We start from the raw sequence: 57671 nt of genomic DNA, 5'->3' as shown, positions 1-57671 counted from the left end.
ATACTTCGGTATACGGCGAGCTTACGCTGGCTGGCAAAGGCACAGGCGGAACCGGCACTGTCGGCACCACCGTACCGCAAACGGGCAACGTGGTGAAGAATCCGGACGGCTCCACAACGCTGAAGCCTGAGGTCAAAACCACTAACGGCAATGCCGTTGGCACGGTTACCGGCGACGATCTGAAAAAAGCGCTCGATCAAGCAGCTCCGGCGGCAGGCGGCAAGAAGCAAGTCATCATTGACGTGCCGCTGCAGGCTAATGCCGCTACGTATGCCGTCCAACTGCCTACGCAAAGCTTAAAGAGCCAAGACGGCTACCAGCTGACGGCGAAAATCGCCAACGCTTTTATTCAAATTCCAAGCAATATGCTGGCCAATACGAACGTGACTACGGATCAAGTATCCATCCGGGTAGCGAAAGCTTCCCTCGATAACGTTGATGCCGCGACTCGCGAGCTGATCGGCAACCGTCCGGTTATCGACCTGAGCCTTGTTGCAGGCGGCAATGTGATTGCATGGAACAACCCAACTGCGCCTGTAACGGTTGCTGTTCCTTACGCGCCAACCGCGGAAGAGCTCAAGCATCCGGAGCATATCTTGATCTGGTATATCGATGGCAGCGGAAAGGCAACTCCGGTTCCTAACAGCCGCTATGACGCAGCGCTTGGAGCAGTCGTTTTCCAAACGACGCATTTCAGCACTTATGCAGCCGTATCCGTCTTCACAACGTTTGGAGACCTGGCAAAAGTACCTTGGGCCAAAGAAGCGATTGACGCTATGGCCTCCCGCGGCGTGATCAAAGGCACCGGCGAGAACACCTTCTCTCCTGCGGCCTCCATTAAGCGGGCAGACTTTATCGCTCTTCTCGTAAGAGCGCTTGAGCTTCACGGTACCGGTACTACGGATACTGCTATGTTTAGCGATGTACCGGCAAACGCTTATTACTATAATGAACTAGCCGTTGCGAAGCAGCTTGGCATCGCAACAGGCTTTGAAGACAACACCTTCAAACCGGACAGCAGCATTTCCCGTCAAGACATGATGGTGCTGACCACGCGCGCTCTTGCCGTACTCGGCAAGCAGCTGCCGGCAGGCGGCTCCCTGAACGCATTCTCCGATGCGGCAAGCGTTGCGGGTTACGCGCAAGACAGCGTGGCAGCGCTTGTAAAAGCCGGCGTCGTTCAAGGCAGCGGCAGCAAGCTTGCTCCGAATGACCAGCTGACCCGCGCGGAAGCAGCGGTTATTCTGTACCGCATCTGGAAGCTGCAATAATAAAAAGGGCTAGCCACAAGTCAACAAGTTGACTCGGGTTAGCCCTTTTTTCCGTTAAGGTCCTCTAGGGACCTTAACCTCCTGATTTGTTGCTTACGTTCTTATTTTAAGGTCCCCAAGGGATCTTAACACCTTGTCGCATACGCAAAAGTCACCGCTTTTAGGGCGCTTGAGTGAATTTAAGGTCCCTAAAGGACCTTATTCCTCTCATTTATTACTTATATTCATGTGTTAAGGTCCTTTAGGGCCCTTATCCTCCTGAACATATGGATTTATTTCTTCCAACCCGCAATCAGCGCTTCCGCATCGGCATTTAATACGGCTTTGGCTTGCGCTTTTAGGTCGCCGCTTTTCGCCTTATTCAGCTGCTTGATGAAGTCCTGCATCTGCTTGACCGCCTGATCGCGATGTCCTTTGTCCAGGTGATGCTGCGCCTGCTTCAGACTCGCCGAAAGCTGGGATGCAAGAGACTTGCCAACCTCGCCCGAAGCCTTGTACCGGTCAACCAGCTTGCTCATGCTTCCGGTACTTGTCTTCACCTGAATGTGAATCGTCTTCCGCAGCTTATTCCCTGCCGCATCCTCAACGGCTATAACAACGGTTTTCGCTCCCAAATGACCGGCGAGCTCAATGTTAAGCTTATTTCCGTCATACGTTTTACCGTCAAAAGCAAGGCTGGCCGAGCGGATCGCCGTCTTGCCGTCTCCGGCCTGGAAGCTTAAGTACCCATCATCCTCAAGCACGGTGCCTTCCGCAAGCTTCGATCCGTTAGCCTTCAAAGAATAGACTGGCACTGCCGGGATTTCAACTGTAATACCCTTAGATACGTTACCCGACTTATCCGCAGCGCTGATCACAAGCGTATAGCTTTGGTCCGCTTCGATACCGCTCAGCACAGCCGACTGCACGCCACGCTTCACTTCCGCAGCTTCACCAACTTGCTGGCCACTCTGGAGCAGCTTAAGCCTCACGACATCTCCATCCATCGCATAAGGTCCGTCCCACTGCACGGTCAGCTTGCTATTGTCGCGCGTGAACTGTACATTCTCGACCTCTCCCGGCGGAACCCCGTCATCAACCGGGTCTGGCGGCAAGGTTGGTGCGGTAAAGACCGACGAATCGCCAAAGGTGAACTTATCGAAGTTGTACAGCCAGTCATTCCCCTTGAACAAAAGGTAGACCAGATGCTTGCCTGTAACCGGAGCCGTAATCGAACCGTCAAAGACCTTGAATGTCTGCCATCCGCCCGTACCGCTTACCTCAGCTGTAGCGATGACAGGTCCGTTAATGCCATCAATTCTGGCCTCAATGGTTCCGCCGCTCGTTGCGCTTGCCGCCTGAACGTGGAACTGAGTTGGTCCAACATCGCCAAAATCAACGTAATTGTACATCGCATACGGATTATTCGGACCGTATACGCCAGCCAGATAAGTCTGGTTGCCGCCGTTTTCCGTACCCACGTTTACGCTGTTCGTAAAATTTTCGGCCTCCAGCTTACCGTAGGCATCCCGTGACGTTCCTTTGATTTGCGAGAAGGTGAACCAATCGAGATTGCAAGGATAGTCGCTGCCGTCCGCCCCATGGAAAATAAGGTACACATCATGAACGCCAACAGCCAGCGAATCATCGATGATGGAGGTTACGTCCACCCAATTATTCCAGCTGCCCATTGCGGGAACCTCGATCACGCCGGCCGTTGGACCGTCGAGGCTGTCCAGCTTCACCTCAATGGATCCGCCTTTATTGCCGCTGGCAACATGCAGCGTAACGCCGGCAGCTCCCGAGCCAAAATCAATATCCTTATAGGACGCATACGCATTATTGTGAATGCCGTCCGCAAATTGTCCGGAGGAATTAACGCTGAGTCCATCGCTGCTCGCAAAGTTCTCAGCCTGCAGCTTCGCGTAAGCGTCCGTCCGGGTTGGATCGGTCTTCGTAAATTTGAACCAGTTCAGGTTAAACAGATACGAGTCATTCGTCTTTTTGAATACCAGATACACATCGTGTTTGCCGGTCACATTGCTCGTATTCCCTTGCTCATCTTTCAGCACCGTAACGGCATCAATAAAGTTATTCCAGCCTCCAGTGCCTTCGACGTTCAGGGTTCCTACCTTCGGACCGTCCAAAGCATCCAGCCTAACCTCGATCTGACCGCCGCCCGTGCCGCTTGATGCCCTAGCAATGAAACCGCTTGCACCTTGTCCCGAGCCAAAATCCACGTTTTTATAAGCCGCGTAGTAGCCGTCCTGAATACCGCCTAATTGCATCGAGCCTTCGATGCTGCCCTCCATGCCCGGACCGTTTACGATATTAAAGCTTTCCGCCTCGACCTTGTTATACGGATTTTTAACGGCATATTCCAGCTGCTCCGCATCCTGCGGCTCCAGTGAAGTCAGCGCTTGTACGGCCGCTGCCGAGCTCCACGACTCGAAGGTACCGGACAGCTGCTGGCCAGCCCAGTTGCTGTCGACCAAATTGGCCGCATTGCGATTGTTCCATGCCATATCCGTATTAAAAGCCAGCCACTCGTTATAGCTCTCCGCGAAGGTTTTGTACTTGCTCTCGCTGCTGGCATTAACAACCTTCTGCAGATAGCCGAGGTTACGCATGAGGATGGTTTTGCCGCCCTTCAGATCCCCGTTAGGTCCCTCATAACGCAGCAGACCGTTGGCATCGACCAGTCTCTCCTTTGTAAAGGCCGCCCCCTTGAGCGCATCGTCCAAATAAACCTTGTCTCCCGTAATTTGATAGAGACCTACGGCTGAGCCGATAAACGTACCCTGATTATAGTGGGTTGCATCTGGAACCGGCCCTTTTTGCGTTTCAATCCGGTCGAATACTTTGCCGTTGCCGTCGGTCAGCATCGTTTTGCTCCAACGGTAGATCTTTGAAGCGGCATCCAGATAGTGAGCATTGCCAGTAGCGTTATACAGGAATACGGCAGCTTCCGCGGCGGGGAAGTTAATGCAGGCATTTTTCGTCGTGCGGTCATCGCTCTTCCACCAAATGCCGCCGCCCGCAAACTCGTCATCCCACTGGGTATCGTACACATAATTAAAATAATATTCCGCCCGCTCCAAGTACTTCGCGTCATTCGTAATCTGATAGGCTCTTGCGCTTGCCATCGCCCACCACATAATGTCGTCGTTAAACGTGTTGTTGGTCCAATCCTGGCCGTATTTCACGACCGCGCCGTCGAACACGTCGTCAATCTGGTTGCGCAGCTTCGCCTTCAGCTCCGGATCCGTTGCCTCCTGATAAGCATCCATCACCAGCTCCCACAGCTCGGCCTCCACCCAAAAGTCCTGATAGCCGTCATGCTTGGAGGTTTTCCAGAAGTACTTCGCACTCGCATCCCAGAACGCGTTATTGTAGGCTTCAATCGCGGCCTTCGCGTCGGCTGCCTCAAAGGCATGGGCACGGGGTGTTCCGTTTGGAATCAAGGGACTAACAGAGAGTGCAAGAGCAATAGGCAATACGATAAGCTTTGACCTTCTTCTTGTCTTACCGGTCACAAACATCCCTCCTAAAATGAATTGTGAAGCAATTCATGCTTCGTAAGCAGCGTCGCTGAATTGGCAAAAGAAAAGCCGATTCGCATGCGGGTATACGATCGGCTTCAGTCACCTAATAATATAAAGTCAGGTTAATATTATGTCAATATATCATATTTAATTAAATCCTTTAGACTACTTATAAATAATATAACATGTTATAACATTTATGAAGGAAGAACTACTTACCAACGAATTTGTCGAATCAAGGAAAGCTTCTCTTTCAGCTCGTCTTCGGCTATCGGCCACCCCTTCATCTCATGCTGCAGACGTTCCAGATTGAGGAATCCCTTCGCCACTCCGTTCAGCCTTGCGGCCAAAGTGGACCTCTCCAGCCCCTCCGCTGACGAATACAGCGACATCAGCTTCTCCACTGCATCCGGGAACCTCTTTAAATAATATTTCTGATGCCTGGATTCAGCGGGATAAAATGCCTTGAAGGGCGCCAGCTCCGTATCAAGCGGACCCTTATCCCGCTCCATACGGCTCTTTATCCGACGGAAAGCCTCCGCCTGTTCCTCATCCCGATAGAGCAGCAGGGACTGATATTGCCTGTCCTTATAGCCGTTGATGTTATAGGGATTATGGTTGTTCCAGAACAGCTCCAGCAACTCGTCATAGGAAACAAGGGCCGGGTCGAACAACAGCTCAACCGTCTCCGTATGATCGCCCATGCTGCGGTAGGTCGGCTCTGCCGTTGTTCCTCCGGCAAAGCCGACGCGTGTCCTGATTACGCCGGGAACCGCGCCAAACAAAGCTTCCGGGCTCCAGTAACAGCCCATGCCAAGCGTTATGATGCAAAGGTTATTTTCCGCTGTATCGCTCATCTTGTCCCTCCACTGCTTAAGGAATTGCTTCGATACATTATAATTTCCGTAAACGGTTTATCTCAAGCAGGAACGGTAACGCTATTAGAAGAAAAAGTAGGAAGTCCAAAATTGGGAGGGGTATCATGGGAAGAGTCGTTCATTTTGAAGTTCATGTCGATGACATGGAGCGTGCCAAGAAGTTTTACGGCGAGGTATTCGGCTGGACGTTCGAGGATTGGAGCGAATACGCAGGCATGCCTTATTTGGGAGCAACAACGGGCGATGCCAACGCAATGGGCATTAACGGAGCGCTGATCAAGCGAATGGGGCCTCCTCCACAGCCGGGACAACCGGTTAGCGGCTTCGCATGCACAATGGGCGTGGAAGACTACGATGCTACGGAAGCGAAAATTCTTAGTCTTGGCGGCCAGGTAGCCCTGCCGAAATACGCGCTGCCGGGCATGGCTTGGCAAGGCTATTACATCGATACCGAAGGCAATGTGATCGGCATTCATCAGCCGGATGAGAACGCGAAATAAAGCTCAGAACTAACAAAAAGCCCAACCTCGCAAGGTTGGGCTTTTAAGCATGCAAGTATCTTAAGAGAGCCAGGTTACGCCTTTATCCTGAAGAATGCCATTCCATCCCGTAGGAGGCTCGCTATTGGAAACGACGTAATCCACGTCGGACAGATCTGCGATTCTCGCAACCGTCCGTTTGCCGATCTTGGATGAATCCGCGACAACAACCTTTGTCTGGGAGCATAACATCAGCTTGCGGGTAAAGAGCGCACGCTCGTAATCGAAGCCTGTAAGCCCGTTCTCGAGAGACACCCCGTCTACGGAAACAAACGCTTTGTTAACGTAAAAGTCCTCCATCATTTTCTCGGCGATTGGTCCCGACACCCTCAGATGCTTCGGATTTACTTCTCCCCCGATAAATATCGTTCTCCCGTCGATCAGACCGTTCCTCTGATATTCCAGAAGCAGCGTTAGCGTTGGAATGGAGCATACAAGTATCGTAAGGTTCCGCTTGTCCGTCAGATGGGGAATGATTTGCATGGCCGTACTGCCTTCGTCGATAACCAGCACGTCATTGTCTTCGACCAGGCCGGCTGCAAGCATCCCAATTGCCTGCTTCTCTTCCGCATAAATGATTTCCCGTTCGCTATACGCCGGTTCAATCTCGGTCTTCAGCTTAACCGCGCCGCCGTAAACCTTCTTCAGCTTGCCGCTCTTCTCCAGATCGTCAAGATCGCGCCGGATCGTCTCTGTCGTCACCTCGAACTGCCGCGCCAGCTCATTGACATTAACCTTGCCCTTTATGCCAAGCATTTCGAGGATACGATTTCTTCTTTCTTCACCCGCCAAAGACATGGTGTTTCTCCCCTTCATTCATATATAACCATTATAAAACAAAAGCCGTTTCCATTGCATTCGCAGCCCGTAGCCGCCCCTTCAAAAGGACTAGCAAATATCCTCAATCGCTTCATCTATAATGTTTAAGGCACGCGCCAGCTGCTCCTCGGTCGTAATGAGCGGCGGCACTAAGGTTAAGACGTTGCCGCCTGAAACCTTGAAGCTTACGCCTCGCTCCATGCAGCGGTACATCACCTTTTCCGCTTCCTCGCTTGCCCTTTCTTTGGTCTTGCGGTCACGGACCAGCTCGATTGCAGCCAGCATCCCCTTCACGCGCACATCCCCAACGGCAAGATGCTTCGATTTCATCTCTGCTAAATGCCGCTCAAATACCTTCTCCATACGCAGGGCATGCTCCAGCAGCCCGTTCTGCTCGATATATTCAATTGTCGCCAGCGCAGCCGCGCAGCCAACCGAGCTTTTCTCATGCGTGTAATGGCCCAGCGAAATATCCTGCGCTGCATCCAACCCTTCCCGCACAAGGATGCCCGCCATCGGGAATATCCCGCCGCCGAAGCCCTTGCCAATCGCTACGATATCCGGCACGATATCGTAATGCTCATGGACAAACATCGTGCCCGTCCGGCCAAACGCGGTCGGAATCTCGTCCAGTATGAGCAAGACGCCATACTTGTCGCATAGCTCCCGCAGCCGCTTGAAGTACGCCTTGGGCGGAATTTGCACATCCGTGCTGCGGATCGGCTCCATCACGATGGCTCCAACATCGCCTTCCCGCTCCAGCATATACTCCAAATAATCGAGGCATTTCAAGCCGCAGCTATCGCAATCGCCCATGAAGCAGCGGTAGCTGTTATAAGGCATCATATGCTCCGTTCCCGGCAGCAGCGGACCGATGGAGTTGCGGAATACCCCTTCACCGCCGACGGAAATAGCATCAAGGCCTGCTCCGTGAAAGGAATCCCAGGTGGAGATGGTTTTGAATTTTCCCGTTGCCTTCCGGGCGAGCTTTAGCGCCATTCCGATTGCGCTTGTTCCGCCAGGCGTAAACAGCACTTTATTCAGATCGCCCGGCGCCAATTCGGCCAGCTTCTTGGCCAGCTTGACAGCAACGGGATTCGTGAACCGGCGCGGCAGGAAAGGAAGCTCTTCAAGCTGGTTTTTGACCGCGTCGATAACATAACGGTTCTTGTAGCCGACCTGATGGACACCGTTACCATGGAAGTCCATATATTTTCGCCCGTCCAGATCCTCCAGGTAAATGCCTTCCGCATTAACTAAGACGTTCAGGCAAGGAGTCGACATCGATTGATGCACGAAGAAATGACTGTCCTCGTCCAAAATGTCCATTGCTTCTTCGCTTAAGTGGTTGGCCTGCCAGTTCTTGCGCTCGGAAGACAGGTTAATATCCCCTTCCGTTCTCATAAACGCCTTTACATTGTTCATGTACAAATGTCCCCTCTACGCTTATAGTTATTGATATACCGCCTGAGACTTATGTTGTTTTATGTGGTTTTTAACCAGAATACTATGGCTTTCTCCGTATTTCAATCAATATACAAATACTTAACACCCTATTAACATTAGCTTTATAGAATTTAAACAACATAAAACAACAACAAATTAAAATGAGGGATGACGATGTCCGGTTTTCCGGTTAAAGGAGTTTTGTTTGATAAGGACGGTACCTTGATTCAATTCCATTCGTTCTGGGTGCCGATCGCGGAGGAATTTACGGACCACTTGTTATCCAGTATGGATGCGAATGAGCCAACATCCGGTTTAAGGGAAACACTGCTTGAATCCATTGGACTCGGCCCGGATGGGAAAGTAGATTCCAAGGGCTATTTGGCTGGGGGCACAACCGCAGATATTGCTGAGGCTTACTTTAAGGTGCTTACCGGGTATGATTATGGGCCGGAACAAACAGCAGGACTGCTTGAATGGATGACAGACGAGATTTACCGGCTCACCCAAGTCCATCGCGAGCAGCTGCTGCCTACGGCAGATTTAGAGAACGTGCTGCCGCGACTGAGGGATAAAGGATTGAAGCTCGGAATCGCTACGGCCGACGATTATGAATCGACCCTCTTCTTCCTGAACAAATACGGGATTGCGCACTACTTCGATTTCATTGGCACCTCTGACCGTTACGAGAAAAAACCAAGCCCCGTCATGATGAACGAATTTTGCGGGCTGACCGGACTGCAGCCAAGCGAAGTTGCCATTGTTGGCGATACGTTAACCGATATGAGGTTCGCCCAAAACTCGGAGGCCGGACTCGCCATTGGCGTTCTATCCGGCACAAGCCAGCGGGAAGAGCTTGCTCCTTACGCCGGTCTGATCCTGCCATCCGTTGGCGAACTGATTGATGAGCAGGACCAATTAGCTTGGCAGGCAACCCGCCAAGAATAACCCGGGAACAACAAGAAGACCCTCGAGCCGTTGGCTCGGGGGTCTTCTTAATGGGTTCATGCTTATCGGGAAGTCCAAGCTCCGTCGACGGTGATAACATCGCCGTTAATGAACTTCGACTCGTCCGATGCGAGGAACAGTGCGGTGCTTGCGATATCGTCGGCTTCACCGCCGTTAAATGGACCAAGATCGCCAAACGTAACCGCGCCAAGCGGATCAAGCGCGCCCAGGTTCGCTGTCATGCCGGTTGCGATCGAGCCCGGTGCGATAACGTTCGCGCGGATTTTACCGTTCTCGCGGCCGTAGAAGGCTGCGATGTTTTTCGTCAGGCCGATAACGGCATGCTTGGACATCGTGTAAGCCGCGCCGCCGCGCGCGCCCAAGTAACCGGCGATAGAAGCGACATTCACAATCGTGCCGCCTGTCTCCTGCTTGTTAAACACCTTGATTGCGGAGCGGCATGCGTAAAACTGACCCGTCAGGTTGACGCCCATCACGCGCTCATACAACTCGTTCGAGGTATTCTCTACGGAAGCCATAGCGTCAAAAATGCCCGCGACATTCGCAAGCACGTCCAGCTGACCGTACTCGTCCAGCGCTTTTTGGATCATCGCGTCAACATCCGCTTCTTTGGATACGTCCGTTTTAACGGCTACGGCCGTGCCGCCCGCAGCTTTGATCTGGTCCAGCGTCTCGTTCATCGAAGCTTCGTTAAACTCGGCCAGAACAACCCTTGCCCCTTCTTTTGCATACAGAATCGCCGTTGCGCGTCCCATACCCGAACCCGCACCGGTTACGATAGCTACTTTTCCTTGCAGTCTTGCCATATATGATCCCTGCTTTCTTATAATGTAATGAAGTTCTACAACTATTGTATAATTAGCTGTTTTTGAATTGAATGTGCAATAATGAGGGTAATGTATAGTAGTTTACAAATGCACCGAAATTGTCAGTTAAAATTTTCGAGGAGATCGTTATGACGGTTAAACATCCGGATAGACGCGTCCGAAAAACAAAAGAAGTACTGAAATCTTCCTTTTTAACCTTGCTGCAGGAAAAGAGCGTTAACCATATCAGCATTACCGAACTGGTTCAGCTTGCGGATTGTACGAGAGCAACCTTCTATACGCATTACGAGCAAAAGGAAGATCTGCTGGATGAGATGATCGAGGAGAAATTCGAGGAGATGACCGCGGCTTACCGCAAGCCGTATGTAGGCTTGTCCGTCGTTGATTTTAACGAGCTGCCCAGCGCTTCAATCGAGCTGTTTGACCACTTTATTGAGAACCGCATCTTTTATAAAACCATGCTGGACCCGCAAACGGGTTATAACTACCGGGAAAAGCTGACGAAACGGATGGATCGGCTGTTCCGCCAGGAATTCGATTTTATGGTGACGGAGCCGGATACGCCAATTGATACAAAGCTGTTCAGCACGTACCGGATACACGGCATTATCGGCTTAATCCTGGAGTGGATCGACAGCGGCTTTGAGCAGTCCACCGCCTACATGAACGAGCAGCTGATTCAGATATTGAAGTTCAATACCCCGCAAATTTTTATCCGGCAGCAAAACGGTAAATCCCGCTAAAAAACTGGATAAACACCGTAATTGAGCTGTCAACCTTTTTGTTATATGATAAGAAGGGTTTAGGCGGCTTAAGCCCGCTTAAGACACATTTTCATTGCGATAAGAGAGGAATATTAACTAATATGAATCCTAAACAATTGAACTATACAATGCCGGCCGAATGGGCGGCGCATGAGCGTACCTTTATCTCTTGGCCTGTACAAGCTTCGATGGTTTATCCGGAGCATTACGAGCAGGTAAGCGCGGGTTATGCCGAGCTTGTTACCGCAATCGCGGAATTCGAACCGATTACGGTTGTCGTAAACCCGGCAGATCTGGAGAAGGTCAGCGCCCTGTTCGCAGGCAACGACGCCGTGGAATGTCTGCCAGTCGAGCATAACGATGCTTGGCTGCGCGACAATGGCCCTACGTTTGTCGTAAATCCGGAAGGCGAGCTGGCGGGCGTGAACTGGAAGTTCAACGCTTGGGGCGGCAAATATTCGCCATGGGATCTGGACGATGCCGTTGCACCGCAAATTTTGAAGCATGTCGGCGTGAAGCAATTCGATGCTCCTCTCGTCATGGAAGGCGGATCTATCCATACGGATGGCGAAGGCACGCTTCTGACCACCGAGGAATGCCTGCTTAATACGAACCGCAATCCTGAGCTTAGCCGCGAGCAAATCGAAGGTTATGTCAAAGAATTCGTTAACGTGGACACGATCGTATGGCTGAAGCGCGGCCTGAGCGGCGACGAGACCGACGGCCATGTCGACAACATCGCCTGCTTCGCGGCACCTGGCAAGGTTATTCTCCAGGTTTGCAACGATCCGTCCGACGAGAACTACGCGATCACGGAAGAGAACCGCCGTATCCTAAGCGAAGCGGTGGATGCCAAAGGCCGCAAGCTCGAGATTATCGAAATCGATCAACCGCCTTACGCGGAATACGAGGATACTCGTTTGACGCTGAGCTACCTGAACTTCTATTTTGTTAACGGCGGCATTATCCTGCCGGTATTCGGCGGCGCGGCTGAGGAAGCCGACCGCAAAGCTATTGAAACCCTGCAGGCGGCATTCGCTGATCGCCGCATTCGTCCAATCGACGGCATGGCGGTTATCCGCGAAGGCGGCAACGTGCACTGCACAACGCAGCAGATGCCTGCTCGCCGGGCTTAATATACGTTTTAATTAAAGCTTACGAAGCAAGTTTTGCTTCGCAATACTTTTCAGGAGGTATGCAAATCCATGAGAACGGTCAAAGTAGCAGCCACGCAAATGAGCTGCACATCGAATATAGAAGAAAACATCCGCAAAGCCGAGGCGTTAGTGCGCGAAGCGGCGGCACAAGGCGCGCAGATTATTCTGCTCCAAGAGCTGTTCGAAACGCCTTACTTCTGCCAGAAGGAAAAAGCGGACTATTACGTTTACGCTACCGAGCTGGAGGAAAACAAAGCGGTTAACCACTTCCGCGGCATCGCCAAAGAGCTTGGCGTCGTGCTTCCGATCAGCTTCTACGAGAAGAAGAACTGGGCACGCTACAACTCTCTGGCCGTTATTGATGCTGACGGTGAAGTGCTAGGCAAATACCGCAAGAGCCATATTCCCGACGGTCCGGGTTATGAAGAGAAGTTCTACTTCAATCCTGGAGATACGGGCTTTAAAGTATGGAAAACGAAATACGCCAAAATCGGCGTTGGCGTATGCTGGGATCAATGGTATCCGGAAGCGGCGCGCAGCATGGCGCTCATGGGCGCGGAGCTGCTGTTCTACCCGACCGCTATCGGTTCGGAGCCGCAAGACGGCAGCATCGATTCGAAGGATCACTGGCAAATGTGCATGAGAGGCCATGCCGCGTGCAACCTGATGCCGGTTATCGCTTCCAACCGTATCGGCGAAGAGATTGACGAAGACTCGTCGATTAACTTCTATGGTTCGTCATTCATTGCCGGCCCTCAAGGCAATATGATTGCCGAAGCCGGCCGTGACGAGCATGGCGTGCTTGTTGCCGAATTCGATCTCGACCAGCTGGAATCGCAGCGTATCGAGTGGGGCATCTTCCGCGACCGCCGTCCGGATCTGTATGGCGTTATCGCTTCTTATGACGGAGAAATCCCGATTAAATAGTACAAAACGAAAAAACATATATACTCTCAGAATTTTAAAAAAAGGATCCTCGGGCTAAACTAAGTTAGCCAGAGGGTCCTTTTCTTTTTATCCGCCTTCGTTCGCGCGGATCCCATCGAATGCTGCTGTTACCAGCTGTCGTACATAGGCTTCAGTTAACTCTTCGCCGGTAATCAGCAGACGGTAGAAAAACGGTCCGTAGATGAGGTCGATAGCTAGACCGATATCCAAATCTTTTTTCAATTCCCCGCGCTGAATACCCCGCTCGAGCAGGCTTCCCGCTTCTATACGGCGAGGCCCGAAATACCGGGTCCGGTAGGCTTCCGCCAACCCTTCGTCGAACTGCCCTTGGCCGACGAGCTCCCTAATAACTCTGCCCTCCGGGCTTGTTAAGAAACGGACTACATTCGATGCATGAATGAGAACGTCGCTAAACACGGCCCCCGTATCTGGCACGGGAAGTCTAGCTGACGCGGCAAACAGGAATCCATCCATAACGACGGCCGCCTTGTTCGGCCACCATTTATATATCGTCGCTTTGCTTACCTTGGCGCGCTCGGCAATTTTTTCTACGGTGACCATTTCAAAGCCACTTTCCAATAACAGATCATAAGAAGCGGTAAGAATCGCATTTTGCGTCTCCACGTTACGCGGCCGCCCTCTTTTTGCTTCCACCGGAACCATCCCTTTCAACGGTTTGAATCTGGACTGGGAAATAGAAACGATACGTTCAGTATACAAAAAAAAAACGTCGAAAGAAAATCATTTCGCCTATTTACAAAACTGAACGTTCAGTATATTATTTAATCAGTAATTAGTGAACACGACGTTCAGTAATTAGAATTTCAAATAAGGAGTGGTACTTATGACTGCTTCAAACGAGCAAATGCTCGAGAAAAATATTCCTGCATGGTTAACGATACTGCTCGCAACCGCATGCGGCATGATTGCTGCTAATCTGTACTATGCACAGCCCCTGGTCGGATTAATCAGCTCCTCCATCGGCCTGTCAGCAGGCAGTGCCGGCCTGATTGTAACGCTGACCCAAATCGGATACGTTGTGGGACTCTTGTTTATCGTACCGATGGGCGACATTGTGGAAAACCGCAAGCTGGTTATCACCGCCTTGCTCCTTACCGCTGTCGCTCTGATCACCGCATCGCTGGCGAAACAATCGTTTCTTTTCTTAACCGCTACCCTTGTTATTGGATTAGGTTCGGTTGCCGCCCAAGTACTCGTACCCTTCGCCTCCTACCTTGCATCCGATGCTTCACGCGGACGCGTCGTTGGAAATGTCATGAGCGGTCTTCTGCTCGGCATTATGCTCGCAAGACCAATATCAAGCCTTGTTGCAGACTTCTTCGGCTGGCATGCCATCTTTGCGATTTCCGCCGTAGCGATTGTTATTCTAGCCATTGTACTGGCTAAAGTACTGCCGGTTAGAAAACCAACGGCAGCCACGAGCTATACGGCCCTGCTTGGTTCCATGTGGCGGCTGCTGCGGACCACTCCGATTTTGCGCCGCCGCGCCCTTTACCACGCAACGCTGTTTGCGGCGTTCAGCTTGTTCTGGACCACCGTGCCGCAGCTCTTGGCCGGCCCTAAATTCCATTTCTCGCAAACGGCTATTGCCCTCTATGCGCTCGTTGGGGTTGCAGGCGCCGTTGCGGCACCGCTCGCCGGCCGTCTGGCAGACCGCGGCTGGACCAGACCCGCTACCGCAATTGCCCTTATTACCGTTATCGTCTCGGTGCTTCTGCCTCTTCTGATTCAAACCAGCTCACCTGTCGGCGTGGTTGTTCTCGTTATCGCCGCTATTCTGCTCGACGCTGGAGTATCGGCCAATCTTGTACTGAGCCAGCGCTCGATCTTCTCGCTTGGAGCAGATATCCGCAGCAGGCTAAACGGGTTGTTTATGGCGATCTTCTTCTTTGGCGGAGCGATCGGATCGGCGGCAGGGGGATGGGCTTACGCAGCAGGCGGATGGAGCAGCGCGTTATGGCTTGGAATCGCATTTCCGACCCTTGCCCTGCTTTACTTCGCTACGGAACGGAAGTAAGAATTAAGCATTACATTCTCCTATAACCACAAGAACCACATCCCCTGAAAGGGATGTGGTTCTCTGCTAATTCCACTTATTTCGCAAAAAACGCTTCGGCTTCGTCCAGCGCCATTTTGTTGCCGATTGCCGAGTAATCGAGCCACGGCTGCTCGCCAATGACGTAAACGTTGCCGTTCTTCACGGCCTTCAGGCCCTTCCAGATCGGGCTGCTTTGCATCTCATCATAGACCTTCTTCGCGTCTGCTTCTTCATTAACAACAACGAAGATCACGTCGGCGTCGAAATCAGGCAATACCTCCTGCGAAATCACCTCGTAAGGAGAAGAGTTGATTTTCTCCACTCCGCTTGCAGGTTGGAAGCCCAAATCATCGAACAAGATTGGTCCTAGCGGACGCGGGGTACCGAATACCCGCAGTTCTTTTGGCGTTACCCGTATCGCCATGGCCTTCGGATTATCGCCCAATTTCGCTTGAATCAGACTTTTTACGCGCTTAACCTGCTCCTCATAATCGGCAATGAATTGCTCCGCTTTCTGCTCCCGGCCCAAATCCGCTGCTAGCTTCTTCAGATGGTCTCTCCAGGTTCCCTCATCCAGGTTAAACATTTTGACAGGCGCGATAGCCTCAAGCTTTGAAGTATCCTGGCCCGCAAATTCCTCATCGGCATAAATAATGTCCGGCTCAAGCTGCAGAAGAGCCTCCATGTCGACTTCCTTCGCAACGCCAAGCTTCTCCGTATTTTTCAAACGGTCTGCTACATGCGACAAGAAATCCTTCGCTTTCCCGCCCATAACGCTGCCCGCTGCCGTTATGTCCAGGGCAAGCAGATCATTCGTCACGTGAATCGACAACGACGCAATCTTTGGCACCGCATCAGTCGCAGCCGCCCCGCTCCCGCCGCTTTGTTCCGCCGCAGGGCTTGCCGCCCCGTTATTCCCGGAAGTTTTATTGTTATTCTGGCCGCACGCGGAAAGCACGATGACCAGTGCCATGAGGAGCAGCATTATTGTACTTTTTTTCTTACGCATCATTTTTCAGCCTCAATTCATCTGTATTTAAATGTGGTACTTAAGATTTCCTTAGCAATAAATAGAGGAAATACGGTGCGCCAATAGCGGCAACTAGTACGCCGGCCGGAATCTGGCTGGGAAGGAACAGGGTTCTCCCCGCCGTATCGGCCAGGACGAGAATAACCAAACCCAGCATGCCGGAGATAGGAATCACGTATTGGTGCGAGACGCCCACCAGACGCCGGGCCAAATGCGGCGCTACAAACCCGATAAACCCAATCCCGCCTGCCATTGCAACGCTTGCGCTCGAGATGGACACTGCCGCGATAAGCAGCCCGATCCGCTTGCGTTGAAGCGACAAGCCGATGCTAATTACGGTCTCGTCGCCTAAAGCCAGCGCGTTTAAGCTTCTCGCTTGCAGCTGGGCGTAGATGCCAAAGCCAACAATCCACGGAAGCAAGGCAATCACATGAACCCAGGATCGGCTCCATACATTTCCGACTAGCCATCTCGCCGCGAAGGTATAAGTCTCCGAGTCAAGCCGAAGCGATAGGAATAAGGTTAATGCGCTTAATCCGGCCGCAACCGCAATCCCAACGAGAATAACCCGCGCCGGCTGCAGGCTTTGATTACGCTCGTAAGAGAGCAGACCAATCAATATAGCCGTGAGCAGCGCTCCGCTAAAAGTAAACAACGGGATGAGCAGCGCCGACATCGCTTCAAGCGATTGGAAGAAGGAGACAAATATAACAAGTCCAACAGCCGATCCGGCATTAAGTCCTACAACACCGGGATCTGCGAGCGGATTCCGAAAAATGCCCTGCAGAATCGAACCGGAGATTCCAAGCCCGATCCCTGCCAGCATCGTGATTAAGATCCTAGGCATCCGGTAATCAAACAACACGGTCTCTTCCTTTGCCGTACCAAGTCCTAACAATGTCCTTAGTACTTGCATAGGCGACAGCTTTATCGTACCCGTGTTTAAACTGAATAAAAGGACCACCACGCAGATGGTCATCAGGACCATCCCTGCGAACAGTGCGCGGCCCGCCCGTTTATTTCCGAAGCGCCATGTTTTCAAACCCATTACAAATTCCTCTTCTCTTTTCGGGCCACGTATAAAAAGTAAGGAACGCCAAGCAGCGCTACCATTGCGCTTAACGCAAATTCTCTTGGCGGATTCACCATCCTGGCCGCCAAATCGGCCATGACAAGCAGCGTTGCGCCCAATATAGCGGACAACGGAATAATAGCCCGATAATCTACGCCAACCAGCTTCCGGGATATGTGGGGGATGATAAGCCCCACGAAGGATACCGAACCAGCTGCAGATACCGATACACCGGCAAGAATAACACACGCGGTAATAGCCAATATCCTGGTCTGCTTGATACGCCCCCCTAGATTAACCCCGACCTCTTCGCCTAACGCGAGTAAAGAAATGTTCCTGCTCAGCGCAAACGAAAGAATCAAGGTAGACAGAATGATCGGCACAAGAAGCTTCAAATGAAGCCATTTTACGCCGGATACTCCGCCCGAGAACCAGAACGCAAGATCCTGGCTAAGATCATAATAGATCGCAATGCCGGTGCTTATCGCTCCCAGCATGGCGGCTACTACGGATCCGGCAATCGTCAGCCGCAGCGGCGTTAGTCCGCCTGGTAATCGGATGCCCATTCCGAATATGAAGAGGGTGCACAGCAAAGCTCCCAAGAAAGAGCATCCGATAAGCCCCAGATACGGCATGTTCGGCAAAAAGGCAAAACAAAGAGCAACAACGCAGGTTGCACCCGCATTTACGCCCAAGATCCCCGTATCCGCAAGCGGGTTACGCGTCACCCCTTGCATCAGGGCCCCAGCCACTGCGAATGCCGCACCTACAACGGCCGCCCCAATTACTCGGGGAAGACGCAGCTCGTGTATAACCTGGTGCGCAGTCAAGTCGGCATCATAATGAAAAACGGCTGTCCATATGGTCGACAGGGTTAATTCCTTCGCTCCGTAAGAGATGGCCAGGAACATAGAAGCTAGCAGAGCCAATAAAGCTATTAAAAAAACGGTGATTCTCTTGAATAGCTTGACGCGTTGCTCTACGGCTCCCCCTTTGTATGTACCGATGATGTCATCACCTCGAAACAGTATTGATTATCATTATCAATGATAGAGCCGAACCTATTAGACGTCCATGGTCTATTCTAAGAGTTTTTGTTTGGAGAATTATTAGATTACCGTGTTAATGCATGCCCGTTAAGCGCTCAACCGCTTCATCCAGCTGGTTGTCGATGGACATTGGCGCGTATACAACCCATCTGTCCCAGTCCAGAAAATGAACCCGATTGCGGCGAACCGCCTTATGCTGAAGATAACCGGAATGGGTCGCAAGCTGTCTCCAATTCTCCCGCGCCATTACGCCTGACCGAAGCACGACAAGTAGATAATCGGAATCGTATTCCATCAGCTGATCCGCCGAAATCGCTTTCCAATTGAATAATTTAGCGCCCGCATGCTCTTCCATATCCTGCTTGAGACGTGGAGGCATGGACAATTCAAGCGACTCATAAAATACATGTCCTATATTACGATTGCCGTATATGCGTATTCCGTAGTCGCCAACTACGCAGATGGTAACCGTGGCATTCCCTATGGCGGCTTTCACATGTCTGCGCGCATCCAACACCCGCCGCTCATGCTGCGCCAGCCATGCATCAGCCGCCTCAGCCCGATTAACGGTTTCTCCGATTTTGCGAAGATGCTCGAATACAGGAAGCGTGCCCCACGGAATCGTAACTATCGGAGCCAAATCGCCGATTAATTCCCGGGCCTTCGAAGTTACGTTGTCCTTGCCGATAACGAGATCAGGCTTCGCTTCCAGGAAAGTCTGACGGCTGACCTGCCATACATCGGAGCCGTGAAAAGGCAAAGCCAACGTTCTGGTCGTATTCGGTATTTCCTTATAAACCTGGGCGGCAACCGGCGTAATGCCAAGCGTAAGCAGATGATCCGTATAAGCATACGACAAGGAAATGATGCTGGGCTTAGGCCACTCCTTGTACATCGTTGGCGCGCAGCCCGTATATTCCTTAAACCTTCGGCTGAAATAAAAGGAATCCTTATAGCCTACCCGGCTGGCGATCTCACCCATTTTCCGCCCAGTCAGAAGCAGCTCCTCCTTGGCACGATTCATCCGGATCCGGGTAAGGAAAGTAATCGGAGACATATTAAGCTCCTGCTTAAACATCTGCGAATAGTAAGAGGGATGCATCCCGGCCATATCGGCCAGCATCTCGAGCGTAATATCGGAATCATAGGCGCGATGCATGTAGGGGATGGTTTTCTGGATCGCCCGCTTATCGCCGCCAGGCGACACGGCCGGGGTGCTTCCAAGCAGCAGCTCAAGCAGCTCATACATCTGCAGCTCAGCCCGTTTGCTGTCTGACCTGCCGGATGACGCATCCCGTTTTCCTTCAGTGGTTTCCTCGGCGATTACAAAGACAAGCTTCTGGATCTGGTACTGGTCCTGCTGAATACTGCCGGTTACCGGGAAAGAAGCCAGCTCGTACATTCTATGCGAGGCCGATTTCTCCGATAATTGAAACAGCTCGAAGGTAATGCGATATAGCTTCACTTCCTGACCGCCGACGCTTTGTGCTTCTATCGTCATGCCCGGCTCGAGCATAAACGAGCTCTTGCGGTTTAGTTGAATAGGTACTCCGTTCAATATAAAAGTCCCCTGAATTTTTTCGAAAAACAGAAAAGTCGGTTTTGTTATCTCCTGCGGCTCCAGCCGCCAGTCCTCGGATTCAAACAAATACGTTACTTCTCCGATTTCGATAATCGTATTCATAAGATCAAACTGTTCCATAACCCGTTCCCCTTCATAGTTTCCTAAGCCTTCATATGCGCTTACTCTGCTAGTTGCATAATAATATAAATCCAATAACAAAAACCACATTCCCTTGTAAATGTGGTTCACCGTCAGCACTGTCAATTCGGGCCTTCAGCTGCCTATATCCATTCTAACAATGGATATTCTTAACATACAAAGGGAAATCTACCCTCAGACTGGATTGGATACGAAAGGAGGGTCCCCGGTGGTCATTGTTATTTTTATTCTATACGCATGGTTTTGTATTCAAGTGCTGATGAATCTGCGCCTTAAGCTGCCGCTTGCGGCCAACCTCCTTTTATTTATGGCCATTGAAGTCGTGCTTACGAACAAGCTGACCATTAGCAGTTTAAACATGAAGCTATTCCAAATTAATCAGAACATCCCGCATTTTATCGCTTTGATTCTGCATAATGACTTAACCATAACCTTTATTCTGCTTGCTTTTGCAAATGTTTTTCTCATGTCGCCAAAGATAAGCGTACGGATCGGTATAACAGTCTACGCCTTTGTCATTCAGCTGCTGCTCGGCATGGAGCTGCGATGGAATCAGGTTCTTATTTATAGAGAATGGAATTACCTTAATGAGTCCCTCATGATTCTCCTAGTCATGGTATACACCCTGCTGTGCGGTAAGGTCTTCCAGTGGATGGCTTCAAAAGAAGGATGGATTCGATGATGGAATCAATCGTTTATGACCAGCAATTCAATAGCAATGAGTTATATGTGATCTCGCTGATGACAGTAGGCTTCACCTTCTATCGGCTGCTGCCGCGAACGCCCTCTCCCTTGCAGACCTGTTTTAATATGCTTATAAGCGTCACGTTAGGGCTTATGTTTGACCATACGATTGCTATACCTCCATTCGACTTTTACGATGTTGGCGATAGATCAAGCTATGAGTTTTTTGATTTCATCTCGTATCTGATGTATGCCCCTTTCGGATACTTGTATATCTATGGGTTTGAGCGTTTCCGAATATCCGGAATCATAACCATCGGATATATCCTTGTATGGGCAGCCATCGCTATCCTGTTCGAATGGCTTGGAGTCAAGTTTGGCGTATTCCACTACAAACACGGCTACTGCATCCTCTACTCCATCCCCATCTACCTGGTCGTTCTCAGCATTCAACTATGGGCGTGCCGAGCAGCTTTTTCCAATCATCGCCGGCAAAAAAATTAAAGAACCACATCCCCAAAGGATGTGGTTCTTTAATTTTTACTCTTTTACGGCGCCCAGCATAATGCCGGATACGAAGTATTTCTGCAGGAAGGGATAAACGACCAGCATCGGCACCATGGCGATAAATACCTTGGCCGAATTAAGCGTCCGGTTGGACAGCTCGGACAGCTTCTTGTACTGCTCCGGCGTCAAGTTCGTGCCAACCGGAATGTTAACGACAAGCTGCTGGATATAGGTCTGAAGCGGATAGCTGGACTGCGTGTTACTCAGCACCAAGCCGTTAAAGAACTCGTTCCAGTGGTAGACGCTGATGAACAACGCTACCGCAGCCAGCACGGGGATCGAGCATGGGACATAGACCCGGAACAGAACCGACCACGGACCCGCTCCGTCGACAACCGCCGCTTCATTCAGCTCCTTCGGCAGATTGCGGAAGAAGTTCATGATCAGGATCACGTCGAATACCGGTACCCCGCCGCCTAGCACCAGCGCCCAGATCGAATCGATCAGGTGATAATTCTGAATGGTAAGATACCATGGAATCAGGCCGCCGCTAAACAACATGCAGAAGACCAGGATCCACATGAATATATTGCGCGTTTTGAAATCCTTCTGCGGTCGTGCCAGAGGATAAGCCATTAATACCGTCATCAGCAGGGCGAAGCTTGTGCCAAGCACGGTACGCTGGATCGAAATCCAGAAAGCGTTAAAGAACATGCTGTCGTTAATAATTTCCTTATACGGCGTCAAAGAGAAGCCGATCGGGTAAATCGTTACCAGACCCGCGTTAGCGGCGGATTTCTCGGAGATGGATACACAGAAGGTGTACCACAGCGGATAAACGCAGCTTATAACGAGCAGCCCGAGAAGGATGATATTCGCAATATCAAACGCCCGTGAACCTAATGTTGTATTCCTGACCACAGCAGCGCCCTCCTCTTAGAATATCGTGTAATCGGCATAACGATAGGCCAGACGATAAGAGATATAAATCAGCACAAAGCTAATGACCGACTTGAATAAACCAGCCGCCGTCGCCAGCGAGAATTGAAGATTTTGCAAGCCTAGCCGGTAGACCCAAGTATCCAAAACATCTCCCGTCGAATACACAAGCGGGTTATACAAGTTATAGACCTGATCAAAGTTTGCGTTAAGCACGTTGCCAAGACTTAAGACCCCTAACAGGACGACCGTAGTGATCAGTGCCGGAAGCGTGACATGCCGGATTAACTGCCAACGATTGGCCCCGTCGATAGCGGCCGCTTCGTACAGATTAGGATTGACGCCCGTAAGTGCCGCCAGATAGATAATCGCGTTATATCCGAATTCCTTCCAGACGTCCGTGCCTACGATCAGCTGCCGAAAGATTCCCGCATCCGCCATAAACAGCTTGGGATCCGCTCCGAAATAACCGAAGACTGTATTTACAACGCCATAATAGCCGAAGATTCCGATAACAATGGTGGACATGATAACCCATGACAGAAAGTGCGGCAGATAAACAACCGTCTGAACCAGCTTCTTGTACCGCAGGTTGCGAAGCTCGTTCAGCAATATAGCAAAGACAAGCGGGACAATCAGATTAAGCACGATTTTTCCTACGGCAATAATTAAGGTGTTCCTGATTACGGTTTTACTGTCATTCAGCTGAAACATATACTTGAAGTTCTCAAGTCCAACCCACTCGGATTTGAACAGCCCGCTTCCCGGATTATAATTCTGAAATGCCATCAGAATCCCGAACATAGGCACAATACTGAACATGACAAGCCAGACCATACCCGGCAGCAGCATCAAATAATAGTGCTTCTGATGGCCTAATTTCCTCATGCGGCTAACCTCCTGTCACTCTAATGGATGATAAAGCTTGCGAAAAGCACCGAAACGCAAGGTGCCTTCCGCAAGCTTTGCTTATCCTTATTTCTTCAAGAGCTCTGCAACTTCCGCCGTAATCTCATCTCCGCCTTGCGCTTTCCAGTCCTTCACGAACTTATCGAAGGAGTCGAGCGACGCTTGGCCAAGGATGATCTTCAGAACCGTCTCATCCTCCATCTTCTTCAGGTTCGCCCATTTGGTTTCCATCGTTGGGGTCTGGTTGTAAGTCACGCTGTAGACCTTTTTGTCGATTGGAGTTGTTGCAAACGGACGGTCACCGATCAAGAGAGAATAGAGTCGCTGGAAGTCGCCGAAGTTAGCCGTGCTGTAATTAGTCACGCCCAGTTCGTCATACGGCGGTTTAACGACGTCTCTTACTTTTTTCGCATCGGCATACATCAGTTTGTACAAGCTGTTCGGTACGTTGTAAGATTCAGGTTCCGTCTCGCCTTTCAGAACTTTCATCAATTCGGTATACTCGTATTCCGTTTCGTTCGCCGCAGCCATTACGTTACGGAGCGGATACCAACCCACCGCAACGGACAGGTCGAAGGTTGCTTCATCACGCACAAGGGCATTGTTCATGATCAGAATGGCTTTAACAACGTCCGGCTTGGCATTTTTGCTGATAACGGTGTACGTGCTGCCCGTTGTTTTCATATGCGTATTCCATTTGCCGTCATCGGAGTAGACCGGATAAGCCTGCCAGTTGGCCGTCGGGTCGTTCTTGAAGGAGTCCCCGTTGCCGTAACCGCCGGCCCACCATGGTCCGAAGAAAATACCCGTCTGGTTCGCGTTGATCGGATCCCCCGTGTTATCGCGGGTACCCACCTCAGGGTCGATAAGACCTTTTTTATACCAATCGGCCAGCAAAGCCAATGTTTTCTTCGTATTTTCGGATGTTGTTCCGTACGATACCGTACCGTCGCCATTGTCGAGCCAGTAGCCCGGATAAGCATCCATCGCACCGAAGATCGGGTCAAATCCAGCCATATTGTTGGAAGAGACCAGGAACGTGGAATACGGGAACGAGTTTTTGGATGGGCCGGCAATACCAATGGTTTTGTCCCCGCCCAGCTTGTTATCCATAAACGCTTTAGCTGTTTTCTCGAGATCGGCAGTCGTCTTCGGCACCGGCAGACTCAGCTTATCGAGCCAGTCCTTGCGGATCCACATCACGTGTACGCCGTCGGTGTCTACCGTAATGTTCGGTAGCGACACCATTTTGCCTTTGTAGCTGGCGTTCTCCATGGCGCGGCCTTCGGTACTTGCCATAATATCTTTAACCTGTTTGGACGCGTATTGATCAAAAAGATCGCCAATATCGTACAGCAGCCCTGAACTTGCGGCTTTCGTCATGAAGGAGCGGTCGTCGACCACCATGCCGTCAGGCAGCTTGCCCGATGCGATCGTCAGGCTGACCTTTTGCTTGAAGTCGTTGCCGGTAGCGGCAGTCCAATCCACGATCACGTTGATGTTGTACTTGTCTTTCAAGTAACGCGTATATTGGTTGTTGCTTACGCTGTCGCCTTCCGGCAGCGTTTTGTCCGTCGGGTCCACCACCATGCCGATGTGAACGTCAACGGGTTTGGGGAATTTCGAGAAGGCGAGGTCATCCCCGGACAATGCGGGACTCTCGGAGCTTGTTGCATTAGAACTTGCCTCAGGGCTTGAAGACGCTTTCACATTGTTGTTTGATGAATCATTGGAAGAAGAACATGCTGTCAAGCTTACACCTAGCAATGCAGCAGAAAGCATTAATGCCATATTCCTTTTCATCTAACCCCTCCTAAAACTCTTCGTCGTTCCTTGCTTACCCATTGTACAATGAAAGCGCTTAAAAAAAGTCGGACGGATGTGCCCTGTTTTGTGTTCAATCAAGAAACGGGGGTAGATATTTGTTCGATTAATTGTAATCAATCTTCCCCCCTATGAATTGCGCGCGGAACTCGGACGGCAAGAGACGGGTCTGCTCATAGAAAAGCTGGGAGAAATATTTGGAGTCGTTGTAGCCTACCGCATGGGCAACCCACGCGATGGACTGATTCGTCTCGCATAGCAGGCGCTCGGCGGATCTGATCCGCTCTTGCTTCAAATAATCGTTAAACGTCGAGCCTGTCAGCCTCTTGAAGCATTGGCTGAAATAGCTGCGGCTCATGTGCACGTGATCGGCGACACCTTCGGCGTGCAGCGTACCCGAAGCCTGCTCGCGAATGAACAGTACCGCCTTCAGAATGCTTGTTGTCGTATTGGTAAAATCGGTGGTTGCCGCCACTTGGGCATATACGCGCTTCCTGAAATCGCGCATCCATTCGACCGCCGAGCGGACATCGGCCGCATCGGAGCCTAGCTCGGCTTGGAGCCCGAGATCGGTCTCGAGCTGAGACAATACGCGCATAAACAACCCTTCCAGACGGCGGAAGGATACCTTGGCTTGCGCGGTCTGCTTGCATAGCCTCTGAAAGACCGATTCATTGTAGAGCCAGTAGTTAGCGCGCCATTCCCGCTCCAGCCCGCTCCAGCCTTCCTCCTCCTGCGTACGGACGTCTTGCTCGGGCGCGTGCGCCGGATTCAAGGCCGATGGAGGCTGGCCGGACGGTTGTTGCGTTGCCGCTCCTGTCATCTGCAGCTGAATCCTTTTCAAAATTTGCTCGTCATCCTCCGATTCCAGACGCACCTTGGATATATAATCGAGCACGCCCATGCGGTAAGCGGTCTGCACATTCTCGAATTCCTCATGAAACGACAGAATAACGGAGCGAAGACCCGGGAATCTCTGCCTCGTCACCTGAAGCAGCTCCATGCCCGACATGACGGGCATGGACAAATCGACGAACATGAGATCCACCTCATGCTGCTCCATGAACTCAAGCGCCTTCGCGCCGTTCGCCGCCTCTCCAACGACAACCATGTCATGATTGGACCACGGCATAATGGAAATGAAGCCTTTGCGGGCAAGCTTGTCATCGTCAACGATTAATACGCGAATCACATGGCTCTCTCCTTTCGTTGTTCGAGAAAAGGAAGGGTTAACGTAACCGTCGTGCCCTGATTTGGCGTGCTATCTATACCCATACGGGCTTTATGGCCATAAGAGGATTCCAGCATGGAGCGGACATAACGGAGTCCAATTCCCCAGCCCGTCTGCTGCTGGTCGGGCGTGTCGCGCTGCAGCAAGGCCAGGGTCTCCTGGCTAAGCCCCTTGCCGTCGTCGCGGATCGTAATGCGCACCATCTGCGCCGCCTCATCGGGCACAACGCTGATTTCCAGCATACCGTTGTCATCGAGGCCGTGACAGACGGCATTTTCCACGATAGGCTGCAGGATAAACCTTGCGACCGGGCTGTCCAGATAAGTCCCTTCGGCAATATCCAGCTTCACTTCGAAATCATGCCGCATCTGCTGCAGCTCCAGATAGGTTCTCATGACCTGAATTTCTGATCGGAAAGTCGCTTTTTCCTCGGATTTGCCCAGGTTGTAGTTCAGCAGAATAATAAGCGAGGAGATAAACTTCTCGATTTCTTCCTGCTTATGCATAACCGCCAGCCAACGCACCGAATTAAGCGTATTCATCAAGAAATGCGGGTTAATCTGGTAGGCGAGCTTTTCGATCTCCAGCTGATGCCGGCGCTTTTCCTTCTGCTCCACGTCGATAATGAGCTTCTGAATCTGCCGCTTCATAATGTTGAACTGGTCGAAAATCCGGTCGAATTCGTCGATTCCCGTATGATACTGCGTGGTTCCCATGTATCCTTTGCCAAACGTCCTCATCTCCTTCTCGATCAGACGGAACGGCCGGTTAATGAGCCGCCGCAGCACCAGCGTAAGCATAAACATCATCAGGAGGGCGATGGCGAGAATCCAATACATATGATTTTTCCACGTGTAAAGCTCATGGTTGTAATAAGAGACCGGCAGAAGCATCGTAATGTCATAGCCGTAATCACCGGTCATCCGGTTCCAGACGTATTCGTCCGTCGTGCCCGATTGACCCTTAAGCTCCAGGTGCTGGCCCGCTTTGAATGCAGCCTCGTTGCTGCTATAGGTCACGTAACCTTCGGGATCGGTAAACACAAGCGAATACGGCATTTTCAAACTCTCGGTAACCGAGCTCATATCCGTCGGAATATCGGTCTTGGCTTCCACGTAGACAACAAGCTTGGTTCCGTCCGAAAAGGTAACTTCCCGGGTGACGGAGACCACCAGGTCATCGCTGAACCGGCATAGGGATTTATGCGGGGACTGGTATCTCAGCTCCCCCATACCGGCAACATCCGGCAAGGATTCAAGCTTAAAGTCCGCGCGCACCGGCAGATTCGTTAAAGCGGCTTGTCCGTTTGCTTCGTTATAGTACATCACCAGCTGCATAGCCGGGTTCGAGAACGTAATTAAACCAATGTTATAGGAGATATCGCGCGAGAGAAGACGCTGACTATAAATGTCCGCGGTGGAGACGTACGTCTCCATCAGATGGCCGACCGTGCCTTCCGGCGTCATCTGTTGGGTAACCTGGAGCAGGTTATTGTACATTTGATTCTGCTTGGTTGTTTGCTGGTACAGATCAAATGCCATAGAGGTTTTGATTTTATCGTGCTGCATCGTGTAAATCGCATTGTAGGAGACGGAGGCCATCAGAATGGCGCAGCCTACAAAGCCGATAGTCAATAACACCATAATGCGCTTGCGAAGGGAGGAGAACAAAAACCGGTTGCGCAGCATGGACAGGATGCCGGGTTTCTTATAAGCCGTTCCGGGTGACTTAAACAAGCGTTTGCCTCGCAACTTCATCACCTCACAACAAGTATGGGACAAGACAATATTCTCTGTCAGGAGGATTTATCCTCCTTGGCATGCGGGAAACGGAGGGTGGGAATTACATGAAAATAAAAGAAACTGCCCCTAACGGTCATGCAGACCGGGGACAGTTCCTTCTTGGAGTCAGGCTTACGTCATTTTAACCGTTAAATTGACAATTCTATAAAGCCGAGTCGCCATATCGTAATATTGCTTGAAGTCCGTTATAAAGCTCGAGGCAGTCTTCGCAACCATGGCCTTGAGGATGGTAACGCCGATAATATCCCGGTACACGTCCCACATCGTCGAGAGAACATCGCCGAGATTAAAGCCGGCGTATACCATAATTTTGATTGCGGTCAGAAGATCCCTTTCATGCTCGGTGTACAGAAGCTGTTCGGCTACGTTGGTCAGGCTGACATTCGCGTATCGCAATGTACTGGCCATGACGATCATTGCAATGTCATTGTCGCTCAGAAGCTTGCGGCTTACCGAGTCCAGAGCATCGTAGTAGGCCGTTCTTTCCTTCTGCGAGATTCCGCGGAGAATCGAGTACGTGTTGTCCCAGCGGTTGCCGTTCGCATACTGGATGGGATCCACCAGTTCGACAAGGGAGAGCACTCCCGAATCATGGAGCTCCTTGGCGATTCCTTCGATTGTCCAGTCGGCGACTTCATCCATGTAATAGATGAGCCACCTTGGATGACAATTCGCAGCCAGAAGAGCTTTACCCACTTCGCTGATGGATGTGAACCCTCCATCGTACAAGTATCGGGCTATCCAGTAGTAGTCCATATTCTTGTAACCGGACATCAGCTTCGCCAAATCGCTGGCGCTGTAGCCTCCTTCCCGGAAGGCCGCAATGGCATCCCCGGCCGAGCTGCTTCCCGATATCGATAAGTACTGGAAATAGTCGGTTATCGGATAACCGTTGGCAATCATGTTGCGGACCATGTGTCCGTAAGTCAGATCGTTCGCATACCTGATCGCTTGCTGCGCGTTTAACCCCAATCTCATGAATTTCGCGGCGAGGGAAGATGTCTTCTCCCCTAAGGCGCCTACCCCGGTAACGATATCCACGGCATTCCAGTAGCCATAGTCCTTCATCGCCAGGGCGATTTCCTCCGCCTTCGCGTTCGGATTAGCGGCTCTAACGATGTTGTATACCTTATACGTCGGCATCGTCCACTTCTTCAGAGCCAGAATGATATCCTTCGGCGAGGTTACGCCTAGCTGGGCCAACTGGGCCCCCTGCTCCGATTCGGTGCCTTCGTTGAAGCGCCCCGTGTTGTAATAGAGGTACCTCACCTGCAGAATGGTCCCGTTGTCATAGCCAAGCTGCTGCAGCAAGTCAACCAGATAAACCGCCGGATTCGCCTCAAGCAGACCGCGTTGATTTAGTTCAACCGCAATGTCGTACGCGGTCTTGCCATTGTCCTTCATCCGCTTCAGGTAAGCGAACAACGGATCTGCCCCAAATACGTTGGTTACGGCGGAACGAACCGCTTCGACTGCAATTCCTCCGCTAGTCATCGCGTCGGTAACCCCTAATGCGTCCAACCGGAACATCACTTTCAAGGCAAGGGCAAGCTGCGCATTCGTGAATTTGCCCTTCATCGCGTTGACGACCGTGCTTGGCGTATCCCCATCGCCCGAGATCACTTGCGTGACGTAATAAATACTGTTGTCGCTGTAATAGACCTCAATGACAGCCAGGCCAAGATCGGATCCCGGATAGTACGGAACAAGCAGCTCCATCGTTTCGTCGGCATCCAGATCGTAAACATCCTTCAAATATTGAACGATGTCCAGCACCTTAACCCCTTGCTCCTTCATAAACGTAATGGCGCTCTCTTTAGTCGTAATTCGGTATAAGTCCAACAATTGTTTGAGCGTGCCGGAAGACGTGCTTACCGAGTCGTACACCTGCGCGATGGTCTTCTCGATGGCGGAAGCCGTATACAAGCCTAGACCGGTTAGAATCTCATGCGTCTCCGCATACGTTTTGCCATAGCTCTCCTTCATCGTCTCCGCGATATAAGACATCCGGTAACCGCTATTGCCAAGCATCCGCGCGGCCGTTTCCGCCGTATCGAATACCCCGGCGTTCTTAAACTCGTCAATCATTGCTTTGTCATAAGCGGAGCCGTATACGCCATTCATGCCGTACAAGACGGCCGTTTGGTCAAGCAACGGATTCGCAAGCAGCATTCCGGCCGCTTCTGCGGCCGGCTTGCCGTGGAACTCCTTCAGGAATCGGGTGATCTCGAGCACGGTATACCCTGCGTTCCACAGATAGTCGATTGCCGCGGCACCTTCTGTAATGCCCGCTTTCTCCAGCGCTTCAGCAGGCGTGAGGGAGCCGGAAGCTCCTCCGGATGCTTCGCCGTATACGTTCCTCACTGTCCATTCGATAATTTCTTTGTTCTCGGAGCCAAGCGCGGCGAGCGCGTCAATTGTGGCCTGCGAAGAATTTCCGTAATACGTCATGGAGATTCCCGCTACGTCCTGCAGCGAGTATCCCATCGACCGAAGAAGCAGTGCCGCGTCTCCAATGCCGGTAATTCCGCTCTTGCCCAGCAGGTCTTCAATACTTTCGGTAATCGGCTTACCATAATACTCGGCTACGGTCGCCAGAACGTTCGCCGTCGTGAATTTTTTCGACTCGAGGAGCGCATAGGTCGCGTCTCCCGCGCTCAGAGAATAATAGTCTCTGCCTGCCAGCACGATGTCAGGCAAAGCATATTGAAGCTTTAACATCTCGAGGATGCCGTCCGAGTAATTCGGTTTGCCCATGGCGGTCAGCGTGTCGAGCATCGTCTGCGTCATCGTTTGCCCGTACACGGAAGCGACGGCTATTTGAATATCATCCGAATTATAGAAACCGTTCAAAGCGGCCGCGGTGTCTCCGGCAGTCAATTGGTAATAATCTTTGCCGACCCGGGCAATGTCGTTCAACCCAAAGCCCATTTGGCCCAAGAACGTAACCGCGCTTGCCAGCGTGTCGAATCCTTTGGACTTCAGCGAATCCACAATGCTCGTCCTTTGCGGCGTGCCGTATCCGTCAGCGACGGCAGCGACAACATCCGATTTCGAATAATACGATGTACCCAGCAGAGCATTTAACGCTTCTCCGGATGAGATGCCGTAGCCGTCCTTGGCAACCTTGACGCTGGTCGCCAGACTAAATGGAGCCTGATAGATGAAGGAGACCGCTCCCGCGTAAGTATTCGTTCCCGACGCCAGGAGAAGCTCATAGATAACCTTCTCCGCCGGAAGCTCGTAAGCAGCCGCAACCGCCGTTATGAGAACGTTCTTGGTGCCTCCCATGTTCCTCTGGCTGAACGCCCATGCCGTCTGGCCAACCGTCCAGTCGAACCGGTCTTTGAACAAGGCGGCAAGCTCCTGAATGCCGAACCCTTCGTAGCGCAAGTAGTCCAGCGCGCCGTCCGCGGCCGTAATTCCCGCCGATTCCAGCATTTCCGCCATCGTTGCGGAGACATTCTGCCCGTATAGTTTAGCCAGAAGAGCTATGATCTCTTTTTTGTCGTTTGGATACTTCTTGACGAGAAGCGCCGATGCTTCTCCAGCGGTCAAGCCGTAGTAAGTTTTCAAGCTTCCCGCGATATCGGGCAACTTGTAGCCGGCATACGACAGGAACTCGATCCCGCTCTCCGGCGTCGTCAGCGAAGCCGACTTCAGAAGCTGGCCAATCGAAACTTGCTGCTGGGAATACAGGGATTGAAGCACGCGAATCGTGTCTTTGAGCTGAATGACGCCGTAATAACGATAGGCGATCGTGATCATGGCCTCCATCACTTCATCCTGCGAGAATCCGGCATTGATAAGAATCGGTCCGATCGTGCCGGCATCGCGATAGCCCGGATAACGGGCGAGAATCGTGTTCATGATGGAGGTCGCCGTTCCCCCTTGCTGACGAAGGGTCTGAACCCATAATTGAATCGCATTGCCTCCGTAAGCCCATGCGACGGCCCGGCCGATATCTTCGTTATCCTCGTTCGCCTTGGCAACCAGCGTTGCTATCGCATCGGCGGAGCCAAGCCCGTATACCTCGCGAAGGACAAGCGCGCGATCCTTCAGCGGGTAAGGCGCGAGCCGAACAACCGCATCCGGGGCCGTAACGGCTATGCTCTTCAAATAAGCGGCAACGTCGCTGGCTGCGATTCCGTTCCTGCTGAAGGCCGCGATCCAATTATTCAGTCCCAAGCGATCGAACTCCGCCGCTATATCCTCGAAGGCATACCCCGAATTTTTCAGGGCCGACAAGACATACGGACTAGCAGCGTTCTTGTCGCGCCCGTACTGCGAGTTGTTCAGTTCGAAGTTCGCGTCTACCACGTCCCGAAGGCTGTACGCGCTGGACATGCTCATTGCGGCGGTAATGTCTTGAATCGTAAGCCCCGGGAACAAGTAGAGCGAATCCCGGACCGCCGTTACCGCCGAACATGGGCAGCCGAACTTCGAGAATCCGCCTGACCCTTCCAGGTCCATAAAATCTTTAAGCGTTAAACCTAACTGATCTTTAAGAGCCTTAGCGATATCTACTTTGTTCCAATAATTACTTGATGCCGCAGCCAGGGTAACGGCATCCAGCGTAACGCTGCCGTCTTGGGCGAATACCGTCTTCAGAGCCGAGATTGCTTCGGCGGCCGAAGCAGGACGGCTATAATAGCTCAGCACGACCTCCATGGCGTCTTTCAATCCAAACGCCGCATTGCTCCGAAGCTTGGCATCGTATACGCTTTGCAGGGCATCGACGGTCGACACGCCTGCCAGCCTAAACTGCCTGTACACTTCAAAGTGGTTGACCCCGCTGCTCATAAAGTAGAACATCAGCTCCGAAGGATCGTAACCTCCCGCCAGCATGTACTTGTAAATGTTGCCGCGCGTGCCGTTGTTCAAGCTCGCATCCATGGCGCCGGCCGCCGTTGCGACGTCCGCGTCGAATTGCTGCCGCAGCAAGGCGGCGCGCTGCTCGTAGGTATATCCGTTTCCTGCGAATTCCGCAAGAATACTGCTTAATGCTGCTCCCGAGGACAACCAAACGTCCTTGACGAGCTGGGTAATCTCCGTATCCGTGCTACCCCTGCTCTTCATTACGCTAATCATTACCCCGGCACCGTCGGCAGCCGAATGAACGGCTCCTCCAACTTCCTTGGCGGGGTACCCTCTCTCCAGAAGCCCCGAAACGATCGCTTCGCGAGGATACTCGTTGCGCAGAATCGCATAAGAATCGGTTGCGCTGAACCCGGCCCCGAGGAAGACGTCCAAAGCTTGGCTATCGTTCTCGTAGCTGTATAATTGCGCTAGAGCGGCCCCAACCGCCGAAGCGCTGAACCCGGCTCCGGACAGCAGCTTGGCATTGGTTACCGCATCCTCGCCATATAGAGATTGTGCGACTGCAGCGATATCGTTTACCGCCAGTCCGCCTTCCGCCATCGCTTGAACCGTGTGTGGGACATCAAGCGCGTAAGCGGATTTTATGCCGGCCGCGATTTCGCTTGGTTTATAGGCAGCGGTCTTCATTAACGCGGCTGATGCGCCGCTAGTCTCGTTGAAGACGGAGCCCAGAATCTGCGCGGCATCGTTTGCGGTTGTCCCGGCTTTCTTGAGGGCGAGTGCCGCGTTCCGGCTTGAGAGGCCCATCCGCTGCAGAACCGGCCCGTATTCGAGTGCCGAATATCCCGCTGCGCTCCATTCGGCGACAGCCGTGGCGCCGTCAAAGCCGTAAGGATATACGGTGCGGTAGACGTCGTATACCGTCGACGCATCCGCATTCATCGAATGGAGCAGCTCGGCAACCTGGACGCCTTCCAAACGGTATTCTTTTATGACCGCCCGGTAGAGAACAACGCTCTTGAACCCGCCTTCCATAAGCTTGCGGGCCGCCTCGGACGAAGTCAGACCGTATTGACCGTGAAGCACTTGCGCCGGATACGATGCCGGGTATTCGAGATCTTCCCTGTATGCATAGCTTTGAATCATTCCCATCATTGTCGTGACATTCGTCACTGCGATTTCCTCGAAAGGCGCCATATAGGTCAGATTGACGCCATACACCCGATTCACGCTGCTGGAAGCTACCGTCACGGTCGAATTTGCATCGATTACCTTGCCATCCCAAGTCAGCACGATTTGTCTCTTATCGGTACCAAGGACGGACAGGATGTTGCTCTGCCATTGCGAATTGATCTTGACCGAGAACACCGATCTCCACTCCGTGGAGGACAGCTGCTTGTCGAAGGTAAGCGTAATGCTCTTGCCGTCAACGCTTGTTACCGCCGTTGCCACCCGCGGAGGAGAGCTTGCATTGTTAACCGCCAGGTCGCCCCCGAACTCATAGCCGGGCTTGCTAAGTTTTAGCGTAAACGCCTTATTATAGGACAGGGCCGCTTCGATTACATACGTGAGGCCTTCGTCTACAGCGGTAACCTTGCCTGCGTAGTCGCTCCCGTTGGCGGAGGAGATCAGCTTCACATCGAGGCCGGCAACCGGCTTCGACAGGCTAATCGTCAATCCGCCTTCATTCATGGAGACGATCTTAGCGCTGACCTGATAAGGAATATACACATTTGCCGCCGCGCCGAAATGGTACGTGTACTTGTTAATGCGCAGCGAGTACGTCTTGCCCTGCGCCAGTGCCGCCCTAATCGTGAACGTTCCGGCCTTTTCCCCCGGAACAACGGCGCTAACTCGAACCGCATCGCCATCCGAGGTCGAAAGCTCGATATCCGAAGGCGCAAGCTGAATGTCCGTCCTGCTTGTCTCAATCGAGATTCCGCTGTCGGAGACGCCCGTTACCTTGCTGGTTGCCTCGATCGGCATTACGAATTTAACCGGAACCTCAAACGCGCGGTCCGTTCCCTCGATCGTAAGCGTGTATTCGACGCCGTAAGCGAGTGCGGCCTGTGCCTGGTAACGGGTATTATTGGAGTTCGACTGGGCAACCCATCTCACCGGATTAACCGTGCCGTCCCCCGAAACCAGCGATGTTTCCATACTCTGAAGATTCGGGACCGGCTCGCTGAAGGCCGCATCGAAGCCCGTAGTCCCGATACCCGAGAGAGCGACTGTAATCATAGTCTGCGGTTTAATCTCGAAAGGTGAACCGAAGTCGACGGTTGACGATGAAAGCGCAAGAGTATAAGTCTCCCCGACGGTCAGCCCAACGTTCGCCTTGTACGTCAGCCCATTGTCGGAAGTCGTCAGGGATTGGATAACAACCGGGTTGCCATGGCTGCCGTCCTTGAGCGAAAGATTGGCTGCCGTCAACTGGTTGACCGCATGATCAAAGCTCAACGTGAAGCCCGTCTGCATGGCATTCCGGGCGGTGACGGTCACCGGCTCCTTCATATAGAAAGCTTGTCCGGCACCAAAGTCATACCCGTCGGCGGCAATACTCAAGCTATACGTATGTCCGTAAGGCAAGTCCGCCTTCAAAACATAATCCGAACCGTCGTCAATCGGCACAGCCGAGTCGACCGGAATGTTTTTCCCCCGCTCGTCGATCAGCTTAAAGCTGCTTTGAGACAACGGAATCGCCATGTTGCCAAAGTTAACGGTGAGGCCATCCGTCGATACTTCTTCATAGGCGACGGTAACGGGAATCGGCACTTTCGCCGACGCGGACATACCGAATTCAAAGCCTGTAGCCGACGCCGTAACCGAATACGTCAAGCCGGGCGTAAGTTCGGCACGGATTCGGTAGGCCTTGCCGTCGTTAAATTCCTCGACTCCTTGAATAGGGATAGCCTGATGGGAATTGTCGCGAAGCGAGAAGTTCCCCGCAGCCAGGCCTGCGATTCCGGGGTTTAACAGGATCGTTATTCCCGACTCGCCGATCTCCGCCGCTTCGATCGTTACGGCTTTTGCCAGTTTAGCGGTAAGCTTCTCCCGGCCGAAGTCGTAGCCCGCATGGTTCAGAGCTATTGTGTACGTACCGCCGCCAATGAACGATCCCGTTAACCGATAGGATTGCCCTCCGTCGTAAGAGGATGCGGAAGTCAACGCAAGCGTCTGCCCGTCGCCATTCTTGACGACAAAGTCCTTGGTCTGAAGCCCCGGGACGGAAGGGTTAACGCCAATATCTACGTAGTTGGCTCCCGTTCTCAGTACGATTGGTCTAACGATTGTCGGAACCAGAATTTGAACGGCTCCGCCGAAATCATACCCGTTCCTGGACGGAAGCACCGTAACGGTCTCGGAGCCCCAGAAGCTGGATTCGATTCGGTAGGTGAGGCCCCCGTCCTCGGTTGTTGCGTTGAGTACGGGAATAGGTGCCTTTTGTCCGTATCGCCTAATCGTAAAGTCGCTTGGCTTCAGATCGGGCACGGCTTGGTCAAAGCTCAAGGTGAACGCGTTATTGTTGCCGCTCTCCATACCCTCGAACGTCGTTTTGACGCTTCTGACGGACAACGGAATTCCCCCGCCGAAGTCGTATCCGATCTTATTGAACCGGAGCGTATAATTTTTGCCCGCTTCCAGCGCCGCATCCAGGTAGAAGGAGAGTCCTCCGTCCGAAGAGTAGAAGGAACGAATGTTGACCTCTTGTCCGCTCTCGTCTACGAGTCCGATGTCGCCCGCGTACAAGTAAACCGGCTTGTCGAAAATCAAACGGAATCCCTTCAGCGTTAGTTCGTCGACCGATACCCCGTTCGTGTTGAGCGAAATGGACTGGTTGGACGCGAACTTGAACCTGTACGGCCCTTTGTCCGCAATCGCGACCTTATAGTTCTTGCCGCTTGCGAGCGGTACCTTTGCATAATACGTCCAGCCGGAATCCGCCGTCTGCAAGGAGGTAACCGCCGCCGTACCGCCCTGGTCGTCCGTCACCGTAAAGTCGGAAGGCTCAAGTCCTTCTACGCCCGGCCACAGAAGCAGCTTGAATCCGTTCTGGGAGGCGAATACGAAGGCTGACACTTCGATCTTGAAGCCTACGGCAAGCGGAGCAAACGTATATTCGGGATGAGTCACTTTAAGCGTATACGTCTGATTGATATCAAATGCGCCCGTCAAAACATAGAAGGCGGTTGAGCTGTCATTTTGCGTGACCGTAATGGCAACCTTTTGCCCCTTGCTGTCGAAAAGCTCGAATTGATCCGCCGTTAATCCGGTAACGCCGGCATCGATAATGATTTGCGTTTCCGTCGTGCTATACAGCTTAAGCGTCCTGTCCGAAGGAATCGTAAACGAGATTGGAGAGGCCAGCTTGTATTCCTCTCTCGCCAGATTCAGCGTGTAATCATTGCCCGGATACAAACCGTTAAAGGTGACCTGATAGCTGAACCCGCCATCCGTTGTCTTCAGCCAGTAATAATCCGTCGGATATTCGACCCCGCCCTTGGCTATGCGAAGCTGCAGCAATTGCAGATCCGGAACCTTGGAGCTGAACGTGACCTTCATGCCTCCCGCCGAAATAGCGCTGAGCGTTGCGGTCACCGTCTTCGTCACCGCAAACGGCACCGGATCGACGCTCATTTTCAAATCGTTTGGCTTGTATTGAAGGGTATACGTTTTTCCTTCCGTCAGCTTGCCTGCGATTGTATAGGTCAACCCGCCGTCATTCGTCGCGACGGATGACATCGTATAGGTCTCGCCCGAGCTGCTCTTGACGATAAAGTTCGCCTTTGTGAGTCCGGCTGCCGGCGTCTCGAAGCTGACCTTCAAGCCCGACGAAGCCGCCTCGGTTACGGATAGCAGTCCCGGCAGCGTGAAGCTGACCGGCTCCATGGCATAGCTATCGTGGTTGAGGCGGATCGTATACGTCACGCCCGGCTTGAGACCGTTGTTAGGCACGCGGATCTCATAGCTTGCCCCGCTGTCCGATGACTCGAAGTAGTTGGGCATGATAACTTGCCCGTCAGGATCCGTGATGGACAAGCCCAAGTAGTTCTCGACCTCCGGGAACGCCGGACTGAAACGAAGAATGAGACGCCCGTTGTTCTTCACGTCCGTTACGGTACCTTTGACCACCGGCTTGACGCGGAAAGCGATCGCCGAATCAAAGACGACGTAATCCTTCTGCAATGAGAGCGTGTAGTTTGTATTGGCGGCAAGAGTTGCGCTGACGCGATAAGAAAGGCCGTTATCGTTGGTCGTCAGTTTAATGCCGCTGATCTTGTTGGTTTGCTCGTCCCGCAGATCGAGATTTGCCGGAAGCAGACCGGCAACGCCGTTCTCGAATGTCAGGTCGAAACCCGTCGCCGACACGTTAGACACCGTTGCGGCTCCGGCGTTGATTGTATCGCCAACCTGGAAGCCGACGCCTTCTTCCGGCAAGTGGCCGTTCAGCTTCAGGTTGTAATGCCCTGCCGGCAGATTCGCGATTAACCGGTACGAGCCGCCTTGATCGTCCGTAACCGCCGATGCGATGCCCACCTGTTCGCCCGTATCGATATTCGTCAGACTGAAGCTGCTCGCGTTCAGATTATCGACCTGATAATTCAACTTCGCCGTAAGGCCGCCGTTCGATATCTGATCGACGGACAGCGTCGCGACCGCCGGAACGCTGATATAGAAGCCGTTCGAATCCAGATCGGCATCGACGTGGAGGAAGTAATCGCCCGGCGACAGATCCGCCTTGATCTCATACGTTCCTCCTTGATCTTCCGTCCTTACCGACTGAATCGTCACCGGTTCGCCGGAGGTTTTCGTCAGATGGAACCCGTATGTCGTATTGATCAGCACGGAAGGCACGAGCGCCAGCGTAAAGCCGGAGGTTGTTACGTTCGAGACGTCGCTTTGGCTGTAGACGTGTATCTTCTTCGGCGCGCCGAAATCGTAGCCGTCCGCATGGACGGACACCGTATAATCATTGCCGCCGGAACCGCCGAAGGAAACGATATACATCCGATAAGTAGTGTCGTACTTCGCGTCGAGAATCGGGACGTCGTTGCCCGCCGAATCCTGGGCCGAGAAGTTGTCCGCGGTCAAACCGGATACATTCGGGTTCAGGCCGGCCATGAACTGGGTTGGAAGATGTCCGGCTCCCCACACGTTAAGGGTTGGGTTAATGAGCGTTGCCGGCTCTCCAAAGTCGTAGCCGCCAGCCGCGATCGCAAGCTTGAACGGCCCTCCCGAGTTAAGCCCCGACGTGGCAAGCTTGTACGTTCTTCCTTCATCCTCCGTTGCGATAGAATCAAGGAGGATCTTCGTGCCCGCTAGACTCGTCACCGCGAACGCATCCACCGTTAAATGGGGTACCGGCTGCTCAAAGTGCACCACCAGCCCCGTATAACCGCCCGAATAACCTTCGAAGGTCGTGTATTTTCCGATGGCGATCGCTTCCGGTACATGAATCGTGCCTTCATCATACTTTGCCTCATCCGTCTCAAACCGGTAGGCATAGATGCCCGCCTTTGACAGATCGGCCGTAATCATGGCGGACTTCGCATTTGCGGCCAGCTGGAAGCTCCCGACGGCTACAGGCGTTCCGCTTGGATCCGTCAGCGAGAACTGGTCGGGCGTCAGCCCGTACACCGGACTCGCGAACGTGAGCTTGAAACCCCCGTGCGTCACCAAGCCGACCGTCGTTGGAATCTCGACGGGCTCCACCTCAACTTCAGCTGGCTGGTTGAACGCGTAGCCTTCTTTGTTCAAGGACAGGGAATACGCCTTGTTCTTGGCGAGACTTGCCCATACTTCGTATTGCTTGCCAACAACGACGGCGCTAAGCATATCGATGCTAACCGCTTGGTTGTCTTGATCGACCAGGTTAAGGTTGAGCGCATCCAGATTGGATACCGCCTTGTCCATCGTCAGAAGGAATCCGCTCACGGAAGCATTGCTTACCGTCGCCGACACGACCACCTTCTCTTCCCCTTGCAGCGAGAAGGTTTGCGCGGCGCCAAAGCTGTAGCCCTGCTTCCCGATGACAAGCGTGTAGACATATCCCGCTTCAAGCTCCGCGGAGACGGCATACGTTCTGCCTTCGTCACTCGTCACAGCATCCGAGATCGCAATGGCCTCGCCGCCTTCCTTCGTCAGCGAGAAGTTGTCCGCAGTCATATCCGCAACGGGCGCTCCGAACGATACCGTAAAGCCGGATGCCGCGATTGCGCCTACGCTAGCCTCCACCGGAATGGTTCCGGAATCCGTAACGGGTACAAACACGGTTGCCGGATCGCCAAAGCTATAGCCCAATTGGCGTAGAGAAAGCGAGTATGTCGCCCCCTCTTCCAGCAAAGCCGACACGGCATACGTTAGCCCTCCATCCGCCGTTTGCGCCTCTGCAACGTCCACAGGTCCGCCCGTTCCGCTCTTCGTCAGCGAGAAGTTGTCCGCGGTCATTCCCGGCACAGCCCCGCTTAACGAGACGGTAAAGCCGGATGCGCTTATTCCGCTGACGGATGCCGTTACCAATTCCGGAGTCGATTCCGGAACGGTAAACTTTATGTCATCGCCAAAGCTGTACCCCGTAAGCGTCAGACGCACCGTGTACGTCTCGCCCTCCCGCAAGCCCGCCGCGACCCGGAACGTGCTGCCTCCCGTCAAGGTGACGGCCGAGGCGATGGCTGCTTTGGCGCCGGATGAATCCGTCACCCCGATGCCGGATGCGGTCAATCCCGGCACGGCCGGATTGAGGAGCAGGCGGAAACCGCTGGCGGTTGCATCCGTCGCTTCCGCGGTCACGCTTATTGTCGAAGGCGTCTCGCCGCCACCGCCGATTGGTACGCCTCCGCCGCCGGAACCGCCGGCTCGGTCTGTTGTCTCAATCATCCTTGGTGCCGTCTCGAATAAGACGTCCGGCGCGTCGACAAGCGCCTTCGCGATCCCGCCTTTGCCCTTAACGCTGGCGGTACCGTGAAGCTCCATGTTCTCTACCTGCACGCCGGCGTTTAACGTGATCGTCGAAGAGCCGCCTTCCTTGCTTACCATTAAGCTCTTGACGGTGCCCGAAGACACGATAACGCTGACTTCGCCGGCTAATTCGACTTTTGTGAACTTGCCGCTAAGCAGCACTTCTCCCGCCGCCGTAATCGTAATGCCCCCTATCCCGCCGTTTGATTCGACGGAAGCATTCGACTTTACGTCCATCTGCTCGACGACCGTCGTTCCGGAGACGACTACGCGAACCTTGCCGTCCTTCTTCTCGATTACGACGGTTCCAAGCTCGGAATCGTCCAGATGCACGCTATTTACTCCGCCTCCGCGAATAAACGTGCTTCCGCTTACCTTCACATGATCGAGGAAGGCTTCACCTTCTCCTACACCTTCCCCAATGGTCAGGTTCCCCTTGACCGCAAGGTTGCGAAGCGTAACTCCCGGCACGTCGACGACGAGATCTCCGGCGACGGTAAAGGTACCGGCTTCCGGTCCGTACGTTCCCGCCTCCGACAAATTAAGTGCTGCCGGAACGATACCTCCCGATTCGCCGACACTGGACTGCTGGCGAATCCGATTCAGCATGATGACAGCTTCGGCCCGCGTCATCTGCTGAGCCGGGCGAACCGTCCGATCGGAGAAGCCTTGAATATAACCATGCTCGATTAACGCCTCAAACGAGGCTTGGCCGTAACCGGGAATACTTCCATGATCCTTGTAAGCATCAAGCGAATGGACCCCGTCCCGTTCAACAACGGGAACAATCTTCGCCAGCATCACCGCCGCTTCCACCCGCGAGAGCGGTTGGACAGGCCGGAATGTCCCGTCGGGGAACCCGTTGATATAGCCGGCTTGAACGGCCGCCTGCACCTCGGAAGAGTACCATGCGTTGCCGGGGACATCCGAGAATGCCGTATTGCCTACCCCTTTATACGCGAGCAGCCGGTTCGCCAGGGCGACAAACTCTATGCGCGTAATAACCTGGTCCGGTCGGAGAGTGCCGTCCGGAAAGCCGTTAATTAACCCCAGGCGCTGCCATTCGGCCAGTTCTTCCTCCGCCCAATGCCCGGAAATATCCGTGGCGGTTGCACCGGGCAATGCAGCCGGAAGCGCCCCCGCTGCCGATGCGGAGCTGCCAAGTCCAGGCTGGATTAGACCAGCGATCTGACTGGCTATGAGCACTACCGCGAGCGCGGTTTTTATTTTGGATCCGAATTTCCTTATTCCCATGTTGCAATCCCCTTTCTCTGCACTACCCTTAACCTTGCTCTATGACCGGACTGCCGCAGGCAGACAGATATCGAGCTTTCAGTCTCTAGTCTATTAGGCCCGAATAAAAGATTAATGAAAGAAAGGGACAAAAAAAGACAAAAACCGCGCAGCCGCAAGGCTTTCCGGTTTTTGTCCTTATTCAAAAAAATTATTTTTCCTGCCCGGATATTTCCTTTACAAGAGAATCGTACAGAAACAGCAGCTCCTTGGAAGGCTTGATGCCAAGCTCCTTGCCCAATATCTTGACGTAATCGGTATAATGCGAGGTCAGCCCCTTCTTATCGCCTTCCATCCCGCACTTCTTCATGAGCAGGGCGACCGGCTTCTCGTCAAGCGGATTGCGGTCCCGGAGCTTCAGGAGCAGCTTGGATGCCCCCGCCGTATCCCCGATCTCCAGGAGAACCTGGGCCGCCTCTTGTACAAAAGACGAATAACGCGCGGCCAATTGCTCTGTCTCGTGGATCGCCCAAACGTAGGATTTGCTGCCGAACAGGTCTCCTGTGTAAAGCCTCTCCGCTTTCCTCGCTTCCTCCATATTCCGGGCATCCAGTTTCCCCAGCTCGCCTAGCCGGTATTCAAACGTCTCGTAATCGATGACGGCCCCATCCAGTTCAAGCGCATAGCCGTCGTTCTCCGAACGCACCGCTTCTCTCAATCCGATAGGCTCCAGCGACTTGCGAAGCTGATAGACGGTCGTATTCAGATACTTCTCGGCGTTCGAACCGGTCATTCCCGCGAAAATATCCGCCAGCAGCCGGTGACGGGAAATCCGTTTGCCGCTGTTCAGCAGCAGATAGGCGAACAGCTCCGCGCTTTTGCTGGAGATCCATTTCACTCGTCCCTTATCGTTTCGGACGGAGAAATCCCCAAGCGCCGTGATGATGACAGGAATCGCGTTTACCCGGGCGGACGGCTCCGACGCAGGCGTCAGCTGTGCCGGCTTACGGCTTGACAGCGCCCGGCTAACCGTTCGCCCAAGCCGTTCCTGGGTAACCGGCTTCACCAAATAATCGAGCACCGACAGCTCGAAAGCCTCCAGCGCAAAGTCTTTATGGGAGGTGACAAAAACGACTTGCGTCTTCCTTCCCTTATCCCCCAGCTTGGATGCGATCGCAAGCCCGGATCCGCCCGGCATGGAAATATCCAAAAACGCCAGGTCGATATCCTCGTTCGCGTCCAGGAACGCCTCCGCCTCCTTCGCGTTCGAGAAGGAGCCGACAATGGTCAGCTCCGAGTACTTCTCCAGCATCTTTCTCATAATGAGATGCATAACCGGCTCATCGTCAACCAATACCGCTTTCATTTATCGTCACCGCCATTCTTTCTCTGTCTGCGTTATTCGCACTTTCCTCATGGCTTGCGAAGCCCGGCAGCGTGAAGGAGAAAGTCGTTCCTTCCCCAACCCTGCTCTCGAACCATAGGCTTCCGCCGTGCATGCGGAGAAACTCCCGGGTCAGCACGAGACCAAAACGCATCTCGCCGCCGTCCTCTCCGCTTGCGAAGCCCGGTTCCTTGAAGAACAGCTCATCCCGCCTAAGCAGCATCACCGTTTCTTCATCGATTCCGCTGCCGTTATCCTTCACGTATACGGTCACCTTATCCCTTTCCAAAGCCGCGCCAATCTCGATTCGCCCGCCGATACCGGTGTGCTTGACGGCGTTAGCCAGCAGATTGCGGAAGATCAGGTCCAGCATCTCCTTATCGGCGGATACCGCCAACTTCTCGTCAATCCGCTCTTCAATCCGTATCTGCTTCATCGCTGCCCTTGCGCCGGACAGCGATAAGGCTTGCCGAACGACCTGCTGCAGGTTCCAGTTAAGCGGACGGAAAGCGATTCTGCCGTTCTGGCTGCGGTACCAATCCAAGAGATTGTCGACAAGATCAAACGTTTCCCGAACCTGCTTCTTAATCTCGGGCAAGACCTCGTTCTTCGTCAGGTCCGGCTCGATAGCCTCGGACTCGAGAAGCTCCGTCAAGCTGACGAGAAGGGCAATCGGATCGCGAATATCGTGAGCCATCACCGTAAACAGCTTATCCTTGAAGGCATTGAGCTGCGTAAGCCTCTCCGACTTCTCGCGCAGCCGATCCTCGTTCTCCTTAAGCTCCGTCACGTCGCTAAGCATGATCATTTTCCCTATGGGAGCGGCTCCGGTATCGTAGATGTAGGTCAAGCTGCAAATATAATGCCGGGTCCGCCCGTTCAGCATTCGCTCCAGCGGAAATCGCGCATCCAGGCAATCAGTCTCTTCCAGCCTGCCAAGCAGCGCCGGAGTCGCCCCGAGCAGCTCGCGTGCCGGTACGCTAGCTCCGTCCATGCCGGATAGCTCGGGGTACACCTCCGTTGCCGCTCCGTTGCGGCTTACGATCTGATTCTCGTAATCCAGCAGGATGACGCCGTCCCGAATCGTGTCGAACATCTTTGCGTAAGCGAGCGGCGTCAGCCGTAGCAGCCGGAAACGGTATATCCCCCATGCATAGACAAGGCCGGACAATGCGAAGCCGAGAGGCGTGAAGTCGATCTCTTTGTTAAACATATAGGCAATATTGAAAAGGATAGGTCCCGCCGCTCCAACGACGAGGATAACGATCTGCTTGCGGACGATAGGAACGGCGCGAAGGTACATGGGGATAAAGAGCAGGATGCCAAACAGAAGGATCGTATAGTTATAGACGGCATGAACGGAATACCACGGGCCTTTGACCGTGTTGTATACGGGTACCGAGCCGTCTAAGTTTGGGTAAAATTGCCGGTAAACGAGATGATGCCAGTCGTTCGTCTGGTACAGCAGGTAAGTGGCCGCCGGGATGAGAAATACCGCAAGCGCCGCCTGTTTCCGATGCCGCGCCGCAAAGCCCGTGAACTGGAAGACGATCAGCAGCCAGAACCCGGAGACGAACGGGATGCCCAAATATTCAAGCTGATAGCTCAGCTTCACGTTCATTAAATCTTCGCTTAGAATTTCGAAGGCGTAGCCAATTGCATAAAAGGAAGCCGCGACCATCATGCAGATCATCGTTCGCGCCGCCGGCATATGCCTCCGTTGATAGGAGAGCACTGCAACAAACAGCATAAGCGCCGTTGCCACGCAGAGCAAAACCGACATCCATTGTCTTGTATCCACTTGGCCACCCCTCTCTCCTCTATCTTTCGACAGGATATCATTCGACAAATTCCGCCTAAATCCTTTTGGATTCGCTTCATTGCTCTTTTCGGCTATCTGCACGCAAAAAAAAGCCTCCTATCTTCGCAGATAAAAGGCTTCCGTATGTTCGATATCCGTATAATTAAAAGAATGGTCGGGATGACACGATTTGAACATGCGACCCCCTGGTCCCAAACCAGGTGCTCTACCAAGCTGAGCTACATCCCGTGGAGCGGAAGACGGGAATCGAACCCGCGACCCTCGCCTTGGCAAGGCGATGCTCTACCGCTGAGCCACTTCCGCGTATGGTGCGGTCAAGAGGACTCGAACCTCCACGTCATTGCTGACACTAGAACCTGAATCTAGCGCGTCTGCCAATTCCGCCATGACCGCATTTTTCTAACGCGTAATGAAGATTATATCCCATCATTCGGGGTTATGCAACAGTTATTTTTCATAGGCTTCACGGCTCCCTTCAACGGCAAAAAAGGCCCCCGGGACAGCCGTATCGCCTGTCTGCGGGGCACCTTTTTAAGCGGCTATACAGCCTTTGTTACTTGTAGATCGTAAAGATCAAATCGCGATTGCCGCTGTTCTCCGTCGTCCAGGTAGCCCCTCCGTTCGTCGACAGCCGCTCGAGCCCGCCTGCATACGGATTGCTGTCGCTGTAAGCGAAACCGTATTTGTTGTTAGTCGAGTTGTCGTCAAGCGTCTGCGGAGAGCGGAGAATAAGCCCGTACTTCTTCGTGGTGTCCAGCCCCGTCAGACGCGGATATACCGCGTAAGGCGTCGCTGCTCCCGGAATATTGTTCGGATTCAGCGAAGCGCTGAACAGCTTTTGCACCGGATTGTTGTTCGCGTCGAGCTGAACAATATCCAAATAATAGTTATCCTCCGGTACCTTGTTCACATAGCTTTCGTACAAGTAGACATCCAGTCTCGGCAGGCTCGGCTGGGTTAGCGTAAACGTCTGCATCCTTTGAATGCCCGCGCGAATGTCCGAGTACGCGGAGTACGAGGCATTGCTGTTGTCCTGATCGATAACGTAACCCGTATTGCCGCTGACGTTATAGGCTTCGATCTCGTTTATGGACGGAATAAACCTAGCTTTATTTATATACAGCCGGATTTTGGACGTATTTACGGTAGGAAAGTCGAACACCCGCCGGTCGCCGATCGTGAAGCCCTTCGTCAGGTTCACATAGCTCGAGCCGTTCCAGTATTGCAGGGCGTACGTATCGATCTGGAAGTTCTGGCTGCCGTAAGCGTACTCGTTCACGACAACCCGGTTAACGCTAGTGGCGGAACCAAAGTCAACCTCGATCCACTGGTTGTTGGCCGTGCCGCTCTCCCCGCTCCACCTCGTCGCTTGGCTGCCGTCCGTCACCTTGGAAGCCTCATAACCAGCTTGCGCGGACCAGGTTGACGACGCGGTCGCAGCCTTGCCGGAGGCAAGATTCGCGGTAGCCGTCGGCCATGCGCTGGATTGCGCGGAGACGCGCACGATAACCGATTCGCCCGGCTTCAGCGTGCGGCTGTAGCTGCCGGAGTATGTGCCAAGCTTCGTTTTGCTGTATAGCTCGGTCAGCGTATAGGTCGTACTCGAGCTGAGACCGAGATCGCTGAACGCAACCGATGCATTCTGCGAATTGTTCATATCCCAGTTGGATAGCCCAACGTATTTGTCGCCGTTCGCCGCCGTCAAGTAGACCGCGGTCGGAGGATGTTCGAGCTTATGGTAGAAGTTCGTCATCGACACCGGACGGGCCGCCTTGCCGGCCTTCACCAGATTAAGCAGATCGGAGTTGAACAGCGTCTTCATCCGGTCCTCCGATATAAACGGCACGTTGTCGCCGATAAGGAGATGGCCGCCTCCCATGATAATGGCCGTGGACAGCAGCGTTCCTTCGTTCAGCGTTACCTTATTGAAGCCGTCGATCACGCTTTCCGGGAAGAGCATGTCGGGGTCGTTGTACGAATACAACGTACCGTTCGTCCACCAGGAAGCTGCCGTGTTAAGCGCCTGGCGCTCGATGCCGGGATACGATTCCAGTCCGATTGTCGTATCGACGCCCGTTCTGCGTCCATGCGCGTAACCCGATGGCAGCAGCGGTGCTATCGATTCGTTGATATAAATGGCCTGAGGCGCTGCGAGCAAGGTATCCCGCATGACCTGCATGCCGATCCGGTAGGCTTCCATCCCGTTCTTCGTGGAATCGTAGAAGCTGCCTTCATACATGCCGAGGTCGATAAAGTCGAGCTTGACGTAATCAAAGCCCGGATCGATATGCTGCGTCTGCATGATCCACCGCAAGTAAGCTTGACCGCCGGGATGAGTGGCATCCACGATGTACGTATTAATGTACGACTTGATCGGATTGCCGGAAGCATCCTTAAGCGCAATGTCGCCAAACGTATACGAAGTTGTCGGCACCGTATCCGTCAGGGGATCAAAGATTGCAAACGGAGCGGAATATGTACCGGCCTTCATCCCTTTGCTGTGCACGTAATCGGCGAAGTCCTTCAGATTCTGCACCGGCGTCTTGCTAGGCACGCCCTTATAGCAGCAGTCGAGATTCATATAGTTGTATCCAAGCGACTTCAGATGGGTGTAGAAGTAATCCGTTGTCGGAAGCATCGCATCCGCCGTGCCGTAAGCGTAATACGCGTACCATGTGTTAAAGCCGATCGGCACATCGCCGGTCCAATTCAGCTTTGGCTCGCCAACGGCGTAAGCTTGGCCAAACGTCTCCAGTCCGTCGCGGTAGTCCGTGAAATAACCGAGGAAGAACTTATCGCTCTGCACGGATGTACCGCTTTTTTTCCCGCCGGCGTTGTAGACCGAAAATCCGGTAAGCGGACCGTTTGCCGTGCTGGCCGGGGCCAGGTATTGCATGCTCTTCCACGTCTTTGTCGTAGCCGCACCGGCGACGACGCCCTTCTTGCTTGCATTGTCGAACATGGCCGCAACCCAGTAGCTCTTGCCGTTGAACGCCGACCATGTTTCGCCCGCACCGTAAGGACGGTCGTCGCCGTTCTGGCTGTTGCCGAAATCGTTGACCTGCGCTACGCCAAAATCGTAGTTGTTCGTATAAGGAGTCGTATAAATGCGCTTGTCGCTGCCGGTGCCGATGTCGAGATTGCTCGCCGCGATTGGTTCAAGGAAGTCGATGGTTTGCGAAGTCCCTTTGCTAACCGTCATATCCGAGAGGATATAGGAACGGTTCTCGTACATGGTGATACGCAGCGTTATCGTGGATCCCGAAGCAAGCGCGTTCGTAATCGTCAGCAGCTTGCCGCTTGTGCCATAACCGTCGTTACCGGTTGTCGTCCAGCTTGCGGTCCGGGTCGCCGAATCGGTCGACTTGTATCTGGTTGAGCTTCCGCTGATCGCATAGTCGGAGTAAAAATCGCTGATGAGTGTTGTGCTGCCTTCCTTGAACGTGCCTTTACCCGTGGACAGGTCATACGCAACGGTAATCGTCCCGTTGGTAGCGTTTACAATATTGCCCGTCTGAGAGATCGACACGGGTGCCGCATACGTCGTACGGGTGCCGACAGGCAGCAATACCGACAGGAGCAGCGAGAGAAGCAGCATAACCTTCATGCCATTCTTTCTCATTATTTTCCCTCCTAATGAGTGGTGATGAGCAGACAACCCTGCTCTCGCCACCCATTGTACGACAGTCGCCAAACCAAAATAATCCAATTTTTTGTGTGATCGATGTCCGCTTTTTTGCTTAGCCGATTCTCAGCTTCGTTGCGCGTCAGCCTTTGATCGCCCCGGCGGCAATTCCTTTGATAATGAAACGCTGCATGAATAGGAAGAAGACGATAATCGGGATAAGCCCCATTACCGCATACGCGAACGCAAGGTTCAAATCGCTGCTGTACTGCCCGAAGAAGAAGTACTGCTGCAGCGGTATCGTCCGGAAGTCTTTGTTCTGCAGGTAGAGTAACGGCAGCAAGAAGTCGTTCCAGATATAGAGCGCGTTCAGCACAAGCACCGTTGCGGTCACGGGCTTCAGCAGCGGCATAACGATACGGATGAAAATACCCGGCGTAGAGCAGCCGTCAATGCGGGCGGCCTCTTCTATCTCGCGGGAGATGCCCCGCACGAAGCCGGTAAAGAACAGAACCCCGGACTGAACGCCGAATCCGCCGTAGATCACGACGATTCCCCAGTAATTGTTCAGCATATCAAGCGATTTGCCCAGCTGGTAGAGCGGAAGCATCGTTACTTGGAAAGGCACCATCATACCCGAAAGAAACAACAGGAAAAAGAAGTTGTACAGCGGCTTGTTGCCGCGCGCAATCGCGTACCCGCTCAAGGCGGAAATAACCAGGATAAGCAGTACCGAAAGGGCAGTGATGATTACGCTGTTCAGAAACGCGGTCGGGTACTTTGACGTATCCCAGGCATGGTAGAAGTTAGCTAAATCCAGGGATGACGGCAGTGCGTAAAAGGAATCAAAGGTCTGCTTCGCCGATTTGAGCGCCATAAGCACGGCGACGTAGAGCGGAAACAGAAACACGGCGGCAACCGCCGCAACGGCAATAAACACAAGCAATCGCGTGCTTCTCATTACATCTCCACCTCCCGCTTTCTGAATATCGTCACTTGCACGACCGTTACGATGACCAGAATAACAAAGAAGATCATTGATAGCGCCATGCCGTACCCTGCTTTAAACGAGGAGAACGCGTTTTTATAAATAAACGTCGAGATAACCTCGGTAGCAAAGCCCGGCCCGCCGTTTGTCGTAACAAGCACGAGATCGAATACTTTCAGCGAACCGGTCAGGACGAGCAGCATGTTAATCGTCACCGACGGCGCAAGCAGCGGCAGCGTAACGTTGCGGAATACCCGGAGCGGCCCTGCTCCGTCGATGCGCGCGCTTTCCGACAACTCGGCCGGAATACCCTGTAGGCCAGCAATATAGATGATCATCGGCGCGCCAATACCCTGCCAGACGGCGATGATGATGAGACCGTACAGCGCGCGATCGGGATTGCCCAACGGACTGGTTACGTCCATCCCGAGATGGGCGAGCAGCCTCGGAAACCCTTGGCTGTAGTTATAGCTCCAGATGAAGCCGGCGAGTATAACCGAAATAACGCTTGGCAAAAAGAAAATCGTGCGGAACAAATTCCGCAGCGGCAAGTAGCTGTCGAGCAGCAGCGCAAACAGAAGAGCAACAAGATTGACGAGCAGCGTAAGAATGATCGCATATTTGAACGTGTTGCCAAGAACCGTCCACAGATCGGCGTCCTGGAGCGCATTCACGTAATTGTCCCAGCCAATATAAGTCAACTTGCGGGAAATGCCGTCCCAGTTCGTGAACGAATAACGTATCCCCGTTACGAAAGGTAAGATAACGGCGAACGTGAACAACAGCACGCCCGGAACAAGGAACAGAATGTACCACATCTCGCGTCGAATCGTTTTTTTCAAGACTTCCATCAGCTTTCTCTCCTTTCCGAAAGGAACGGCATAGGCTGTACCTATGCCGTTCGCGTCGCCAGTCCTCTATTATTTATGGTTTTTGGCAACCCAATCGTCGAGATCCTTAATGATGTCGTCTGCCGTTGCCTTGTTGAAAAATACTTTTTGCACATATTGGGAGAACTGCGTCGTCCAGTCAATCGTTGTTGTAATATACACTTGCGAGTTGTACAACTGACCGTTATCGAAGTAAGGCTTCAACTCCGAGACGGCGGGAGCGATATCTGCCGAAGCTCCTTTTACGTAAGTCAACGTCTTCACGTTCTCTACCCATGTATTTGCCGCAGGGACGCTAGCCAAGTAAGCAAGGAATTTCATGGCGGCTTCCTTATGCTCGGACTTGCTGTTCACCGCTACTGATGCATCCGGGTTGAACTCCAGCTTGTTAAGAGCCGGATCATTGCTGAACGGATACGGGAAGTAACCCATGCCGGTTGCGAACAGCTCCGGATTTTTCTTCTCGATGTCCGGCAGCGGCCAAGTGCCCATGTACATCATGGCGGCTTCTTCACGGGCGAACATGTCGACAGCACCGTTGTAATCAACGCCCAGCTGGTCTTTGTTGCCGTATTTGAACATGTCGAGTGCATGTTGAATCGTCGTCTTCGTTGCCGGGTTATCAGCGAATTTCGCTTCACCCTTCTCCAGCTTGTCGAAGAAGTCGGTCTGCTTGTCAACGAGCACCGTGTTGCTCGGGAAGTCGCGGCTCAGCCACATGCCAAGCGGCCAGCCGTCTTTCCAGCCAAGCGCAAACGGCGTTTTGCCCGAGTCTTTGATTTTTTGCGCCGCCGCGATAAGCGCATCGTAGGTCGTTGGAATCTCGATACCGAGATCGGCGAAAATTTTCTTGTTATAAAAAACGGCGATTGGTCCCGCGTTCAGCGGCATGATGTAGTTACGGCCGTCCGTCGCTTGCTCGGCGAGCACGCCCGGATCGAAGGTTTTCATAAATTCCTGGTCGGTCAAGTCTTCCAGGTAACCGCCGTCCTTGTACAGCTTGGTCGTGCTGCCCGCGTTTAAGGTAAATACGTCGACGATATCGCCGCTGGCGAGCTTTGTCTTCAGCAGCGTAGCGTAGTCGTCGAACTTGACCGGCTGTACGTCCACTTTGATATTCGGATTTTCCGCTTCGAACTGCTCGACGATTTTGTTAATGCCGTCCGTCGCGTCACTCTTGAAATGCATGAACGAGATCGTAACCGGTTCGGTATCTTCCGTTGCCGGCGCGCTCGCCGATTCCGTTGCCGAGTTGGCGGGCGCCGAAGCCGTATTGGCCGGGCTTGCGGCATTATTGCCGTTATTTCCGCCACAAGCGCTCAGCAGCGCGGTCATCATGGCAACGCTGAGACCAAGGCCGAGTTTCTTGTTCATATTCATATCCCCTTTGTCTGATGTTCTCGGATCGAGCGTTCTCGTTCGTCCTGATGCTCAGTTTACTGATTGTTCGCGTCTGCAGGAATAAAATAAATTGGAGATGCGATGTTCAATTTTTTGCAGGCTGGGATACGGACAACGGCAACTCCCGGAATTCCGATGGAGTCTGTCCGGTAAATTTCTTGAATACCTGGCTAAAATACCTCTGATTCTCGTAACCGACCAGCTCGGCGATATCGCTTACTTTGCGGTCGGATTCGCGGAGCAGCTCGCACGCCTTCTCCATTCGCTTTCGCGTTACGTATTCAATGAAATTTACCCCGGTTGCGGCTTTGAATTGCCGGCTCAAGTAGCTCGGGTCCATGTGATAGCGGGTTGCCATGTCGATCAGGCCAACATCTTCAAAATAATGCCCGTCCAAATACGCCACAATCTCGCTCATGGGATTAGACGCATCACTCGAAGAAGCCCTTGCGCGTATATGCGCTTCTATCGCCGCCGACAGCTCCGCCACGTAGGCGTGAAGCGCGGAGAGCGTCATTACGCTATCGATCGCGCGTTGATCAGCCAGCAGCGGACTAGCCGTCGTAATAGCCGGCCACTCGCTTCCGGCGGCAGCGCCAAGCTTGCGCAGCTCCTTCTGCGCGCTCCGAATGGTCAGCGATTCCGACATCTCCGCTTTGCGCGCAAACTCGCCAAGCATTCTGCGAACCGAAGCCGTTTGTCCGCCGACGATCGCTTGCTGCAGCAGCTTCGCGTCGAATCCGCCGAGCATCTCGCCACGCTCATGAGGCGTACCGGCAGACATTACGGAGAACTCGGTTCCTCGCAGCGTGCTGCCGTACAGACGTTCGCTCGCTTCCTCAAAAGCCTCCGGCAATTGGTCCAGTCGTTCGCGCGGATCGCTTAATCCAACAACGGCATAGAGCTGCAGCATACGGCTCGTTGTCTCATGGAAGGGCAGCAGCATTTCCCGCACGGTCCCGCCGTCCATAGACGGCTCTGACAGCAGCAGGCAAAGACGCTGACGGTCGTCCGATTTGAATACGTATAGCGGCGCGCCGCTCGTCAATTCGTTCATCATATTTTCGATACTAAACATAAGCAGATCCGCATTGCCGTTGAACTTGGTTTCCGCGAGCTCGCGAAATCGTCGAAGCATGCAGACGGCAAGCCGGTAGCGGCCTGTAGCCGGACTCGTGAGAAGCTCCGCTGCTTGGGAGACGATATCGGCGTTGCCCACTATTCGCCGTCCCGTCACGTTTTGCAGAAACGTCTCGGTACGCAGCTTGCGCATTTCGTTTGCGAATTGCTGGCGCTGCTCGACGCTCATATGGCTGCGGCTGGCCTGTATAGCCTTGACCATCGCATCCTTCAGATCTGCATGCGACACCGGCTTAAGCACGTATTCGCATGCCTGGTAGGCGACAGCCGCCTTCATATATTCGAATTGCGAATGACCGCTGATCACGACAACCTTAATATGGTTGTAACGGTGATACAATTGCTCGAGGAACTGCTGGCCGTTCATGACCGGCATATTCATATCCGTTACGATGATATGGGGCTTGCTAACCGGGATGAGCTCAAGCGCTTCCGCTCCGTTTCGGGCTTCCGCGACAACCTCGACATCCAGCTGCAGCTCATCTATCATTTTGCCAACCGATTTGCGCCCCCACGGCTCGTCATCAACGACCATTACCTTAAACATGAGATTCTCCCCGCTTTCTGCATGGAATTCGGATACGAATAACCGTCCCTTCGCCCAGCTTGCTGTCCAATTCGAGGCCATACGAATCGCCGTATGCAAGCCGTATGCGTTCGTGAACGTTTTTTAACCCAATCGAGACCCCCGAGAATACTTCCATCGACTTCTTCTCCATGTCGTTGCGCAGCACCGCCAGCTTGTCTGGGGCTATACCCGGACCGTTGTCGCTGACGGATAATACAATTGTTCCTTCATCCGTTTCAGCCTTGACTCGAATGAGCAGCTGCCCGTCATCCGGACCGCCAAGTGCGTGTATGACGGCATTCTCTATAATCGGCTGCATAACGAAACGAATCGTGGAGGCCTCCATTAACGATTCCGGCACGTCAAATTCCATGCGCAGCGACTCCTCGAACCGAAACTGCTGGATATACAAATAGTTGCCGACATGCGCCAGCTCCTGCCGAACCGTGGACTCCGTATTTCCCTCATAGAAGCTGTAGCGGAACAAGTCGCCAAGAGAACGGCACATCTCCGGAATCTCATAATCCCCGATCAGTACGGCCTTACCGCCTATCGTTTGCAGCGTATTGTACAAAAAGTGCGGGTTAATCTGCATTTGCAGAGCAAGCAGCTGAGCTTCTTTGTTCCGAAGCTGCATCTGGTAACGCTGCTCGATCAGCTCCCGTATTTTTTCTGTCATGAAGTTGAAGCTTCGGGTCAGCTCGGATATATCATCCCGATAACGATACGGCTGTGACAGCGTGACGTGGAAGTTGCCGTTGCGCACCTTTTTCATCGCCTGGCCAAGTCGTTTAATAGGTCGGGTCAAATATTGCTGGGCAAAAAGCGACAGCAGCGAGATACACACTACGGCAAACACCACTGCCCCAATGGCGATTAAGAGTGTATTGTTGCGATGGCGAGCCAGCTCTTCGTTCGGATAGATAATGGTCAGCGTCGAGTTGCCGTTATCCAGATAGGAAGTGCTGACAAGCAGATCCTGGCGCTGTTCGAATCGAAGCTCCTTCGGTTTATTTTTCATCCGTATATCCGGTGCATCAAATGTAGGCACGATACCATCGTATTTGTCGCTCGTATGGTAGAAGGTCTCGCCCCTGGAGTTACGCAGCACGATTACATTCGGAGATTGATTATTTGCCTCAATGACTTTAGTAAGCTCCTTCATCTGAATGTAAAAGACAAGCGTGCCGATTTTACTATGGTAGAACGGATCGTATATCGTAATGGCAAATACGAAAAAGTCCTGCTTAAACGAAGAATCCCTGTAGGAAAAGGAGAGTGAGTTCTGAAACGGCAAATCGAGCATGTCCTCGTAATGGGGGATGCTCTCGTTAAGAGGGATAGCATCATAACTGGCAGCTCTCGACCAAAATTCCTTTAGCTTATTGTCCTTGCCAAAAATCATGATTTTAATGACGTTATCCTTGTTCTTATTGGAGACAAGCGCATAGTAGCTCTTCAGCGACTCGCCAAGAGCAAAGAAATCCTCGTCATTCACGTTACGGCCGTGCTCCATCAAATTCATGACACGGGGGAAGCCGTACACCTGCAGGGCTGAAGATGACAGGTCGCGGAAATATTGATTCAAGTAGCCGGCCACATACTGCGCATTCTGGCTGGTACTGCGGTACATCGTGCGTTCCAGCGATTTCGTGCTTGATTCGTAAAAGAGATAAGACAGCACAAGCATCGGAACGAGTGACGTGATCACGCTGCTCCATACAATCTTTGTCCGGATACTCCGGTTGACGAATAGCCACTTCATTAACTTCATGGCTGCGGACCTTTCTGACTCTTAACCACCGGAAAGACGGAAACATCTATTACTCCAAATATCCGAATCCTCTCTTCCATCCGTAATACTTGGCCAACTTGTGTAGAGCTAGTCCAACCGATCATGCTACCCCTCGCTTTTTATAATGAAATCGATGCCATATGGTGATGATGCATTATACCGTCTGGGCCGAATACCTGCAATTCAATTTATCGTTAATTCCATGTTCAATTTTTTGACTGATATAACTGTTCAAAAATTGAACTTCTCATCGATTAAGCGCTTACAATTTGCGAGGAAAAATTATTTGCATCCTATCCGAAGCAGCTCAACATCCATTTCGAGAAAAACAAAAAGAGCCTTGCTTAGCAAGGCTCCGTAATTTCAAATCGTATGGTGCGGTTGATGGGACTTGAACCCATACGCCCGGTGGGCACTACCCCCTCAAGATAGCGTGTCTGCCGTTCCACCACAACCGCGAAAAGCAAGGTAAAGTGAGCCATGAAGGACTCGAACCTTCGACACCCTGATTAAAAGTCAGGTGCTCTACCAACTGAGCTAATGGCTCTCAAAGAAAAAATGGTGGAGGGTGATGGATTCGAACCACCGAACCGTTAGGAAGAGATTTACAGTCTCCCGCGTTTGGCCACTTCGCTAACCCTCCGTAAAAATGGTGCCGGCGATAGGAGTCGAACCCACGACCTACTGATTACAAGTCAGTTGCTCTACCAACTGAGCTACACCGGCATATTAACTTTTCCAACCATCTAACATGGTGGCTCGGGACGGAATCGAACCGCCGACACGAGGATTTTCAGTCCTCTGCTCTACCAACTGAGCTACCGAGCCTGATGTTTGATTAAATGGCGGAGCTGACGGGATTCGAACCCGCGGTCTCCTGCGTGACAGGCAGGCATGTTAGGCCTCTACACCACAGCTCCACATCGAATTCTCGGTACAAACCGAAGATAAAGTTTTGGTTGCGGGGGCAGGATTTGAACCTGCGGCCTTCGGGTTATGAGCCCGACGAGCTACCGAGCTGCTCCACCCCGCGTCATTGTAAAACATATATGGTGGAGGCTGAGGGGATCGAACCCCCGACCCTCTGCTTGTAAGGCAGATGCTCTCCCAGCTGAGCTAAGCCTCCATACTGTATAACCCCGGGGTCCCCGAAAAATAATCGGAATAACCTACGAAGCGCTGCTTCACTTTTTGGGGTAAAATTGGTGACCCGTAGGGGATTCGAACCCCTGTTACCTCCGTGAAAGGGAGGTGTCTTAACCCCTTGACCAACGGGCCGTATCAAAATAAAAGTTTTATGGCAGAGAGGAAGGGATTCGAACCCTCGAGACCCGGTTAGAGCCTACACGATTTCCAATCGTGCTCCTTCGACCACTCGGACACCTCTCTATATGGCTCCCCGAACAGGACTCGAACCTGTGACAACTCGATTAACAGTCGAGTGCTCTACCAACTGAGCTATCAGGGAACATTAAGAAAAAAGGCAAAGCCCAATAAAAAACCCACTTCATGGTGGGTGTTTATTTATGCTATAAACATAAAACACCGTAAGTAACTGAATATGATTCACACAAAACATTAGCTGGTTTATGTTTACGAAGTTAATACTTCATAAAGTTTGTAGGATAAGCCCTCGACCGATTAGTATTCGTCAGCTCCACACATTGCTGTGCTTCCACCCCGAACCTATCAACCTCGTCGTCTTCAAGGGGTCTTACTAATTGGGAAATCTCATCTTGAGGGGGGCTTCACGCTTAGATGCTTTCAGCGCTTATCCCGTCCGTACTTGGCTACCCAGCGGTGCTCCTGGCGGAACAACTGGTACACCAGCGGTACGTCCATCCCGGTCCTCTCGTACTAAGGACAGCTCCTCTCAAATTTCCTGCGCCCGCGACAGATAGGGACCGAACTGTCTCACGACGTTCTGAACCCAGCTCGCGTACCGCTTTAATGGGCGAACAGCCCAACCCTTGGGACCTACTTCAGCCCCAGGATGCGATGAGCCGACATCGAGGTGCCAAACCTCCCCGTCGATGTGGACTCTTGGGGGAGATAAGCCTGTTATCCCCAGGGT

33 protein-coding genes, 14 tRNA genes and 1 rRNA gene (2 of these 48 only partly in view) are annotated in these 57671 nt (G+C 52.7%); 9 read left to right on the top strand and 39 right to left on the bottom strand.

Annotation, left to right across the window (positions count from 1 at the left end; all coding sequences use genetic code 11):
* Window positions 1-1271, top strand: partial view of an endo-1,4-beta-xylanase gene (locus PJDR2_RS01285; protein ID WP_012772223.1) — the 3' end only. Its footprint begins 3118 nt before the window's first position; 1271 of the gene's 4389 nt are visible here — the last part of the coding sequence; the start codon falls outside the window, past its left edge; it ends in the stop codon at window positions 1269-1271.
* A 272-nt stretch (window positions 1272-1543) separates the two neighbouring features.
* Here PJDR2_RS01285 and PJDR2_RS33710 read toward each other — a convergent pair whose 3' ends face one another.
* Complete coding sequence (locus tag PJDR2_RS33710; RefSeq protein WP_041613246.1) at window positions 1544-4792, bottom strand: carbohydrate-binding protein; 3249 nt, start codon at window positions 4790-4792, stop codon at window positions 1544-1546.
* A 218-nt stretch (window positions 4793-5010) separates the two neighbouring features.
* A complete protein-coding gene (locus PJDR2_RS01275) occupies window positions 5011-5652 on the bottom strand; it encodes a peptide-methionine (S)-S-oxide reductase MsrA (protein ID WP_012772221.1) in 642 nt (213 codons plus the stop codon).
* A 125-nt stretch (window positions 5653-5777) separates the two neighbouring features.
* On the opposite strand from PJDR2_RS01275, the gene PJDR2_RS01270 reads away from it, so the two are divergent.
* Complete coding sequence (locus PJDR2_RS01270) at window positions 5778-6173, top strand: VOC family protein (protein ID WP_012772220.1); 396 nt, start codon at window positions 5778-5780, stop codon at window positions 6171-6173.
* A gap of 60 nt (window positions 6174-6233) precedes the next feature.
* Here PJDR2_RS01270 and PJDR2_RS01265 read toward each other — a convergent pair whose 3' ends face one another.
* Window positions 6234-7010, bottom strand: a complete 777-nt coding sequence (locus PJDR2_RS01265; RefSeq protein ID WP_012772219.1) for a DeoR/GlpR family DNA-binding transcription regulator — start codon at window positions 7008-7010, stop codon at window positions 6234-6236.
* A 90-nt stretch (window positions 7011-7100) separates the two neighbouring features.
* On the bottom strand, window positions 7101-8456 hold the full coding sequence (locus PJDR2_RS01260) for an aspartate aminotransferase family protein (protein WP_041613245.1): 1356 nt from the start codon (window positions 8454-8456) through the stop codon (window positions 7101-7103).
* Window positions 8457-8651: 195 nt separating this feature from the next.
* On the opposite strand from PJDR2_RS01260, the gene PJDR2_RS01255 reads away from it, so the two are divergent.
* Window positions 8652-9425, top strand: a complete 774-nt coding sequence (locus PJDR2_RS01255) for an HAD family hydrolase (RefSeq protein ID WP_012772217.1) — start codon at window positions 8652-8654, stop codon at window positions 9423-9425.
* Between the two features lie 62 nt (window positions 9426-9487).
* Here PJDR2_RS01255 and PJDR2_RS01250 read toward each other — a convergent pair whose 3' ends face one another.
* Window positions 9488-10252, bottom strand: coding sequence for an SDR family NAD(P)-dependent oxidoreductase (locus PJDR2_RS01250; RefSeq protein WP_012772216.1), 765 nt, complete (start codon window positions 10250-10252; stop codon window positions 9488-9490).
* A gap of 149 nt (window positions 10253-10401) precedes the next feature.
* On the opposite strand from PJDR2_RS01250, the gene PJDR2_RS01245 reads away from it, so the two are divergent.
* The 3 genes from PJDR2_RS01245 (at window position 10402) to aguB (ending at window position 13121) form a co-directional block, all read left to right on the top strand.
* A complete protein-coding gene (locus tag PJDR2_RS01245) occupies window positions 10402-11016 on the top strand; it encodes a TetR/AcrR family transcriptional regulator (RefSeq protein WP_012772215.1) in 615 nt (204 codons plus the stop codon).
* A gap of 122 nt (window positions 11017-11138) precedes the next feature.
* A complete protein-coding gene (locus PJDR2_RS01240) occupies window positions 11139-12173 on the top strand; it encodes an agmatine deiminase family protein (protein ID WP_012772214.1) in 1035 nt (344 codons plus the stop codon).
* Between the two features lie 69 nt (window positions 12174-12242).
* Complete coding sequence (gene aguB / locus PJDR2_RS01235; RefSeq protein ID WP_012772213.1) at window positions 12243-13121, top strand: N-carbamoylputrescine amidase; 879 nt, start codon at window positions 12243-12245, stop codon at window positions 13119-13121.
* An 87-nt stretch (window positions 13122-13208) separates the two neighbouring features.
* On the opposite strand, the gene PJDR2_RS01230 is transcribed toward aguB, so the two are convergent.
* Window positions 13209-13796, bottom strand: a complete 588-nt coding sequence (locus PJDR2_RS01230; protein ID WP_012772212.1) for a TetR/AcrR family transcriptional regulator — start codon at window positions 13794-13796, stop codon at window positions 13209-13211.
* 211 nt (window positions 13797-14007) lie between these two features.
* Here PJDR2_RS01230 and PJDR2_RS01225 point away from each other — a divergent pair, with 211 nt between their 5' ends.
* A complete protein-coding gene (locus PJDR2_RS01225; RefSeq protein ID WP_416202263.1) occupies window positions 14008-15180 on the top strand; it encodes an MFS transporter in 1173 nt (390 codons plus the stop codon).
* A 76-nt stretch (window positions 15181-15256) separates the two neighbouring features.
* On the opposite strand, the gene PJDR2_RS01220 is transcribed toward PJDR2_RS01225, so the two are convergent.
* The 4 genes from PJDR2_RS01220 to PJDR2_RS01205 form a co-directional block, all read right to left on the bottom strand.
* On the bottom strand, window positions 15257-16210 hold the full coding sequence (locus PJDR2_RS01220; RefSeq protein ID WP_041613772.1) for an ABC transporter substrate-binding protein: 954 nt from the start codon (window positions 16208-16210) through the stop codon (window positions 15257-15259).
* Window positions 16211-16250: 40 nt separating this feature from the next.
* Window positions 16251-17279, bottom strand: coding sequence for a FecCD family ABC transporter permease (locus tag PJDR2_RS01215; RefSeq protein WP_012772209.1), 1029 nt, complete (start codon window positions 17277-17279; stop codon window positions 16251-16253).
* Window positions 17279-18256: an iron ABC transporter permease gene (locus PJDR2_RS01210; protein WP_049789976.1), complete on the bottom strand. Its 978-nt coding sequence runs from the start codon at window positions 18254-18256 to the stop codon at window positions 17279-17281. Before PJDR2_RS01210 ends, PJDR2_RS01215 begins: the two co-directional genes overlap by 1 nt.
* Window positions 18257-18425: 169 nt before the next feature.
* On the bottom strand, window positions 18426-20054 hold the full coding sequence (locus PJDR2_RS01205; RefSeq protein WP_190276173.1) for a helix-turn-helix domain-containing protein: 1629 nt from the start codon (window positions 20052-20054) through the stop codon (window positions 18426-18428).
* A 229-nt stretch (window positions 20055-20283) separates the two neighbouring features.
* Here PJDR2_RS01205 and PJDR2_RS01200 point away from each other — a divergent pair, with 229 nt between their 5' ends.
* Complete coding sequence (locus PJDR2_RS01200; RefSeq protein ID WP_012772206.1) at window positions 20284-20757, top strand: hypothetical protein; 474 nt, start codon at window positions 20284-20286, stop codon at window positions 20755-20757.
* On the top strand, window positions 20754-21263 hold the full coding sequence (locus PJDR2_RS01195; RefSeq protein WP_012772205.1) for a hypothetical protein: 510 nt from the start codon (window positions 20754-20756) through the stop codon (window positions 21261-21263). Before PJDR2_RS01200 ends, PJDR2_RS01195 begins: the two co-directional genes overlap by 4 nt.
* A gap of 36 nt (window positions 21264-21299) precedes the next feature.
* On the opposite strand, the gene PJDR2_RS01190 is transcribed toward PJDR2_RS01195, so the two are convergent.
* The 29 genes from PJDR2_RS01190 to PJDR2_RS01050 form a co-directional block, all read right to left on the bottom strand.
* The gene (locus tag PJDR2_RS01190) at window positions 21300-22187 is read right to left on the bottom strand and encodes a carbohydrate ABC transporter permease (RefSeq protein ID WP_012772204.1); all 888 of its coding nucleotides are present in this window, start codon (window positions 22185-22187) and stop codon (window positions 21300-21302) included.
* Between the two features lie 15 nt (window positions 22188-22202).
* A complete protein-coding gene (locus PJDR2_RS01185) occupies window positions 22203-23093 on the bottom strand; it encodes an ABC transporter permease (protein ID WP_012772203.1) in 891 nt (296 codons plus the stop codon).
* Between the two features lie 87 nt (window positions 23094-23180).
* On the bottom strand, window positions 23181-24917 hold the full coding sequence (locus tag PJDR2_RS01180) for an extracellular solute-binding protein (RefSeq protein ID WP_012772202.1): 1737 nt from the start codon (window positions 24915-24917) through the stop codon (window positions 23181-23183).
* 127 nt (window positions 24918-25044) lie between these two features.
* On the bottom strand, window positions 25045-26130 hold the full coding sequence (locus PJDR2_RS01175) for a response regulator transcription factor (protein WP_012772201.1): 1086 nt from the start codon (window positions 26128-26130) through the stop codon (window positions 25045-25047).
* Window positions 26127-27920: a sensor histidine kinase gene (locus tag PJDR2_RS01170; RefSeq protein ID WP_041613243.1), complete on the bottom strand. Its 1794-nt coding sequence runs from the start codon at window positions 27918-27920 to the stop codon at window positions 26127-26129. Before PJDR2_RS01170 ends, PJDR2_RS01175 begins: the two co-directional genes overlap by 4 nt.
* 162 nt (window positions 27921-28082) lie before the next feature.
* The gene (locus PJDR2_RS01165) at window positions 28083-42005 is read right to left on the bottom strand and encodes an S-layer homology domain-containing protein (RefSeq protein ID WP_012772199.1); all 13923 of its coding nucleotides are present in this window, start codon (window positions 42003-42005) and stop codon (window positions 28083-28085) included.
* A 190-nt stretch (window positions 42006-42195) separates the two neighbouring features.
* Entirely contained in the window at window positions 42196-43350 is a 1155-nt protein-coding gene (locus PJDR2_RS01160) for a response regulator (protein WP_012772198.1), read from the bottom strand.
* A complete protein-coding gene (locus tag PJDR2_RS31640) occupies window positions 43331-45169 on the bottom strand; it encodes a histidine kinase N-terminal 7TM domain-containing protein (RefSeq protein ID WP_150106407.1) in 1839 nt (612 codons plus the stop codon). Before PJDR2_RS31640 ends, PJDR2_RS01160 begins: the two co-directional genes overlap by 20 nt.
* 172 nt (window positions 45170-45341) lie before the next feature.
* Window positions 45342-45418: transfer RNA gene (locus PJDR2_RS01150), tRNA-Pro, on the bottom strand.
* Window positions 45419-45493: transfer RNA gene (locus PJDR2_RS01145), tRNA-Gly, on the bottom strand.
* A 3-nt stretch (window positions 45494-45496) separates the two neighbouring features.
* A tRNA-Leu gene (locus PJDR2_RS01140) sits at window positions 45497-45583 on the bottom strand.
* Between the two features lie 160 nt (window positions 45584-45743).
* Entirely contained in the window at window positions 45744-48812 is a 3069-nt protein-coding gene (locus PJDR2_RS01135) for a discoidin domain-containing protein (RefSeq protein WP_012772196.1), read from the bottom strand.
* A gap of 145 nt (window positions 48813-48957) precedes the next feature.
* Window positions 48958-49776 carry a carbohydrate ABC transporter permease gene (locus PJDR2_RS01130; RefSeq protein ID WP_012772195.1) on the bottom strand — a complete coding sequence of 273 codons (819 nt, stop codon included), beginning with the start codon at window positions 49774-49776 and terminating at the stop codon, window positions 48958-48960.
* A complete protein-coding gene (locus tag PJDR2_RS01125) occupies window positions 49776-50654 on the bottom strand; it encodes a carbohydrate ABC transporter permease (RefSeq protein WP_012772194.1) in 879 nt (292 codons plus the stop codon). The genes PJDR2_RS01130 and PJDR2_RS01125 overlap by 1 nt, the downstream gene beginning before the upstream one ends.
* Before the next feature lie 69 nt (window positions 50655-50723).
* Window positions 50724-52067, bottom strand: a complete 1344-nt coding sequence (locus tag PJDR2_RS01120) for an ABC transporter substrate-binding protein (RefSeq protein ID WP_012772193.1) — start codon at window positions 52065-52067, stop codon at window positions 50724-50726.
* Window positions 52068-52179: 112 nt separating this feature from the next.
* Entirely contained in the window at window positions 52180-53781 is a 1602-nt protein-coding gene (locus tag PJDR2_RS01115) for a helix-turn-helix domain-containing protein (protein ID WP_012772192.1), read from the bottom strand.
* Window positions 53774-55576, bottom strand: a complete 1803-nt coding sequence (locus tag PJDR2_RS01110; protein ID WP_012772191.1) for a sensor histidine kinase — start codon at window positions 55574-55576, stop codon at window positions 53774-53776. The genes PJDR2_RS01115 and PJDR2_RS01110 overlap by 8 nt, the downstream gene beginning before the upstream one ends.
* Window positions 55577-55970: 394 nt before the next feature.
* Window positions 55971-56055 (bottom strand) — tRNA-Leu (locus tag PJDR2_RS01105).
* A 16-nt stretch (window positions 56056-56071) separates the two neighbouring features.
* Window positions 56072-56144, bottom strand: a tRNA-Lys gene (locus tag PJDR2_RS01100).
* Between the two features lie 12 nt (window positions 56145-56156).
* Window positions 56157-56240, bottom strand: a tRNA-Tyr gene (locus PJDR2_RS01095).
* A gap of 7 nt (window positions 56241-56247) precedes the next feature.
* Window positions 56248-56323 (bottom strand) — tRNA-Thr (locus tag PJDR2_RS01090).
* A 26-nt stretch (window positions 56324-56349) separates the two neighbouring features.
* Window positions 56350-56425, bottom strand: a tRNA-Phe gene (locus tag PJDR2_RS01085).
* Between the two features lie 15 nt (window positions 56426-56440).
* Window positions 56441-56517, bottom strand: a tRNA-Asp gene (locus PJDR2_RS01080).
* A 36-nt stretch (window positions 56518-56553) separates the two neighbouring features.
* Window positions 56554-56630, bottom strand: a tRNA-Met gene (locus PJDR2_RS01075).
* Between the two features lie 17 nt (window positions 56631-56647).
* Window positions 56648-56723: transfer RNA gene (locus PJDR2_RS01070), tRNA-Val, on the bottom strand.
* Between the two features lie 77 nt (window positions 56724-56800).
* Window positions 56801-56875 (bottom strand) — tRNA-Glu (locus PJDR2_RS01065).
* A gap of 20 nt (window positions 56876-56895) precedes the next feature.
* Window positions 56896-56986, bottom strand: a tRNA-Ser gene (locus PJDR2_RS01060).
* 3 nt (window positions 56987-56989) lie between these two features.
* Window positions 56990-57065: transfer RNA gene (locus tag PJDR2_RS01055), tRNA-Asn, on the bottom strand.
* A gap of 153 nt (window positions 57066-57218) precedes the next feature.
* Window positions 57219-57671, bottom strand: a 23S ribosomal RNA gene (locus PJDR2_RS01050) (it continues 2479 nt past the right edge of the window).

The sequence above is a fragment of the Paenibacillus sp. JDR-2 genome, assembly GCF_000023585.1.
Lineage (GTDB): Bacteria > Bacillota > Bacilli > Paenibacillales > Paenibacillaceae > Pristimantibacillus.
This window is presented reverse-complemented; position numbering and strand designations above follow the sequence as displayed.

Coding starts and splice junctions, on each gene's coding strand:
- PJDR2_RS33710 (WP_041613246.1), bottom strand. CDS start 4,792: ATGTTTGTGACCGGTAAGACAAGAAGAAGGTCAAAGCTTATCGTATTG.
- PJDR2_RS01265 (WP_012772219.1), bottom strand. CDS start 7,010: ATGTCTTTGGCGGGTGAAGAAAGAAGAAATCGTATCCTCGAAATGCTT.
- PJDR2_RS01205 (WP_190276173.1), bottom strand. CDS start 20,054: ATGGAACAGTTTGATCTTATGAATACGATTATCGAAATCGGAGAAGTA.
- PJDR2_RS01215 (WP_012772209.1), bottom strand. CDS start 17,279: ATGGGTTTGAAAACATGGCGCTTCGGAAATAAACGGGCGGGCCGCGCA.
- PJDR2_RS01115 (WP_012772192.1), bottom strand. CDS start 53,781: ATGTTTAAGGTAATGGTCGTTGATGACGAGCCGTGGGGGCGCAAATCG.
- PJDR2_RS01225 (WP_416202263.1), top strand. CDS start 14,008: ATGCTCGAGAAAAATATTCCTGCATGGTTAACGATACTGCTCGCAACC.
- PJDR2_RS01120 (WP_012772193.1), bottom strand. CDS start 52,067: ATGAACAAGAAACTCGGCCTTGGTCTCAGCGTTGCCATGATGACCGCG.
- PJDR2_RS01160 (WP_012772198.1), bottom strand. CDS start 43,350: ATGAAAGCGGTATTGGTTGACGATGAGCCGGTTATGCATCTCATTATG.
- PJDR2_RS01180 (WP_012772202.1), bottom strand. CDS start 24,917: ATGAAAAGGAATATGGCATTAATGCTTTCTGCTGCATTGCTAGGTGTA.
- PJDR2_RS01165 (WP_012772199.1), bottom strand. CDS start 42,005: ATGGGAATAAGGAAATTCGGATCCAAAATAAAAACCGCGCTCGCGGTA.
- PJDR2_RS01220 (WP_041613772.1), bottom strand. CDS start 16,210: ATGCGTAAGAAAAAAAGTACAATAATGCTGCTCCTCATGGCACTGGTC.
- PJDR2_RS01110 (WP_012772191.1), bottom strand. CDS start 55,576: ATGAAGTTAATGAAGTGGCTATTCGTCAACCGGAGTATCCGGACAAAG.
- PJDR2_RS01260 (WP_041613245.1), bottom strand. CDS start 8,456: ATGAACAATGTAAAGGCGTTTATGAGAACGGAAGGGGATATTAACCTG.
- PJDR2_RS01270 (WP_012772220.1), top strand. CDS start 5,778: ATGGGAAGAGTCGTTCATTTTGAAGTTCATGTCGATGACATGGAGCGT.
- PJDR2_RS01195 (WP_012772205.1), top strand. CDS start 20,754: ATGATGGAATCAATCGTTTATGACCAGCAATTCAATAGCAATGAGTTA.
- PJDR2_RS01130 (WP_012772195.1), bottom strand. CDS start 49,776: ATGAGAAGCACGCGATTGCTTGTGTTTATTGCCGTTGCGGCGGTTGCC.
- PJDR2_RS01135 (WP_012772196.1), bottom strand. CDS start 48,812: ATGAGAAAGAATGGCATGAAGGTTATGCTGCTTCTCTCGCTGCTCCTG.
- PJDR2_RS01275 (WP_012772221.1), bottom strand. CDS start 5,652: ATGAGCGATACAGCGGAAAATAACCTTTGCATCATAACGCTTGGCATG.
- PJDR2_RS01245 (WP_012772215.1), top strand. CDS start 10,402: ATGACGGTTAAACATCCGGATAGACGCGTCCGAAAAACAAAAGAAGTA.
- PJDR2_RS01125 (WP_012772194.1), bottom strand. CDS start 50,654: ATGGAAGTCTTGAAAAAAACGATTCGACGCGAGATGTGGTACATTCTG.
- PJDR2_RS01255 (WP_012772217.1), top strand. CDS start 8,652: ATGTCCGGTTTTCCGGTTAAAGGAGTTTTGTTTGATAAGGACGGTACC.
- aguB (WP_012772213.1), top strand. CDS start 12,243: ATGAGAACGGTCAAAGTAGCAGCCACGCAAATGAGCTGCACATCGAAT.
- PJDR2_RS01240 (WP_012772214.1), top strand. CDS start 11,139: ATGAATCCTAAACAATTGAACTATACAATGCCGGCCGAATGGGCGGCG.
- PJDR2_RS01185 (WP_012772203.1), bottom strand. CDS start 23,093: ATGAGGAAATTAGGCCATCAGAAGCACTATTATTTGATGCTGCTGCCG.
- PJDR2_RS01250 (WP_012772216.1), bottom strand. CDS start 10,252: ATGGCAAGACTGCAAGGAAAAGTAGCTATCGTAACCGGTGCGGGTTCG.